Below are 57,671 nucleotides of genomic sequence, written 5' to 3'. Positions count from 1 at the left end.
AAAGGGTTTGCCGGTAAATACCTCATATAATTCGATATAGCGGCCTGATATTCCAGCCACTACCTCATCTGTCATTTCAGGTATAATTTGTCCGTCTTTACCCTGAAAACCGTTTTCGATCAGCCATTGGCGAACAAACTCTTTTGAGAGCTGCCGCTGTGGCTCATTTTTCTGTTGTCTTTCGGCATAGCCTTCGCTGTAAAAGTAACGCGAAGAATCCGGTGTATGTATTTCATCTATCAGATAAACCTCACCGGCATACTTGCCAAATTCATACTTTGTATCTACTAATATAAGGCCCTGTGCCGCCGCCAGCGCTGTGCCGCGTGCGAAAAGAGCCTGTGTATAGCGCTCTAATTTAAGGTAATCTTCCTCAGAAACAAGGCCTTTGGCTAAAATTTCTTCTCTGGAGATGTCCTCGTCATGGCCCGCGTCTGCCTTGGTGGTAGGAGTAATAATAGGCTCCGGAAGCTTGTCGTTTTCGCGCAGGCCATCTGGCAGCGTTACGCCACATACACTTCTTTTACCAGCTTTATACTCTCGCCAGGCATGCCCCGCCAAGTACCCACGAATAACCATCTCCACCTTATAAGGTTCACAGTTATGGCCAATTGTTACGTTCGGGTCTGGGGTAGCGATAACCCAGTTAGGAACAATATCAGCTGTGGCGCTAAGGTTTATACTTGCAATCTGATTTAGCACCTGGCCCTTGTAGGGTATGGCTCGTGGCAATACTACATCAAAAGCAGAAATGCGGTCTGTTGCTACAACGGCAATTTTATCATTAAAATAATACACGTCGCGCACTTTGCCCTTGTAGAAGCCGGTTTGGCCGGCAAAGGAGAAATTAGTTTCTTTAATAGCCTCCATTAGGTGTTTTGAGTAGTAGACGGGCAAAGTTAACTATTATTTACAGGGCGAGAAAAAAATATTGTAATGGTTAAACAGGTTTATGGGCTTAAGCTGCCCAAATATAGTTGAGAAATTATATTGAAGTATACTTAGGCAATTGTAATAGGTTTTATATTTAAGAACCTATAAATTGGAGTATTCTATGAAATATTAATTGTTTAAACAAAGGCTGATGGCTATTCTTTAAACGATAGTATGTTTTTGATCATACCCCCGAAAATAATAAAATGGAACGGTAACACCGCGTACCAGTATAACCTGCCAAGCAAACCATCTGGGCGATAGACTGCTAGCTGCTCCAGGTAATTGCCATCTGGCTCCTCACAGACTTTAAACTGTAGCCAGGCCTCTCCTGGCAACTTCATTTCTGCATACAATAACAACCGTTTTTGTTGCTTGCTGGCTACGAGCACACGCCAGAAGTCTATTGTGTCGCCGGCTTTAATGTGGTTGGGGCTGCGCCTGCCCCGCCTTAAGCCTACGCCACCTGCCATCTTGTCTAACAGCCCTCTCATCCGCCACAAAAAGTCTGTTTTATACCAACCACGCTCTCCGCCAATGCTCCATATATTCTGCAGCACCTCCTCCACAGGCCTGTCAAATTTTTGCCGCTGTTTGTCTGTTAGCACACCGAATTCCGGTACCTGCACAAAATCCATGTAGTTCAGGTGCATGGTGCCACTCACTAAAGCATCCTTCCAACTCGATACCACCATGTTCTGTTCAATTTTGCTAAAAGCAAGTTTTATGGCCTCTTCATAGGGCAGGCATGGGTGCGGCAGTATACTTTCTATACTATGGTCTTTTACCACTACATCGTTGCGCAGGCTGTCTACTAAACTTTTGGCTAGGCTAAAGCTGGTGCTGGTTACAAAGTATAACCAGTACGACGACAGGCGCGGTGTAAGCACCGGCACCGCAATAAGGTAGCGCTTCAGGCCACGTAATCTGGCAAAGCGCAGGATCATCTCCTTATAAGTAAGTACATCAGGACCTCCAATCTCAAAGCTTTTACCATAGCATCTTTCGTTGCCCAGCACCGCTGTCAGGTAAAACATAACGTCCCTTATAGCAATAGGCTGGCACCTGGCGTTAAGCCATTTCGGGGTGATCATGACGGGCAGCTTCTCTACCAGGTCCCGGAGGATTTCGAAGGAGGCGCTGCCAGAGCCTATTATAATAGCAGCACGCAATACCGTAAGTTTAGCCTTTGCCTGTGCCAGTATAGTTTCGACGTGCAGGCGGGAGGAGAGATGCCTGGATAAGTTGCTGACGTTGGCAATGCCGCTTAAGTACATCAGTTGGCGGGCAGTTGTTGTGTTTAAGTATAAAGCAAAATTCCGAGCTGAGGCAGCTTCCAGGTCTGAGAAATCCTGACTCGATCCACCCATCGAATGGACAAGATAGTAGGCGGCATCAAGATCAGTCGGTAAATTTTTTAGAGAATTATGATCTAGCAGGTCACCTTTTAAGATTTGTACTTTTTCTTTAAGCGTAGCTGGTAAGCTAAAACGCCTGGGGTCGCGCACTATGCAAATTACCTCGTGCTCTTGCGCTACTAAAAGCGGTAGCAGGCGTTTGCCTATATAGCCATTGGCTCCGGTTAAAAGAATTCTCATAGTGGTAGGTAGAGGCGCAATTTAGTTAATCTAACGCAGCTTTTTATACATCGGAACAACTAAGAAGGCCGCTTGTTTAGAAGTATAACAGGCACCGCAAAAGCATAGGCTGTTAATTTAAAATAGAGCGGTGCCTGGTGTGCAATCAGTTGCAACGCATAAAGTATAAATTTTCTGCTGTTTATACTTTTGCTGGATAGCATCGCCAGAAAAAAACTGAAAATAATTTTTGGCTATTTAGAAAAAGCTGCCGTATACTTGCACCATCAAGTCAATTATCCCTTACCCGGAAATTGATTTATAAAGAAGCGTGGAGAGACAGGCTCTGTGAAGCGCTAGCAACCTAACCAGGGAGGAGAAGGTGCTAATTCCTGATTCCGGAAAACACCCGGATGCATATAAATTGATAAGGTTTATGAACAAGGGAATCCATCAAACAGCACAATTTTTAACTTTACCACAGCCTGCAGCCTTGCTGGCTACACTTACTGCATTCATCACTTACTTGCAGTATACTTTTGTCATGCGTAATCCCATGCGCATGATGGCTTGCTGTTGTTGCTAGCCTAGTCCTATCATAGCATTCTTGTTGGCTTTGCTGCAGACCTGTGTCTGCTATGTGCTGCATTGTATACCTGCAGTTATGCCAGCCTCTATACTTTTCAAATTTTCATCCAGAAACTTTAACTCAAATCTATCATGTCAACAAAACCATTGCACTTCGAAACATTGCAGCTGCACGCTGGCCAGGAAATAGATCCAACTACACAATCGCGTGCTGTGCCTATTTACCAGACAACTTCTTACGCCTTTAAAAATGCAGAGCACGGTGCCAACCTGTTTGCCCTGAAGGAGTTCGGAAATATCTACACCCGCATCATGAACCCGACTACCGATGTGTTTGAAAAACGCGTTGCTGCTTTAGAAGGTGGTGTGGCCGCTGTGGCGGTGGCATCGGGACAAGCGGCCCAGTTTATTGCGCTAACTAACATCCTGCAGGCCGGTGACAATTTTGTAGCTACCAGCTTCCTTTATGGCGGCACCTACAATCAATTCAAAGTATCATTCAAGCGCTTAGGTATAGAAGCTCGTTTCGCGGAGAACGAAGAAGTGGCGAGTTATGAAAAACTGATCGATGGAAACACGAAAGCCATCTACGTGGAAACGATCGGCAACCCTCGTTTCAACATTCCTGATTTTGAGGCTTTAGCCGACCTTGCGAAGAAGTATGACATTCCGTTGATCGTAGATAATACGTTTGGTGCAGGCGGGTACCTGTTCAGGCCGCTGGAGCACGGGGCTAACGTAGTGGTGGAATCGGCTACGAAATGGATCGGCGGGCACGGCACCAGCATTGGCGGAGTGATTGTAGACGGCGGTAACTTTAACTGGGGCAACGGTAAATTCCCACAGTTTTCGGAGCCGGCAGAAGGCTACCACGGACTTAATTTCTGGGAAGTTTTTGGTGCAGACGGTCCGTTTGGTAACATAGCCTTTGCCATTCGTGCCAGGGTTGAGGGACTGCGTGATTTTGGTCCGGCGCTTAGTCCTTTCAACTCATTCCTGTTGCTGCAAGGCCTGGAAACACTTTCGCTGCGCGTGGACAGAACGGTGCAGAACGCGCTGGAGCTGGCAAAGTGGCTGGAGCAGCACGAGCAGGTGGAGAGCGTGAACTACCCGGGACTCGAAAGCAGCAACTACCATACGTTGGCCAAAAAATACCTGAAGCGTGGCTTTGGTGGTGTGCTATCCTTTAAGCTGAAAGGTGATAAAAAGCAGGCTGAAAAGTTTGTGGATAGTCTGCAGCTGGTAAGTCACCTGGCCAACGTAGGCGATGCCAAAACGCTGATCATCCATCCGGCCTCTACCACACACCAGCAGCTAAGCGAGGCCGAGCAGAAAAGTGCAGGCGTAGAGCCAACCTTACTGCGCGTGTCAGCAGGCATCGAGCACATCGAAGATATCAAAGCAGATTTTGAACAGGCATTTGCGCAAGTAAGCATAGCGGAGCCCGAACCAGTTTTAAACTAAGAATAAACATGCCAGAGCACCACACATATCATTACCAAAAGCAATTCAGGCTGGAGTCGGGGGCAACGCTGCCCGGTTTCCAGTTGGCTTACACTACCTACGGCCGGCTAAACAGCCAAAAAGACAATGTAGTATGGGTTTGCCACGCCCTTACCGGCAGCTCCGACTTCACCGATTGGTGGGGCGAGTTGTTTGGTCCCGGCAAAGTATACGACCCTGCCGATTGGTTTATAGTTTGCGCCAACACGCTGGGCGGGTGCTATGGTTCTACTGGTCCGTTGTCTGTAAACCCAAACACCCTAAAGCCATACTTCCACGATTTTCCGCAGCTAACCAACCGCGACATTGTTAGTTCTTTTGACCTTTTGCGACAGGAGCTGGGGCTGGAGCAGGTGCATACATTGCTGGGAGGATCATTGGGTGGGCAGCAGGCTTTGGAGTGGGCGTTGCTGCAGCCGGATGTTTTTAAAAAATTGATACATGTTGCCTCTAACGCGCGCCACTCGCCGTGGGGCATTGCCTTTAACGAAAGCCAGCGCATGGCCATTCGCCAGGACCCAAGCTGGGCAAGTTATAGTGAAACAGCAGGCCAGGAAGGCTTGAAAACGGCACGGGCCATCGCTATGCTTTCGTACAGGCATTACAACACTTATGAGCAAACACAGCAGGAGCCAGGCAACAGCATCACCGATAATTTCAGGGCGGCAACTTACCAGGTGTACCAGGGGGAGAAGCTGGTCAGTCGCTTTAACGCCTATACTTACTGGCAGCTCTCCAAGGCCATGGACTCGCACAACGTGGGCCGTGGCAGGGGAGGTGTGGAGAAAGCGCTGCAGCGGTTAAAAGCTAAAGCTTTGTTTGTTGGGGTGGATACCGATATACTTTTCCCGGTGCAGGAACAGCAATGGCTGCACGAACAGGTGCCGGACTCTTATTTTTACCTCATCAAATCAGACTACGGGCACGATGGCTTCCTGGTGGAGTGCGACCAGCTGGCACAGGCCATCACCCTTTTTTATGAAAATGATTCCGTTCAAACTTTAAACTATGAAAGACATGCCTACTAACAAGATTGGTATACTTGGCTTTGGCTGTGTAGGGCAAGGCCTTTACGACGTGCTGCAGGAGAACCACCAATTGGAAGTTGCCAGGATCTGCGTGCGCGATAAAAACAAAGAACGCAAATTGCCTGCTTCAGCCTTTACTTTCGATGCACAGGAGCTGCTGCAGGATGAGAGCCTGGTTATACTTACGGAGCTGATCAGCGACCCGGCAGAGGCGCTTACCTTGATCCGGCAAGCCTTGGAGGCAGGCAAAACGGTAGTATCAGCCAACAAAAAAGCAGTAGCTGAAAACCTGCCGGAGTTAATTGCCCTGCAGCAAAAGTATGGCAGCAGGTTGTTGTACGAAGCAGCCGTATGCGGAAGTATCCCCATTCTCAGAACCCTGGAATCTTACTATGCCGACGAGCCGATGCAGGAAGTAAACGGTATATTGAACGGATCATCTAACTACATTCTTACCAGGTTGGATACCGAAGGCATCAGCTATAAAGAGGCGCTGCAGCAGGCGCAGGAGCTTGGCTTTGCCGAAGCCGACCCGACATTGGACGTAGGTGGTTACGATGCGCTGCATAAAATCTGTATCATTGCCGCTCATGCTTTCGGGGTAGTGGTTGATGTGAGGGAGGTGCTCCGTTTTGGTATAGAAAGTATAACGACAGAAGATGTGGACCTGGCGCATAAGTTGGGTGCCCGCATTAAGTTAGTGGCATCAGCAAAGTATACTGCTGCGCAACAGCTGCAAGTGCAGGTATTGCCAACTTTTGTATGGCCCGATAACGAACTATACTATGTGCAGAACGAATTTAACGGGGTGCAGCTGGAGGCAAAGTATGCAGGCAAGCAGTTTCTGAAGGGCAGGGGAGCCGGAAGCCATCCAACAGGGTCTGCGGTTTGGGCTGATGTGTCTGCCGCTTTAAAAGGATACAAGTATACTTATCCTAAACTTAAGCCAGCACCTGCAGCGCCAGCCACCAATACGCTACAGCTTTACATCAGAAGCAAAGGCGATTTTCCGATACCCGATATTAAGTGGGAAGAAGTTGTTTCGTTTGGTGTAAGCCATGAGGCGGTGCAGCTGGTAGGAGTGGTTAAGAAAGAGGAGTTGCTGCGGCACCAGGCAACGCTGGAAAGCAGGAGCACCTTTGTAGTGGAGGTGCCGGAGGCACTATCAGCCATGGAGTTTATACAAAAGGCATTACAGCAGGAACGCGTAGTTGCTTGATTAGTAATTGTCTATCAAAGTATAACGGATTTCTGCGGAATCTTAGTATTAAAAAATTTACTTATGTTAATAAAGTGGATTAAAGAAAGTATGAAAGGCGTTAGGGCTGAAAAATAGGTGCTGTAAATTGTAGCTGTTCCATAAATATGCACGTACATCCTAGTAAAATAGTGACCATTAAATTGTACGGCGATGAAGATAAAATTTATACCCCTCCTCCTATACGCTCTCCCAATATTGGCATTCATATCCTGTAGGCAGGAAGATGGCTCGCCGATACGTAATGTTCGCTTTGACCCTAACTTATTGAACCAGGCAGTAGATGGTTCGCCTTGCGCTTCTTACAGCTACTTTTACCAGGATGAGCAGGCAAATCTTGGATCTGTCTACACGAAACAAGTGCTGGTGGCTTTTGCCGATGGCAGCAAGTATGAAGACCTGAAAAAAGCAACCTCGAAGTATGGTTTTGTGCGTGGCTTAGGTTCCCCGAACAACTCTAACTCCGCTACACTTTATACTTTGGAGCTGGCAAATGGCCTGAACTGCAAGCAAACAGAAGAGGCCATTCGGGTATTGGCAAATGACCCAATGGTGATATATGCAGCGCCATACTTTATCAAAGACAATAACCTGCTGGGTATAAGCAACGAGGCCATTGTAACCACACGAAACGGAAACAAGGCTGCCCTGGAACAACTGTTGCAAAACTACAATGCTGCGGTAGTAGCTAGTTTAGGAGATGACATATATGTGGTTAAAGTTGATAAGAACTCAGTTGGGAATGCTTTAGAGTTGGCAAACCACTTAAAAGGCCAAGAAGGCATAGTGCACGCCGAACCTGATTTTATAGTCTCGTTAGCGCCTGCCCACCCAGGGCGAAACAGAAACCCTAACGGAACAAGTAGGGCCGCATTTACTCATTAGATTTAATGCCATAAAACAAGAAGGCTGCACTTACTTATAAGTGCAGCCTTCTTGTTTTATGGGGGCTGCAGTTTTTCACCTACCTCTATGGCAGCCTGATTATAAGTATAAAGTCTTCGCCTTGGTGCGGAGGTTGTAGCCAGAAGCCATTACCTCGCCGTAGGCACCGGCTGTATGTATGGCTATCAAATCGCCGCGGTTCGTTTCCGGTAGCATTACCGCTTTTCCAAAGCAATCCGACGATTCGCAAATAGGGCCTACCACATCGTAGCGAACTTCCTCTTTGCTGCTGCTCAGGTTCTCTATCTTGTGGTACGACTGGTAAAGCGCCGGGCGGATAAGTTCTGTCATGCCGGCATCAAGTATGGCAAAGTTTGTGGAGATGCCATTTTTGATGTACAGCACTTTAGAAATAAGCGTACCGCATTGCGCCACTAAAGCGCGCCCGAGCTCAAAGTGCACCTGCTGCCCCGGCCTTACTTCCAGAAACTGGTTAAACAAGCCAAAGTATGCTTCAAAATCAGCAATAGGATTCTGCTCTGGGTTGTAATAATCCACCCCAAGGCCACCACCTACGTTTATATGCTCCAAAGTTATATGGCGCGCCTCAAACCACTCCTGAAACTCGTTTACACGTGTGCACAGGTTTCTGAAAGCCGATAAATCCGTTATCTGAGAACCGATGTGGAAGTGAATACCGATCAGTTTGATGTTTGAAAGTTTCTGTAGTAGCGCCAGTACACTTTCCAGTTCCCAGGCATTGATACCAAACTTGTTCTCCTCCAGGCCGGTAGTTATGTACTTGTGCGTGTTGGCGTTCACGTTGGGATTTATGCGCAGCGCAATTCGTGCTGTTTTGCCTTTGGCAGCTGCCAGTTCGTTCAGTACCTTCAGCTCGTGGCTGCTTTCGCAGTTAAAGCAAAAGATATCCTGATCCAGGGCATAGTTTATTTCCTCGTCAGACTTGCCAACGCCAGCAAATACCACATCTTTTGGCGCAAAGCCATTCTCTATTGCTGCCTTCACTTCGTTACCGCTCACGCAGTCGGCCCCGAAGCCATAGGCGCGCATTTCGTCAAGTATAGGTGTGTTGGCATTAGCTTTTAAAGCGTAATGCACATGAAAGTTATACTTGTCTGCTTCCTGCTTTGTGGCTTTTAATGTCTGGCGAAGCAGGTCCAGGTTGTATACATATAGTGGAGTAGGGTGCTGCTGCAGCTCCTGCAGGTGTTGCTTAAGCTTGCTCTCCGTTGTTTCTCTCAAAGATTCCATCGTTTAGTCTTGTAAGCGCCTCTACTTTATCGCTTGTGTTAATTAATAGGCTGATGTTGTTTTTGCTACCTCCGTAAGAGATCATGCGCAAAGGGATAGCTTTAAGTGCCTCAAATATCTTTAATCCCGAGCCGCTTCGCTCAGCAATAAAATCACCGACCACGCAAATTATACTTTGGTCAGTATCAACCTCAACCTGGCCGAATTCCTTCAGCTCTGTTACGATCTCGCTCAGGAATTTCGGGTTATCGATGGTAATCGAAACGGCCACCTCCGAAGTCGTAATCATGTCGATCGGCGTTTTATACCTTTCAAATACTTCGAACACGCTTCTCAGGAAACCATATGCCAGCAGCATGCGGCCCGATTTTATCTTGATAGCTGTAATGTTATCTTTCGCGGCTACTGCTTTTATACTTCCGCCTTTGCTTTGCGAAGTGATAATGGTGCCTTTTGCATCTGGTTGCATCGTGTTAAGCAGGCGTACCGGAATGTTTTTTTGCTTAGCCGGCTGCACGCTGCTAGGGTGTAATATTTTAGCGCCAAAGTATGCCAGCTCCGCAGCTTCGTCAAAAGACAGTTCCGCGATAGGGTAAGTGTTCTTTACAATGCGCGGGTCGTTGTTGTGCATGCCGTCGATGTCGGTCCAAATCTGGATCTCAACAGCATCAGCAGCTGCGCCAATAAGCGATGCAGAATAATCAGAACCACCCCTTTTTAAGTTGTCTATCTCACCGAAGGCATTGCGGCAAATGTACCCCTGGGTAATAAACAGTTTTGCATCCGGGTACTTCGCCAGTTCTGTTTTCAGGTTTTTAGCTATGTATGCCTGGTCTGGCTCCTCGTTCTCATCAATCTTCATGAAGTTAAGGGCTGCCAAAAGTACAGACGGAATCCCTTGCTCTTCCAGGTAAAACTGGAAAAGGGCTGTAGATAGCAGCTCCCCCTGCGCCAGCACCGCACGCTCTTCGTGAATGGTAAACAAATCAAGGGTAAACGATCTAAGAGAATCGAAGTGGTTGTTTATTAGTTCGTGTGCCTTTTTCTTTATATCTGCGGAGGTGTAGAAATCTTCTACCACCTGTTTATACTTATCGTGCAGCGCATCAATCAGCGCTTTTGCTTCCTGGTTGTTGTTCTGGTACAGTTTTTCAGAAATCTGCACCAATGCGTTTGTTGTGCCCGACATGGCCGACAGCACTACAATCTTGGGCTCATCACTATAGATAAGCGAGGCTACTGCCCTCATACGCTCAGCAGAGCCTACAGAGGTTCCGCCGAATTTTAAGATTTTCATCTAGGTGTCTAAAAGGTAAAATGTTAAGTTGCAAAAATAGTGTAGGAAGTTCAGAATATTGGCACGACAAGTAAATAATTACAAAACAAAGAGGCTGCCCTGTTAAGGCAGCCTCTTTGTTTTGGTGTTTTGATGTTTTACCTCGATCTAACCAGCTTCTGATTTACACTAATGCCGTTACCGCTAAGGCGCAGAAAGTACACACCATTTTTCAGCGGTTTTACAGGTAGCACTAGTTCGTTTAAACCCTGCTGCAACTGTACGGTTTCTGTCTGCACCACCCTGCCTTGCAAATCCAGTAGCTGAACAGTAGCTTCAGTTGCTACAGCACTATGCAGCCGGATATTGATTTCGGATTTAAATGGGTTAGGATAAATATATGTTTTACCTCGGGCTTTCGGACCGTCATAATACACCGCCACCAGTTTGCTGTATTCGAAGTCCCCGTTTAAGTCTACTTGTTTTAGGCGGTAGTATGCTGTTCCTGGCAAGGGGTTTATATCGCGGTAATTATACTCCACTTTCTGGTTGCTGTTACCCATTCCTTTAACTGTGCCTATACTTTCAAAAGTGGTTCCGTCGGTACTGCGCTCTACCTCAAAATGTGCATTGTTTTCTTCACTTGCTGTTGCCCACGCAAGCACCACGCTGCCATCTTCTGTAAGAGCAGTAAAACTAATAAGTTCTACGGGCAACGGAGTAATGGTAGGGGAGTCGCCAAGTATGCGCACCACAATTCCAACAGAGGTAACGCCTCCCAGGGCATCGGTTAGCTGTATTATTAAATTGTAAGTGCCAGTTGTAAGTGCTGTTCTGTTGCTTACACTTATGGTGCCGTTAGCCGTGTTCAGCGTAGTGCCCGGAGGCAATGCGCCTCTGGTAAGTTGAGCCGTTGTAATGGCTGCGTCAGGATCAGTTGCTGTAGCCAATGCTTCCCCAATGGTGTAAAGGTCTTTATACTTAGGTACAGCCAAAGTATAGGCAGCATCGCAGTTTACACGTAGCACTACATCATCCTGTGTTGTGGTGTTGCCCCCTCCGCAAGATGTTTGTACAGTCCAGCGCAATACATATGTTCCGGATGCCAGATTCTGGATGGCGGCATTTGCGTTGTTCGGCGAGCTGAAGTTGACAGTTGATGGTCCGCTTACCTGGCTCCAGGTGCCGATTCCAGGTGAGACATCGTTGGCGGCAAGTGTTGCCGTTGTTCCACAAACAGTCGCATCAGGCCCTGCATTTGCCACAGTAGCGTTATTGGTTACCGAAACGGTAGCTTGATTAGATAGCGTTAACAAGCCACAGCTACCGGAAAGGTTTCTTACCGTTACATAAAATGTTTCCGTGTTCACAACACTTAGAACACCGGTGCTAATGTTTAAAATCGATCCGTTTCCAGCAAAACTGCCTAGTGCCTGGTCAACTGCTAGCCCGTTGGTGGCAGTTGCCCTTCTGTAAACAGTATACTGATATTGCTCGTTAGGTTCTGTCGATACGTTTATCAATGTAGATCCGCCGGCGCACACCTTGCTGGCAGTAGGAAATACTGCTCTTGTTGTAGAGGCCCCGGTAACTATCGCTGCTGCTCTTGAAGGGAGCGTAAGCGCACAGGAGTTGGGAGCTGTTACAACTAAACTATAAGTTGTGTTAGAGACAACAGGAGAGGTAGTAAGGTTTATGCTTCCTCCATTTCCTGTAACAGCAGCCGTGCCCGTTAACTGGTTTGTTGCTTCATTCAATAACCTGTAAGTATAGCCGGATGTAGTGCCGTTTAGCGTGAATGTGACAGCTTGGTTGGCGCATGTGCTGAGGGTGCTACTTGTAAAACTTAACGCGGAGGTTAACGGCTGTGGTTGTACGGTTACCTGAACAGCGGCAGGAGTAGTAGCATCGCAAGCTGCCCCGCCCACTTTTCTGGCGCGCACGGTAATGCCCACAGTTGTATTCGTTGTACCCGTATTCGTGATTGGCCCTGATTGCAAGGTAATGGCACTTCCTGTTCCCAATACCGAACTGCCCGACTCAACCCCGTTAACCAGCACTCGATAGGATACCCCATACTGTGAAGAGGATAAGGTAATGTTGGTAGTAGTGCCTCCACAAATAGTACCAGGGGTGGCAGATAAAGTATAGTTTACCACAGGAGGCCTGCATTGCACTATCTGTGCCGTTGCCCTTGCGCTTTCGCAGCCGCTTGCATTTTTAAAAGTAGCTGTTACTGATGCTCCTGCAAATACCTCGAGTTCTGATAAGCCGCTTACAACCCATGCACCGCTTGCATTAGCCGTAACCGGAGAAAATGGCGTTCCCTCAATGTATAAAGTAACCTGAGAACTGGCTGGCGCTGTACCTGAAATGGAAGTCTGACCTTCTGTGATAGGGCCTCCTACTGTAATGGTTCCTGTTGGTATTGCCGCTGATGTAACAGTATTAGAAGCCAGACTAAGTGCCTTGCCACTAGCTCTGGCTCTGGCTGTAATAGGTACACCCGGTGCAATTCCTCCACCTGTAAGGGGAGATAAATCCACAGACCAGGCACCTGATGAAGATACTGTACCTGTTCTCCCGGTTGGTGTGCCATTTTGGTAAATCTCTATTACTGTGCCTGCAGGCTCTGCTGAAGTGCCAGAAATGGATCTTACGATTCCGCAGAGTGGCCCGGCATTAATAACAGGAGGAGTAGTGCTTGTACTCACTCTTAGTATATTCGAAATGCTGGATGGTACAGGGCAATTTGTCTGACCGCCACCCGAAAGCGTAAACTCAGACCTCACGTTTAGCACGTCTCCGGCTTTCAAAGCCAAACCTGTCGGTAAGGTTAACGTCCAGGTTGTAGCAGTACTGGTAATGGGTATACGCGCTCGTTCGACTGCATTAACAAAAAACAATACTGCTCCCGAGGTGCCAGATACAATATTGGCTGGCGCAGCAGTAAGAGACCCAGAGATGCTTGTAAGCGCGGCAGGCACATCAGACCAGGAAGAGCCGCTGGCACTTGTGAGCGTAATACCACCGTAAGTGACGTTGGTTATAGAGATTTGCTGTGTATTTGTACTTGGTTGTCCATTCCTGAAGCATATCTGGTTCGATCTTAAGGATTCGCACCCAAGAATGGTTGTATTGGTGCTGTTCACAGGTGTAACAGTAGCATAGTAGTTAGTTTCTCCGACAGGGTAGGACGGTGATGTCCAGGTGCTGGTTCCGGTACTTGTTGGCGTGAAAAGAAAGGATCCTACAAGATTTCCTGCATTGGTATAAATGGATATCCTTTGTGACGATGCAAAAGTAGTAGTGCCCACAAAAGTTCTGTTGGAATTGCCAGAACCTCCAAGGGTGGTGATGACAGGGGGCGGTGTTGATAGACAAACGCCAGCTAATACTGTTACAGCCGCAGATGGCGCAGAAGCGTTTTTACCTGTAGGAGTTACTACTGCAGTTATTCTATCATGGGCTACAAGTAAGTTTGCTGCTAAGCCAGTTAAAGACCAGGTGCCAGTCGCGCTGACTGTTGGGCAGGTAGGCTGTCCGCTGCCGCCACAAATAGCTACCCCGTTTCTGTATACAGTCACAACAGAGCCTGCAGCTTCTCCTGAGGTACCGGAAATGCTGGTGCTGTTGGCGAGGATAGGGCTGTTAACCGCTGGCGCGGTTGCTGTTACTAAAGCAAATCCATTCGTACGTATATTATTCAGGCTTGTAGCCGGAAACCCATTCATGATGGCAAGCCAAGCCCTTTGCTTGTTGTAGCCATACGCCTGAAAGTTAACTCCGCCAACATCAGAAACTGTACCTGTTATGCCACTTTGCGCACTTGTAATAGTTACTCCAGCTATGCGTAGCGGTGTTTCTGCTGTTACGCCAGGCAATGCAGAGAGAGGCACATAGAAATCGTAGAAGTAGTCGGCGTTTCCGCTATTTGTTGTGGCAGCAACAGATCGTTGAGAGTATTGGTCCACAGCGCGGCTCCATATTTTAGGGCCTCCGTTTGGGTTGTTTCTATGGTCAAATACAGCAACATCAAAGTTAGATTCAAGTGCTATCTCGTATTCAAAGCCCGGATTAGGAGTGTTTTCCAAGCTTCCGCCAGCTATCAGGTTTCCAAATTGCCCGTCCGTGTCAAGTAGTACGTTATAACCCTTCGATGCTGTAGAAGAACTCCCGACCCTTAGCCTGAACATAATATTGATACCATCAAAGTATACTTGTACCGGCGTTGGCGGTACCAGGTCAGTATGGCCTCCTGCACTTCCGGTATTCAAATCCCCAACCACTTCGTTTTCCAGGGTTGGCACCTGCCTGTAGGGTATCTCGCTTACAGCGGCACCCATGTCGTTGGTGCCTGTAAAACCCGCCGTTGTTAGAGAGATGTAGCCATTCCCGTTTGGGTCTAATACTTTTTCACCGCCGCCTGTTGCAGGTTTGTAGATAAACCCAGGAGTTTGTGCATGCACTATAACAGGAAAAAACGCAGTAAGTATAAAAAAGAGGAGGATGTAAAAAAGAGAGTAAAGTTTTGATTCCATATAAATTGCGCCTGATAATCTTATACTGGTATACCTATCAATCCTATACCATTTGCAGTATGTTAAATTGTACTTTATAGCTGCTTTATAAATAGCCGGATTGCACTATTAAATAAGATGCACTACTCGTGTGTATAAGGGACCTTGTATATTTTATGACTTATATATATGTCCTGGCAACAACAATACCCTGTCTTACTTAAGTATATAGCTATCTCTTTGTACTGAATTTAGAGAACGCAGTTTCCGGAATATGATAGTTTATGGTTTATATTGGAATAGGTATGTAGTAGCTGGCAGTCTATAAACGCAAAAGAGCCGACTCTTTAGAGCCGGCTCTTTTGCGTTACCACGAGAAAGTATATAGCTTACTTAGCGGGTTTTCATGATTTTAGCGGACGCCTTTGTTGTTTCACCTAACACGGTAAGAATGTAAATCCCTTCTTTAATGCTGGCAGGTGCGTCAAAACTAAATGTATTTGCCCCTGCACTTAAGCTTACAGATTCGCTCCACACTTCTTTGCCGCGCAAATCTATCAAAGCTATTGTCGCTTTTTCAGACTGGTGTACGCTAAGGGCAATATTTAAGCTTGATTGAAAAGGGTTAGGATAAGCAGAGAAATTTGATTCGTTTCTTTTCTCCACGGTCACTTCTACCAGCTTGCTATACTCGTGCTTGCCGTCGAAGTCTACTTGTCTGAGGCGATAGTAGCTGGTGCCAGCTGGCGTGTTCAGATCGGTGAAGCTGTAGTTGCGGGTTACGCGGCTGTTGCCGCTGCCCTTTACCTCCCCGATAGCGGCAAAGGTCTTGCCGTCCTGGCTGCGCTCCACCACAAACCTGTCGTTGTTTTCTTCGGTGGCCGTACTCCAGGTTAAATAGGCATTTTTATTTTTCAGGCTGGCTTTAAAGTAGGCAAGTTCAACCGGGAATGGGGACATGTCTCTTCGCCACATTAAATTAGATATGCCAATGCCTTGGTTGCCTCCATTCGAATCAGCATTTTTATACGTGATATCTACCCGGTCAACGGCGCTGGCAAATGTTACCGTTACGTTGCCTTCTGTTGAGTTGGCTGGGGTATCCTGTAGGCCAGCAACTCCCGCAATCTGGCTGTCGCTGTACTCGTGCACCGAAGTATACATAAGCTTATACTTGGATAATGGCACGGCAGTACTTCCTTTATAGGCTTCAATATTCAGCACATCTCTGAATTGTCCTGAGTGTGTGTCTACGTCGTAAAGCGTGAATGTCAAATCCTCTACAGCCTTGCTCGTTTGGAGTGTCACTTTAGAGTACCTGTTTGTTGTGTTAGCCCCTGACTGTATTAGTGCGAGTACAGGTGTGCTTTGGTATTGGGTGCTGGATATTGTTTTATTTGTGACGGTTACCCCGCTTGTTTGGGTCATGCTCCACTTAGTATAGACGCCATCAACTGTATACGCCGCTGTATTGTTAACAGAACTTGTAAATGGGTCTTCTCCGTTAGGTCGGTTGCTCCAACTAAACTTTGATACACCAGAAGATGGAATTCCTATAACTGAAATATCATCAAGGGCATAAAACTCGGTTTGGTTTAGTGGTGCGTTTGGTACCTCCCATCTGATACGCAGGTTACGAATATTAGCAGCACCACTTGGAAGTTGTATAAAATTTCCGTTGTTAACTAATCTCCATGTACTGTTAACAGATCTATTCCATCCGGTTACTTCTGTCCAGGGGCCTCCGTTAGCGCTATAGAAGAGTTTTACCCTGTTATCGCTTGTACTTGTATAAGTTTGCCTGTGTGTCCAGATAACACCAACGTGGTCGTACCCTTGTGTCGAGATGGGTTGATCTGTGTAAAGTATTTTATTTAAGGTTGAAGAAAGGATACGCGGAGCAAATGCCGTTCTTAAGTAGTTACCTCCCGATGCCTGAGAAGAGTTACTTTTAGTTGAGCCGTTCGTAGGCTTAATGTCCCAGTGGTCCTGTTCTAAAATCCCTGAAACATTCAAAATAGAATGCTCCGTAGCAAGCCCAACTAAATCTTCATTAGGTTTATAACCATCGAAGTTCTCATGGTAAAGTATAACCTCTGTAGCCAAGTTGCCTGTAAATGTCGGAGAATCTACCGTTGCCGTTACTGCCACCCGAGCGCTTTCACAACCGTTAGCATTTGCAATGGAGACATAATAAGTAGTGGTAGTGCTGATTGCAGGCGTGGTGAAGCTAGAATTGGTGGTGCTGCCGATAGCATTACCACCTGTTGCTGAAGTATACCACTTGTAAGTTTGCCCTGGCTGCGCACCAAATGCATTTAAAATAACAGTACCAGCGCCTATGCGGGAGTTTCCAAAAGCTGTTGGTGCAGCAGGTGTAGGATTTACTGTAACCGTTACAGGAGTTCTAGAGCTTTCGCCACAGGTGTTTATTGCAGCTACATAGTATGTGGTAGTAGAATTGATGTTAGGACTATAAGTAGCATTTGATGATAACAAAGTGCCTCCTATTGAGGATGAGTACCACCTGTAGCTTCCAGATGATCCAGTAGCCGTTAAAGAGACAGTTCCTGTTCCACATCGAGAAGTTCCGTTTGCTATTGGGCTGGTTGGTTTGTCAATAACAGTAACTTGAATATAGGTCGATTTATTAGCCCAGCTTCCACAGAATATCCAGATACAGGATCTCGATTGATAATCAATTCTATAATAATAAGTACCAGAAGTATTAAACTTGGGAGTAGTATAGGATGGACTATTTGCTTGACTGATTGGTGAATAAGTAATTCCGTTGCTACTTGCATACCATTGTATGCCTTGAATATCTTCTAAAGGTTCTGTAACTATTGAAAGTGAAGTTGACTCACCTCTGCATACATTTGTTTGGGCTGAGGCAGAGAAAGGCAGTACTATAAGTACAGTAAAAACTGTAATAAGCCTAGCCAATGATTTTCCTGAATTGCCTAGAGCACCTGTTGCCATATTAAATAGCATCATCGGCCAACGCTCAAAAAATAATTCAAGGGCGTGCGGTTTTTTGCCGATAATCGACTGTGGTTTTTGATGCGCTAATGTTGGCAATGCTATAAGGGCCTTTGGATACTTCATTACTGTATTTACAACAAATGGAGACTAGTATATAAAATACATTTGTTTCATAGCAGCGTTAGGAGTGTAAGTAGCACTACATAATTGCAACAAACTGGGTTATACCAATTATAAGTATGACAAAGCTAGCATTTAAAATGCTTAATATAAACTGATATCCTGCATGTTGTAAAATTATAAAAGGTAAGAGTATAACTTTTTAAGTATAAGTTAAATTGCATTGTATTAGTATAAAACAGAGCGGTGCTTGTACTCTTTATTGTTTAGTTACATGTTTCAAAGCAACGTTCACAGATATTTATTAGAAAGGTTAAATTTTATTTTGCAACCAAATTTGTGGCAGTTGCGTATGTGGCGGCTTTGTGGTTAGTAGAATATAGAATTTTTACGCTAGAAAATTTTTTAAAATTTTTCTGATTTATGCGGTTATTTCCTTTAAAAATGCGGGATCAAGTATAAAAGTTGCTGCCTGTAAGCTATCCAGTTTGCAGTTGGCAGGATAACGATAAGACATAAAACTGACGCTAACAGGGCTTTTTAGATACCTTTTAATTTGAAAACCAACATTCCGGCGACAGCAATTACTGCTATAGTGCTTGCGGTTTAAAGCGTTTTTATCACCTTTAAAGTATAACTTGTTTCTCCGGCAGCAAGCTTTAAGAAGTACACCCCATTGCTAAACCCTTGAAGTGGTAGCGCCACTTCCTGCAGACCTTTTCCAAGAACCGTTTCGTGGGAGTATGAAAGGCTGCCTTTGGTATCATAAAGCTGGAAGTATACTTTACCCTCCTGGAGCATTGGCAGCAGTATGTTCAGGTTGCTCGAAAAAGGATTGGGATAAGCCGTTAAGATTGCTTTGGTGTTGCCTTCCACGGTCACTTCTACCAGCTTGCTATACTCGTGCCTGCCGTCGAAGTCTACTTGTTTGAGGCGGTAGTAGCTGGTGCCGGCTGGCGCGCCTACATCGGTGAAGCTGTAGTTGCGGGTTACGCGGCTGTTGCCGCTGCCCTTCACCTCCCCGATAGCGGCAAAGGTTTTGCCATCCTGGCTGCGCTCCACCACAAACCTGTCGTTGTTTTCTTCGGTGGCGGTGCTCCAGGTTAGCCTTACACCTTGTTTAGTAACATGAGCTTTTAAATCGATTAACGTTACTGGCAAAGGCTCAACGTTAGTAACCTGTATTTTATAGTAGGCATCTAAAGAGTACTCTGTGTTAGATGCATTTGTAGCGGAATAATAAAATGTGATAATGCCATAGAAAAGTTTGTTAGGCCTAAACTGTAAGTTTGATGCCTGTGCCGGAGATAAAAGATAATAGCCATTGGATTGCGGTAAAGCTGTAATGGCTGTTGTGCCGGTATAAAGTGTGCCCTGAGTTACTTTTGGCAGCGATGTGCTGAGTATTCTGTACCCGGTAATAGTGCCTCCTGTAGCGCTTAAAGGTGTGATAGCAGTTATGCCAGCTGTATTTACTATGGGGCCTGTGGTAATGTTCTCCGCAGTTGGTGGTGGGTCTGCATTTATGTACAAAGTATAAGTAGAAGTGTTCGATAAGACATTTTTGTCATCAACAGCGGCATATGTAAAGCTGCGTACCGGGGTTCCGTTTCCATTTCCGCCAGGGTTAAAGTATAACTGGTCAGAAATGACTGTTTGACCGGCCGTTACCGCTGTGCCACCAGTAGCTGAAGTCCAAAGGGAGCCCGGGCTGGGAACGCTTAAAATAATGTAATGCTGCACAACACCATCCGGATCAGAAGATATTAGCTTCGGAATTTCAATTCTGATATTACCCCTGGCAATGTTACCCGATGAGACATTGCTGCTAACTGGTGCTGCATTTACGGGTATGCGATAGATGGCTGCTGTGCTTGATTCACCGTTAGTATGAGTTACCGTGTAACTAAAAGAGGCTGTGCCGAAGAAAGTTTCTTCCGGAGCAAACAGTAATGATTTTGCCTCTGTAGTGGTTATTGTCTGATTGGGTACTACGGGAACAGTATGAAGGAATAGCTTACCTTGAGCTGCATCTGGCAAAGTGGTAAGCGTGTAGTAGGCGATGCTGGCATCTGGATAATTAGCACTTAACGGGGCAATGGCTGTAACACCGTCCGTATTAGAAACCAGGGATGCATTCGTTACATCATGAGCTATAATTGGTCCTGTGGCAGGGTTTATTGTTGCAGTTACCAACGTTTTAGAGCTGCTTTCGCATCCATTTTCTCCAATAGCTGCTACATAATAACGTGTAGTTACGTCTAAGCTTGGGGTTGTGTAAGATGCACCTGTTGCGCCGTCAATGGCTGTGCCATCTGAATTGTACCATCTGTAACTTACTGCTGATGGAGGACCGCTAGCATGCAGCGTTACAGAGCCGCGCCCAGACCGCGAGCCATTGATTACTGAAGGGGCAGCAGGTACAGGGTTAACTGATAGGTGAAAAGTATTACTGAAAGATTCCTTGTTGCCACCGGGGTTGGTAAACCTCACCCTGTAATACTTTCCGTTATCCGAGGCAGATGCGGTAAAAGTGTATGTTAAGGTGTTTTCGTTTACAATGTTTGAATATGTACCGCTTAGTGAGGTACTTACCTGCCATTGCCTGTTGGAGTTTACATTTGGGACTTCCAGGGTTACTATTTCACCTTCACAGGCAGTAACTGTTTGAGTTTGGGCAGCGGCGGAGGTAGAGACTAATGCTACAAGTGTGAACAAGCTTATGAGTGCCAGTAGGAAACTTTTAGGCTTAAAAATTATACCATGCAGCAACTGTTTTATCAAGAAGCAGGAAGTATGGCAGCGTGGACTTATATACTTGTGTGCCTTAAGGCGCAACAGAAGGGATAGCGGCTTTCTTAGCGCGATCTCATAATTACCATTCTTTAAGCTACTACTTAGCCAAAGACTTGAATTAAAAAGCCTACGAATAGCACAATTATAAAATGAAGTAAAAGTTAAAATTACCTTAGTGTACATTTTTACTGATGCTGTAGCGAATGTGTTCACAACTAAAGAATTTGATTATAAGAGCATGATATGATTCTGATGTTATGCTAGGTTTAATTATAACTTTAACCGTGCAATAACATTAGAAAGCTTCATGAAATGCTTCTAACTAGCTTCAAAGGTAATATTAGAAAATCTTAATATTAAAGTTTATCCAACTTTATAGATAGAGGTAACTATAAGTCTGCTGGTTTTAAGTATGAATTTACAGGGGAAAGATATATCTCTTGCGTAAGACTTAGCCAACATTCAAGTCTGTATTTTAGTAATGGAGAAAAGCAATATGCCTGGAGTAATAGACTGATATGGATATACTTATACTTTTCGTACAAGTATACTACTTGCATTGCCTCCAAACCCGGCAGCATTAACTAAAATCGTGTCTATTGGATTATTAGCAGGAATACTTTTTTCGAAAAAATAATGTTTAAACAAATAATTAGGAGAGGAGAAAAGGAAACAGGCATATTGTATACTTAAGGCTCCGGAGGCGCCTAACGTATGGCCGATAAGCCATTTATTTGTAGTGATAGCGGGGTATCGTTCAGGGAAAACAGATTTTATAGCCTCTAATTCTGCCTTGTCGCCGGCTTTAGTGCCGGGGCTGTGGGTAATAATAAGATCCACGGTACGTGTTGTGGCGGAAAATTGGGACAGGGCGTGGCGCATTGCTTTCTGGAAGTTTATACCTTCTGCGGATATCCCGGTCTTGCTGGTAATGCTTTCGAAACCAAAGCCTACCGCTTCTACGACAATATCGTCTTTTTTTAAGTCTGCTTCCGCTACTAACTCTAGTGCAAAAACGGCGGCGCCTTCACCAAGTACAAACGTATTTTGTTCGCCTGCATAAGGCTGGCAAGGGTAAAGAGCATCAGCCTGTTTAGAGTATATGCCGACGGCCTTCATCTGGGCGATGGTGAAGGGAGTAAGTGGGGCCTCGGTGCCACCAGCCAGGAAACGTTTGGCCATACCTGCCTTTAGCCAGGCTACACCATTGGCTATGGCCATTAAAGCGGTGCTGCAGGTAATGGAGTGACTTATTTGTGCGCCTCCGGCATTTACGGCGTGCGCCACCCAGCTAGATAAATTACCAAGTGTGGTAGTAGGAGAGGCTCCCGGTAAAGTGCTTCCTTGTACACTTTCCTTAAACGAATCATAGTGCTGCTCAAACAAACCTGTGGCACCCCGAGATGAGCCTATGTTTACAGCCAGATCATCTGAAGCATAACCCGGATTCAGCCAGCCAGCCTCTGCCGCCGCCTGCCGTGCAGCATAAATAGCCATCAATACAGACCGGTCTAACTGCCTGTAATTTGGGTTTGATTTAACAAGTCTTCTTAACTCTTCCTCAGCGTGATCTGGTAAGGCAGCGACAGGAGTAGGCTCTCCGGAGTGAAGTATACTAGTGAAAGCTGGTTTACCCGAAGAGTAAGCTTCGTTAACAGCCGCAACGCTATGGCCAAGCGGAGAAATTACGCCCGTTCCTCTTATAACGATATGTTGCTTAGCCTCTGCCAAAGTATAAATTATTGGACCGCTGCCACTAACCCGTGCATGCCAAGTATAGTTTGGTATACCTGCTCCAACTGCTCGTTGGTAATGCAGTAGGGCGGAATGATGTAGATTATATTACCTAACGGACGAAGTATAACGCCGCGCTCTAAAGCAAAATTATAAAGCGTGTCGCGCAGGTTACTGAAGTAGGAGGTGCCGCCTGCTTCAAATTCAACGGCTAAAATAGTGCCCTGCTGGCGTACTTCTTTTACATATGGCAGCTGTTTTGCCTTAACTGCAAATGCAGCATGTTGGGCAACAATCCGGTTTATACTTTGCTGTGTGCTATCGTGGAGGAGTAGATCCAGGCTCGCCAGGCCGGCAGCGCAGGCAACAGGGTTGCCGGTGTAACTATGGCCGTGGAAGAAGGTCTTGCTTTTATCATCATGCAGGAATGCTTCGTAAATCTGGCTGCTGCAGGTGGTGAGGCCAAGTGCCATGGTGCCCCCTGTTAAACCTTTAGAAAAGCACATCATATCAGGCTGGTGTTGCAAGTATAAACTGGCAAAGGTGCGGCCGGTGCGGCCAAAGCCTGTCATTACTTCATCGGCAATAGTCAGGATGCTATACTTCTGGCAAAGCTCCATTAGCTTATCAAGCACCTCTGGCGTGTACATCACCATGCCGGCTGTGCCCAATACCAAAGGCTCGTAAATAAAGGCTGCCACATCACCTGTTTTGGCAATTGCCTCCAGTTGTTTTATAGTTTCCTCTTCAGCGCCTGGTATCGGAACATCAATAAATTCAATGTCAAATAAATAAGACCAGAAAGGCTCAGTAAAGGTGCTGCGGCTGCTCACCGACATTGCCCCAAACGTATCGCCGTGGTAGCTGTCCCGGAAGGCAACAACTTTACGCTTTGGCTGGCCTTCGTTGTTCCAGTACTGGATAGCCATTTTGATAGCCACCTCCACGGCTGTAGAGCCGTTGTCAGAGTAAAAAGCACGCTTCTGGTTTTGAGGTAATATTTGCAGTAATCTTTCTGCTAGCGCAACAGCAGCAGGATGCGTAAAACCGGCAAAAATAACATGCTCCAGCGTCTGCAACTGCTCTGCAACCTTCTGCGCAATATATGGATGTGCATGCCCGTGCAGGTTTACCCACCACGACGAAACAGCATCTATGTAAGAAGTCCCGTCTTCAGAGAACAACAAGGCTCCTTCGCCACGCACAATCGGAATGGGTAGGGGAGCAGTCTTCATCTGCGTGTAAGGGTGCCAGATTACATTATGGTCGCGTTGTGCCAGATCCATGCCTATAAGTCTTTGATTTAAGATGCCTGGATTTATACTTTGGTCATGCTTGCTGAAGCACGCTTTTGCAGCGTTTCAGTTATACTTTTAAAGTATAAATACAGGGGCAAAGGTAAGGCATATACTTCAGAAGACCTTTTTCTGAAGTGTAGAATAGTGGTGCTGGAGAAAATTTATACTTGGCGCGCCTGCTTTTGTAGCTGTTGTACAAGCTTTCGGCCTCTGCTTTGCATGGCCGGAGAGCCATCGCGCAGGTAATATTCTGTTTGTGCCAGTAATTCCGTTTTAAGCCAGTTAAATTTTGTAGATAAGTTAAAAAGCACCTCCAGGCAGTTTACTCTTACAGCCACAGGAGTAGCTGGATTGATAAGCCAATCAAAAATCACCTCTACCACTTGCTCATGGTCTGCTAGTGCTGCAAAAGCATCTTTATAAGCCATACTTGCCTTAAGGCTGCTTAGGTGCATAAGTATTTTGGTGAAGTGGCGCTGGCAGCTGTAATTGCTCTGCTCTGCCAGCCTTTTAAGAAACGTTGGAAGTATAGGCAGGAAAAGTTCAGGAAAGTATACTTCAATATGCTCTAACACCCATGCCGCTCTGAAGGCGATAGCAGGTTGCTTATGTAAGAAGCAAAGGTCCAGTAGCTCTTGCACCGGAAGTTTATCAGCACCTGCCAGCGCAGCAAGTTCCTGCACTTTGGTTTTCTTCATCGTAGAAGACAGGGCTGCTAAAAGATCATCTCTGGTCATGAATCATCTAACGCTAAAAACAAAATGTCATTTCGAGCAAAGCGAGAAATCTGAAATAGTGTGGGTTTATGAAGCGCTCCAGATTTCTCCCGAAGGTCGAAATGACATGAAAAAGTCTGTAAGTATAAATCAGCTAGTAAAGTTTACGCAATAGGCTATACTTTAAGCTTAAACTATAAATATCCTTTAAACTGCTCAGCGTACTCAGCAACGGTATCCTTGCAAAAATCAGCTTCCTGGCGGATAGATGGCAGGCGGCGTAGGCCTGTATACTTGATGATGAAATCCTCTGAACTTTGGTTCTCCTCGCCGTTAAAGATAATGCCTGCTACCGGAATTTTACGGTAACGCAAAACCTCGGCTGTGAGCAATGTATGGTTTATACTCCCGAGGTAGTTACGCGATACCAGTACCACCTCCAAGCCAAGTTGCTGTACCAGGTCAAGTACCAGGTAACGCTTGTTTAAAGGTACCATCAAACCTCCGGCACCTTCCACGATCAGGTTGTTGCTGGTTTCGGGTAGCTTCATGCCGTGCACATCAATCTCGATGCCTTCGGCGGCAGCGGCACGATGCGGGGAGGCAGCCATCTTGAGGCAGTAAGCTTCCGGGTGAAATACAGACGCAGGGTTAGACACCAGACTCATAACAGTATCCGTGTCTGTAAAATCCAGGCCACCTGCCTGCACAGGTTTCCAGTAATCGGCTTGCAGGGCCTCGGTAAGTATGGCGGCTGCAACTGTCTTGCCCACATCCGTTCCGATGCCTGTTACAAAATAACGTTTCATGTTCCTTTGGCTATGGCCTTCACGAGGCCCTCAATTTCTTCTTCCGTATTATATGCGTGCACAATCACCCGTAAACGCTCCTGGCCTTGCGGCACGGTGGGGCTGAGTACGGGGCGTACATCAAAACCATTTGTTTGTAAGTATAAAGCCAGCGCCTTCAGCGCTGCCACATCGCCGCTTTCCAGGAAAACAGAAAGTATAACACTCTTTTCCGGGGTGCAGCGGATGCCTTTTATACTATTCAGTTGCCCTAACAGGTAGCTTGCCAGTTTTTTTACATGCTGACGTGCTTTTTCCAACTCAGGCAACAATTTATAAGCGCATTGCAGCGTTATAAGTGCATGGGTCGGTAAACCTGTCGTGTAAATAAAGGCACGACTAAAGTTTACCAGGTAATCGCGCAGCACTTTAGGGCCTACCACAGCTGCGCCATGGCTACCCATCGCTTTGCCGAAAGTTATTACCTGTGCAAAAACCTTATCCTCTAGACCAAGGGCAACAGTTAATCCTTCGCCTTTGGAGCCATACAAACCCACGGCATGGGCTTCGTCAACAAGCAAGGCTATATTTTGTTCGTGGCACAGCTGCGCCAGCTCCATTAAAGGTGCCTTATCGCCATCCATAGAGTAGACAGATTCTACCACCACGTAAGCTGTGCCTGTTGCATGTTGCAGCTTCCGCCTCAGGTCCTCCAGGTTATTATGCTTAAAGCTGTAGCTTTTCGCAAAACTCAGGCGCATCCCATCCTTGATAGAGGCGTGTATAGCATCATCATAAAAAATGGTGTCGCCGCGCTGGGGCAGGGCAGACAGAAGCCCGACGTTAGCCGCATACCCGGAGTTAAACAGCAAAGCTGCTTCGCCGTGGTGGTACTGCGCTATCGTCTCTTCCAGTTCCTCAAATAAAGTATGGTTGCCAGATAGTAAGCGGGAGCCAGTTGCCCCCATTGGCAGGTGTTTATACTTGTCCTCGTACTTATGGATGAGCGCCCGCAACTCTTCAGAGCGAGCAAGTCCGAGGTAATCGTTAGAGCAAAAGTCTACAAGGCCGGAGGTAGTTTTCAGCTGGCGCAGATTCCCCTGCGCAGCCCTATCCGCCAGCTTTTGCTGTAGTTTATTTGATAAAGGACTACGTGACATTTTATACTTGACAAAGGATTATCTGACAAAGGATAGCAGACCTCTTGTCATCATATTAGCTAAAATCTCATTAAAACTCCTTTGTCTTTTGTCAAACAGTCTTTTGTCTTAAGAGCAAACGTGCTGCTCTTCTTCTTTAAAAGACTTTCTTGGAGACAGGCCCAACAGCTCAAACATTGCTTTATCCTGATCAAAGTCAGGGTTAGGGGTTGTAAGCAGCTTTTCGCCTGTAAAAATAGAGTTTGCACCAGCCAAAAAGCAAAGTGCCTGGTCTGTTACGCTCATGCGCTCACGGCCAGCAGATAAACGCACCATTGTTTTTGGCATCAGGATACGAGCAGTTGCGATCATGCGCACCATCTCCCAGACTGTAACCAACGGCTGGTTCTCTAGTGGCGTGCCTTTTACCGGCACCAGCGCATTTACCGGAACCGACTCCGGGTGCTGCACCAGCGTAGATAAAGTATGCAGCATACCAATACGATCCTCGTCAGTCTCGCCTAAACCGATAATGCCCCCAGAGCAAACTGATATACCTGCCTTACGCACGTTCTCAATCGTATCTAGTCGGTCGTCGTATGTACGGGTGGTGATGATGTTGCTGTAGTTTTCTTCGGAGGTGTCCAGGTTGTGGTTATAGGCGTACAAGCCGGCTTCTTTCAGCTTCTCAGCCTGGTACTCGTTTACCATGCCCAGCGTGCAGCATACTTCCAGGCCCATTTCGTTTACGCCCTTCACCATGTCCAGCACCTTGTCGAAGTCGCGGTTGTCGCGCACTTCGCGCCAGGCGGCACCCATACAGAAACGGGTAGAGCCACCATCTTTGGCACGCTGAGCGGCAGTTAACACCTGCTCTTGGCTCAGTAGCTTGTGCACATCAACACCCGTATGGAAACGCGCTGCCTGTGGGCAATACGAACAATCTTCAGGGCAACCACCTGTTTTAACTGAAAGCAAAGTACAAACCTGCACCTCACCGGTAGCCTGGTACAGCTTGTGCACGTTAGCTGCCTCTACAATAAGCTCGAGTACGGGCTTATAATAAATTGCCTTTATCTCTTCCAGACTCCAGTCTGTGCGAATGCCTGTGTTTTGTTCGTTTTGCATCATGGTATCCGTAGTTAGGGTTACGAAGGTAATTTGAAGATTTAGGAAATAAAAATCAAAAATATGGGCAACTTCCGTGGATAATTACTTAAGTAATTCAGTTTATGCAGGTTTTCTGTGGAAAATAGATTTGTTAATTTGTTGAAAATATTTTGTTGGGGATCTGCAAGAGAGCGGCTCAGAAACTTATCTTTTTATAGGCTTGAAACTGAACACGCAGTTTATCAGTACGCTAAAGGCTATATAACTGCTGTTAAGTAAATTTTAAAGAATGAAGCATACGTTTACCGTTACTCCCCCGGCTAATGTAACTCCTAAAGAAAAAGGCATCATACTATCCGCGCCAGGTGTGGCTAAGAAGTTATCTCTGATTATGCTGCTGTTGCTTTGTCTGCATAGCATGGGGGTGGTGCTGGAAAGTATACTCGGGGATGAGTCGCGCCCTACGCGCATACTTGTAAGGTACTTCGACTTTAATGGAGAGGAGAATGTGCCTGCTTTTTTCTCCTCGGTTAATTTACTTGCAGCTGCTGGCTTACTTTACCTTATTTACTGTGTTAGCAGCAACCGGGAGTTGGCCAACGGGAAAAGGTACTGGCTGTTCTTGTCTTTTATTTTCGTGTTCATGGCTATCGACGAAAGCGTGCAGTTGCACGAGCATATAGCAGAGTTCGTAAGGCCCAGGTTAACTTCTGATTTGAATGGATTGCTGCATTGGGCCTGGGTTGTGCCTTATTCAGTAGTCGTGATAGCAGTAGCTGGCTTTTTCTTGAAATGGGTGTTATCGCTGCCTCCTCTAACACGCAACTTATTTGTGGCCTCGGGCAGTATGTTCGTGCTGGGTGCTTTAGGCCTGGAGTTTGTAGAGGGTTACCTGTACAAGCAGTATGGTATAGACCACATTTACAACAGGGTGATGTATACTTTGGAAGAGTTTCTGGAAATGGCTGCTGTTATACTTTTTATTTACACGTTGCTGCAGTATTTGGCAGGACTTAAGCCGAGCCTGTTGCTCGTGCACCAAAAAGGGAATACTTAACCGGCGCGGGATCTTTTATACTAGTTTAAAGTCCTCCAAGTCTATACTGCTTGATCCTGGGCCTTAAACAGGTTTGTTTAATACTGATAATATTACAGGTTAATGAGCAGTAGCTGGTGGCATACTTCCTATCCAAAGAGAAACGCCGCACTTTGCAGCAATACCTCTGTAAGGCCTTTAAACAGAAAGAGCACCCATCTCTGAGTGCTCTCCTTAACTAGAAACTATTTTATTTCGCTTTTTCTTCCAGTACCTGGCCGTTGCGGTAAACACGCGTTTTGATCACTTTGCCTTCCGGGTTATGGTATTTCCAGGTACCGGTTTCGCGATTGTTTCTGAATTGCCCTAGCACTTCAGTTTTGCCATCCTCAAAATATTGTTTGTAGGCGCCAAAGCGCAAGCCGTCTTTGTGGTTCGTTTCTGACTTTAACTTGCCGGAAGGATAGTATTCGTAGCTAAGGCCAATAATTTTTCCGCTCTCATACTTATACTTCTCCTTTACTTGTCCGTTTTCGTGGTATACCAGTTTTTCGCCTTCGCGCTTATCGGCTTTGTAGCTTTCCGAAACATGAACAGGCTTGCCTGGGGCGTCGTAATACGTTTTCCAGTTGCCATGCTTTTTCTTCTCTTTGGTCTGCTCCTCGGCCTGCAGGTTGCCCGATGGGTAATATGTTATAGTTTTGAGATCATCGCCGTTGCCGCTTCCGATCACTTCTTCTTTTAGCTTGCCATCTTCGTAAAAGTACTGGCCTGTGCCATTAACATTGCCATTTTTGTAGGTGATGCTACTGCGTAGTTTACCGCTCTCGTAGTATGATTTTGCGGGGCCATGCATCTTGCCCGCTAAAAAGCCACCTTCGGTGCTTAGCTGGCCGTTGCGGTAATAACTTTTAAAGCTGCCGTTCTTCTGGCCAGCCTCGTTCATTACCTCGGTTTGCAGCTGCCCGTTATCAAAGTATGTTTTGTAAGAGCCCTCTATCATGCCGTTGCGGTAACCTGCCTCTGTCTCTAATTTACCGTTAGGGAAGTATGTTTTAGCGGGTCCGTTTTGCTGGCTGTCCTTATAAGAGATTTCAGACCTTAGGGTGCCATCAGAATAATACTCTCGTACAGGGCCCTCCGGAAAGCCTTTTACAAACGCTGTTTCTTTCTTGGTGGTGCCATCCGGGTTGTAAGTTTTAAAAGTACCCGTCTGCTGGTTGTTTTCGTACGTGCCTTCCTGCAGCAGCTTTCCGTTGGGGTGATAGGCTTTAAAGGGGCCCTGCATCACGCCATTTACATAATTAACCTGCAATTTTACCTGGCCGCTTGGGTAGTATTCTGTATAGATGCTGTCTTTTTTGCCTTCCACAAATTTAACAACGGCTTCTTTTTCGCCGCCCACATAGTAGCGGTTGTAGTACCCAACAATGGTAGAGTCGGGGAGGAGCATGCTGTATACTTCCTTCACGGCACCCTGGTTCTGTGGGTGGTAAGTGATAACTTTCGTTTGTGCACTTGCCATACTTTGGGCAAAACAAAGTGCCACAACTAAAGAAAGTAACCTATACATGGTGATGAACTGTTTAATGAAGAAAGTTTAAATTTATACTTTCGGATTAATAATCTGTTTTGAGACAAGTCTTAAAAAAGGATCCGAGTCTTTTAAATAACTTTTAGCGAACTCAACTGCTTTGGGGGCATTAATTTTGCTCAGGCTTAACAGCGCCCTTCTTTTCACATACTTGTCTTTGTCGCGGTTTATCAGGTTGATAAGCAATTTTTCCCGATCTTCCACTTCTGTATTTCCCAGTAGTTCGGCTACTTGCCATCTTGCCTGCGGCTGATCCGAATTGATTGCCTTTTTAACAAACCGCAATTTAGAATCGAGCTTTTCATCTACTTTCTCAAGTATCGTCCCCGATTCGTTATCAATGGCAAGCGCATAAACAAGCAACTGGGCCAGGTCGTGATTAAATTCTTTGTTCAGAAGCGTAAGCGCTTCATTGGCCGCCTTATAAAGGTCTTCCCAGTTGGGATAGTCAATTTCCCATTCTCCTAAACCTCTGCTTTCAGTATAAGTATCGGGAGTCATACCTGCCCAATCCCAGAATTTAGCTAACTCAGTTTCTAACGACATGCGCTCTTTAGTATAGGTAAACACCAAAACTATGGAAAACAGTTTAATGTGCAGGCATAGGTATAAAAAAAGAAGCCTTACGAGTTAACGTAAGGCTTCCTGCAAAATGTATGCCTTAGGGCAAATTATACTTTCTCGATCACAATGGAAGAAGCACCGCCACCGCCATTGCAGATACCAGTTACACCAATCTTACCGCCTTTTTTATCCAGCACGTTGCAAAGCGTAACCAATATACGCGCACCAGAAGCCCCTAGTGGGTGACCAAGCGAAACAGCACCGCCATACACGTTTACATTGCCGCCCTCTAAACCAAGTTTCTGGTTGTTAGCGATAGATACTACGGAAAATGCCTCGTTGATCTCATAGAAATCAACTTCTTCTGGCGTAACACCGGCATTTTTAAGCGCCTTCGGAATTGCCAGGGAAGGTGTGGTAGTAAACCAGATTGGGTCCTGCTCCGCATCAGCAAAGCCACGGATTTTTGCGATTGGCTTCACACCAAGTTCCTCTGCTTTTTCTTTGCTCATTAATACAAGTGCAGCAGCACCGTCGTTAAGCGTAGAGGCATTGGCAGCAGTTACTGTTCCAGCTTTGTCAAACACCGGGCGCAGGCCTGGTATTTTATCGAAGCTTACTTTCTTGTATTCTTCATCTTCTGAAACAATAATCGGGTCTTTGCCTCGCTGCGGAATCTCAACAGGTATGATTTCATCTTTTAAATAACCTGCTTCTGCTGCCTCAGCCACTTTTTTGTAAGAGCTGATCGCGTACTCATCCTGCATTTCGCGGGTGATTTTCATTTCGCGGGCAGTATTCTCAGCTGCGCTACCCATATGGAAGTCGTTGTACACATCCCACAGGCCGTCTTTCAACAAACCGTCAATCATCTGGCCATGGCCTAATTTAGCTCCGAAACGGGCTTTATCCAGGTAGAAAGGCACGTTGCTCATACTTTCCATGCCACCAGCCACGATTACATCTTTGTGGCCCAGCATGATAGCCTGTGCTGCAAACATAACCGCTTTAGAGCCAGAGGCACATACTTTATTAATGGTAGTACACTCTACCTCATGGCCAAGGCCGGCAAAAATAGCTGCCTGGCGTGCAGGGGCTTGGCCCACGTTAGCAGAGATCACGTTACCCATGATTACTTCCTGAACCAGGTTTTTGTCTACGCCGGCTTTTTCTAACGCGCCTTTGATAGCAGCAGCACCTAGTTGTGTAGCAGTAAGGCTGGACAAAGCGCCACCAAAGCTGCCGATTGGCGTACGAACCGCCGAAATAATATATACTTCCTTTACTTGCATGTTGATATCGGATTAATTTTCGATGTGTGAAATTACCACCTTTCCTATTTAAAACCAAACGTTCGTTAGCTTAGTGCAAAAGGTGCTTATTTGCGATTTGTGTCCTGTTTTATACGTTTGTTTCTGTGCTAACTTCCCTTAGGGGCTGTTAAGAATAAGTGAATTAATAAACACATACCCCTCTGCTTTCTAAGAGTTATACTTTTCAGACAAAGCAGATTAGTGCTTTTGGCTGCCTTGCTTTTAAACCTATCCTGGCTAGTAGAGTCTATGATCAGAAGCAAATTTTATACTTAGCAAAACCTGTAAAGTATGCTATGATTGGTTGAAATTTATACTTAGCAGGAAACTTTTGGATTAAAACAACCTTTTATGAAAGTATGTTTTGGCTGATGCGCTTACTTGCGTCGGCCCTGTTATCTTTATAAAACCAAACTTGCACTAAACTCTAATCTATACTTAACACCAACTTTCACCTACAATGAAAAAATATTTATTGTTGGCGGCAATCTGCGGCGCTAGTCTCATGCAGGCACAGGCGCAACAGCAAACGGCCAAAAAACCGCTTACCCACGATGTATACGACAGCTGGAAAGGCGTTGCAGGAGACAAGATCTCGGACAACGGCCACTATGTGCTGTACAACGTGAACCCACAGGAAGGCGACGGTGAACTGATCATCAAAAGCTATATAAACAATGCTTCGAAGCAGTTTGCGCGCGGCGAAAAAGCCGCTTTTACCAACGATAGCAAGTATGCTGTTTTCCAGATAAAGCCGGAGTACCAGAAGGTGCGCGCTCTTAAACTAAAGAAAAAGAAAGCCGATGACCTGCCAAAAGACTCGCTTGCAATTGTGAAGCTAGAGGACATGACGGAGGTAAAGGTGCCACGCGTAAAGTCTTACAAGTTGCCTAAAGAAGGCAATGGTTGGGTTGCGTATCACCTGGAAAAACCGCTGGCCGCAAAAAAAGAGTCTAAACCTGCAGCGCCTGCCATAGAAGGCGAGAAAAAAGAAGAAACTGCTAAGCCGGCAGCAAAGCCGTTAAAGCAGAACAAGAAGGCCGAAGGTACTGAACTTGTACTTAGAAACCTGCAATCGGGACAGGAGCACCGCTTTACACGCGTAGTGGATTACATTTTCTCTGAAAAGGGTAACATGTTATACTTTGTGAAAGATGAACTGGACTCGCTGCACAAGGCAGGTGTGTTTGCGTTCAGTACATCAGACCTGAAAACGATGCCGATAGATACCGGTAAAGTAACCTACAAAGGCATCAGCGCTGACAAAGCCGGTGAGCAAATGGCTTACGTCGCCACGATGGACACTTTAAATGCCGACATCAGGTATTTTAGCCTGTACCATTGGAACAAGAAAGACAATAAAGCTGCGTTGCTTGCTGATACTGTAAGCAAGGGCATGCCAAAGGCTTGGATGGTAAGCGAGCATGGCCGCCTTAATTTCTCTGAAGATGGCAAGCGCCTCTTTTTTGGTACATTCCCGCGCCCAACCCGCTACGAGAATGACACAACTAAACTGGATGAAGAAAAAGTAAGCCTGGATATATGGACTTACCAGGACCCGCTTATTCAGCCGATGCAGCTAAAAAACAAAGACCGTGACCTGAAGCGATCTTTCCTGGCGATGTATGACCTGAAAGGCAAGCGCATGCAGCAATTAGCTAACCTGGAAGTGCCGGATGTATACCTGGATGCGTACGGACAAGGCGATGTAGCGCTTGGCGTTAGCGACGAGAAGTATAAAATTACGATTGGTTACGAAACACCAACCCGCAAAGATGCTTACCTGATCGACCTGAAGAAAGGAACAAGAAAGCAGGTATTGTCAGAAACACGCGGCATCCCGCGTTTATCGCCGTTAGGTAACTATGTGTATTGGTACGAGCCGATGGATAGCAGCTGGCATGCCATGAGCAGCAAAGGTGGCGCTAACCTTAACCTTACCAAGCGCATTGGCTTGCCTTTTTACGACGAAACCAACGATGTGCCTACACTACCGGATGATTACGGCTTTGCCGGCTGGGTTGAGAAAGACAGCTATTTGCTTGTGTACGACAAACACGACATTTGGAAACTAGACCCTAACGGCAAAAAGGCCCCCGTGAACCTGACCGACAAGTATGGCCGCCAGAACAACCTGCGCCTGCGCTATGAAAAGCTGGACCGCGAGGAGAAATTTATACCTGAAAATGCTGCCATTTATGTAAGCGGCTTTAACTATGCATCTAAAGCAGATGCGTATTTCCGTGAGCACATCAGTAAGCAGGTTGCCCCTGAGAAATTAGTTGGCTCTAACCATTCCTACAATGGGTTAAATAAAGCTAAAGCAGGCGATCGAATTACCTTCCGCAAAGGTTCATTCAGGGAGTATAATGACATTTACGCTGCGGATGCCAACTTTGCGAAAATAGAGAAACTAAGCGAAGCTAATCCACAAATGAAAGATTACCTGTGGGGAGATGTGGAGTTGGTAAACTGGAAATCTACGGATGGTGTTCCTTTGGAAGGCTTGTTATTTAAACCGGAGAATTTCGATCCGAAGAAAAAGTACCCGATGCTGGTATACTTCTACGAGCGTTCTTCTGATGGTTTGTATAATTACCGCACACCGGCACCAAGTGCCTCTACTATCAACATTCCATACTTTGTAAGCAACGATTACCTGGTATTTGTGCCAGATATTGTGTATCAGGATGGCTACCCAGGCGAAAGTGCCATGGACTGCATCATACCTGGTGTTCAGAGTTTGGTAGCGCAGGGTTTTGTTGATGATAAAAACATGGCATTGCAAGGCCAGAGCTGGGGTGGGTACCAGATTGCCTACATGATTACCCGCACCAACATGTTTAAAACAGCCATGGCCGGTGCCCCGGTTTCTAACATGACAAGTGCCTATGGTGGTATCCGCTGGGGTACAGGCATGAGCCGCCAGTTCCAGTACGAGCGCACACAAAGCCGTATTGGCGGCACGCTGTGGGAAAAGCCGATGCAATTTATAGAGAACTCTCCGCTGTTTTTTGCTGACCGTGTTAAAACGCCATTGCTGATTATGCACAACGATCAGGACGGCGCTGTGCCGTGGTACCAGGGAATTGAGTACTTTATGGCATTACGCCGCCTGAACAAGCCAGTATGGATGCTGGTATACAATGGCGAGGACCACAACCTGATGCAGCGCAAAAACCGCAAAGACCTCTCGGTGCGTATGTCGCAGTACTTCGACCATTACCTGAAAGGTGCTCCTATGCCGGTTTGGATGAAGCAGGGTGTGCCATCGGTAGTAAAAGGTAAAGAGTATGGTTTTGAATTGATCGAAACAGAGCCAGAAGTTGCCGGCGAAGCAAAAGAGTAGGTTATACTTTAATTAGCATTGAAAGGGGAAGCAGAATTATACAGCTGTTTCCCCTTTTAATTTTTCATGCTGTTTAACTTATTTGCCTTGAAAATATCCTAAATTTTAGTTCCTTATTATAGCTCATCAAATAGGGTAATTATTAGTTTATAGTTTACCAATATGGGAAAAAGAGACTTAAATTATTCCTAAATTTGGAAAAGGGTACTAGTGCCGAAAAGTTATTGAAATGTAGAACTAATATCCTTCTAATTATAAGGGGAGCTAAAGGCAGCATAGGTACGTGAGTATCAAGCTTTGTGTATATCGTGTAATTTTTTTATTAAGATTTACCACAAGGCCTATATAGTGAATGCAAGATTGGTTCAATATTTACTATATATAAGTCTTATTACATGTTTCTTAAGATAAGGTGTACTGTTTCTTAGTCAATCTGTTGTTTTAATAATACAATCTTAAAACGGCGATAGGCATAGTATGCTTATCATATTTTATAAACTGTTATGTCAACACCCTTTTTTAGCCAAAAATCAATTTTCCGAACTAGCTTGTTAATTATATGGCAGCTTTTTTTCGGGGTTATCCATTCATCTTTTGCACAAGTAGGAAAAAACGGTGCTTTAACAGTAACTGCAGCAAGTACAGTTGTAAACAGCTATGCGTCGATTAGAATGGCAGGTGGTGTTACAGGTGCTGTATCTTTAGATGCAGGTTCAACTACGATCAATCATGATGGAACTGTAGCGTTTGCTCCCGGCGATCTTGTCATGATCATTCAAGTGCAGGGTGGAAATAGCTTTTCTATAAATCAGGCTACTTCTAGTACTGCATATGGTTCTGTATCGGCATTAGGCAACGCAGGTCTGTATGAGTTCAGAATTGTGAGTTCTGCTCCGTCAACTACATCATTTACCATTACTAGTGGTTTAACAAATACATATGTAAGTACCACTCTTACTGGGCCCGGTAACAACAACAGAGCGCAGGTAGTTAAGGTGCCACGCTATAGTAGTTTAACTGTGAATGCTGGAGCATCTATTGTACCTGCTGCATGGGATGGTAATAAAGGTGGTGTTGTAGCTTTAGAAGTAACAGGCACTACAACGGTGAACGGCACTATAAGTGCAAGTGGCTTTGGATTTAGAGGTGGCATTGTTCAAAACTATTCAACTGCAACAATTCCGCTAGCAAATCCCGACTATGCCTTCTCAGATAGAGCAAGAGGGGCAGCTAAAGGCGAAAGTGTTGCAGGGTCTACAACGTTTAATGCAGCAGGTACTGTAACTGGAACATTACCCGGTGGTACAATTTACGGACGTGGGGCTGCTGCTAATGGTGGCGGTGGCGGTAACTCACACAATGCCGGCGGCGGCGGCGGTGCCAATGCCGCGGCTTCAACTGCCGCAACCTGGACCGGACAAGGTGTAATGTGTTCGTCTTGTACTGGTACTGGGGCCTGGGCTCTTGATCCAGGTTACTTAGCTAATGCAAATACCAGAACAAACAGCCCGGGCGGTGGCAGAGGAGGTTATACTTATTCTAGCGTTAATGCAGATGCATTAGTCACAGGTCCTAATAATAGTGCCTGGAGTGGAGATAACAGGCAAGAAAGAGGCGGTCTAGGAGGCAGGCCTTTAGCTACAACGCCTCAGTCGAGGATATTTATGGGCGGCGGCGGCGGCGCTGGTGATAGCAACGACAATAAAGGTACAAGTGGTGGAAATGGCGGCGGTATTGTCTATGTTTTATCAAATGCTGTTACAGGTACAGGTACTATAGAGGCTAATGGTAATGCAGCACTAAACACAGCTGCTTCCGGAAACGATGCCCCAGGCGGCGGCGGTGGGGGAGGTACGCTGATAGTCAAAACAACAACCTTAAACACGCAGGTTAAATTAATAGCGAACGGTGGCAAGGGTGGCGATCAAGTTATACCAGGCCCTGAAGCTGAAGGCCCTGGCGGTGGCGGCGGTGGCGGCTACATTGCTTTCTCCGGTGGAACCCCGAGTACTATTACTGTTACAGGTGCCTCAAATGGTACAACCAACTCAAGTGCGTTAACAGAGTTTCCTGCAAATGGAGCTACATCAGGCAACACAGGACATACAAGCAGTATTAGTAGTACTGATATGCCTATTGCCTCTACTGATTTAAGTTTAACGCATACCAAAACACCAGGACCCTATTATGTAGGTCAATCGGTGACGATTACTCTGCAAGTAAGTAATGCAGGACAGACTGAAGCTACAAATGTTCTTGTTTCAGGTGCATTACCTGCCGGGCTAACTCCAATGAATGTAACTCTATCTGCCGGCTCTTTTAATGCACTTAACCAATGGGTTATCAGCAACCTTGCCGCAAACGCGACGGCAACTCTTACTATAACAGCCACGATTTCTCCTAATACAACCAATAATCCTGATTTTTATACTAGTATAGGTAATGTAGCAGGATATCAATATGACTCTAACTTCACTAATAATAGTACTGTAGTAACTCTGGCATCAGTAAATCAGGCTCCCATAATAACTTCAAACGGAGGTGGGGCTACTGCAACTATACCTGTAGCAGAAAATACAACAGCAGTTACAACTGTAACTTCTACTGATGCAGAAAATAATGCCCGCACCTACAGCATAGCAGGCGGTGCGGATGCAAGTAAATTTAATGTAAATGCTACAACTGGGGCATTAACGTTCATAGCAGCCCCCAATTTTGAAGCACCTGGATCAGCTGCAGGATCGAATACTTATGCTGTGATAGTAAGAGTAACAGATAACGGCACAGGCAATTTATCCGATGAGCAGGCTATTACAGTAATTGTTACAAATGTTAACGAGGCACCGGTAGCAATCAATGTAACTAATGTAGGTACAATTTATAGTACTTCCGATGCTGTGCCTATAACCACGCTGGACGGCAATGATGGTGAAACTGCGACGGGTGCGCCTGCATATTTCAGAATTGTGACACTGCCTGCATCAGGTACGCTTACAGTAAACAACCAGCCAATTGTTTTAAACCAGAATTATCCCTGGAGCCAGAGAAACACATTAAAGTATGATCCAATTGATTCTCAGAATGGAAATGTAACGTTTACCTATACGGTAGTGGATGCAGAAGGCGCTATTGACGAGACACCGGCTACCTACACGATACCTGTTACTTATAACCAGCGCCCAGTAGCTGTAAATATCAGCTCTCAAACAATGCTGAATACAGACGGTGCAACTGATCTAAATGTAAATGTATTCCCGACTGACGATGGGACTATTGCATCTTTTAGAGTAGTGAATCTGCCAAACAGTAACCAGGGAGTATTGTATATCAATAATGCAGTAGCCGTTGCCGGACAAAATTACCCTGTAAATTATGTTCTAGTAAACGGTAGCTATGTACCTTACCTCAATATAAAATTTGATCCTGCAGTTACAAATACAGCAGATGTAGTGATTGACTATGCTGTAACTGATAATCTGGGTGCTAGAAGTAATACTGCTCAGTACACGATACAAATACAAGGTGTACCTGTCGCTGATGCCATCGTAGCAGATCCGATCCCTAGTACGGCAGGCGCAACGCTGATTAAAAACCTAAGTGCTACAGACCTTGACGGAACTATAAAAGGTTACCAGTTTACAACTTTACCAACTTTGGTACAAGGCGCATTAACTGTAAACGGGATAGCAGCAGTTACTTCCAAAGTTTACACAGTAGCAGAACTTACAAACCTGCTCCGATTTGACCCAAGCGGAAATATGCATGGCAATGTGGTATTTAGCTACATTGCCATCGATAACGAAGATGTGCAGAGTTCGGCAGTTACCTATACTATACCTGTTACCAACGTAGCACCCGTAGCTAATAATGTTTTAAATACTGCTACACTATTAACGACTGCTTCAAATGTTATACTGGCACCATCGCTTAATGCTACTGATGATGGGGTAATCTCAAAGTTCCTGATAAGTACTTTACCAACACATGGTACACTTCGGGTTAACGGAACAATAGTTAGCAGCACCACACAAGAGTTTAATTGGGTTGATAGAAATAATATTAGCTACACGCATACAAACGCTACCGTTACTGCTGATGCAACCTTTCAGTATCTTGTTAAGGACGCTGAAGGATTGAGCAGTAATTCTGCTACCTATACAATTCCCATAAATGGTGCTCCAGTTGCTAGAAATGTAGTTACCCAAACTATATTGAACACGGCGGGTACAACCACACTAGTTGTTACTCCGGGTTCTTATCCAACTGATGATGTTAACATAGTTAACTCCAGTATCATTTTTACCTCTGTTCCGGATCAGTCTACACAAGGAACGCTAAGAGTAGGAAATAGTGCCGTGGTTGCTAATACACTATATCCTGCTATGTCTTTTGCCGGTGGCGTTTCATTTACTCCTGTTACTGCAAACCTTAACGATGTTGTCTTTAATTATAAAGTAGTAGATGGTGAAGGAGCTGAGAGTGACTTGGCTACTTTTACCATACCCATTAACGGAGAGCCAGTAGCCGAAGATGTAACGCATAGCCCTGCTATTATTAGCACAGCTGATGCCACGCTTCTGAATCCGCTTAAAGGCAATGATGGGGAGGGTGCTAATGGCCTACCGACTTCATTCCGTATTGCCACATTACCAGCTTCCGGTATTTTAACAGTAAATGATCAGGCAATAGTTATTGATCAGGTTTACCCATGGAGCCTGAGAGACAAACTAAAGTATGATCCCGCAGACGAAACCGTTACTGGGAACATCATCTTTACTTACTCTGTTGGAGACATTGAAGATGCCTGGGATGCTACACCGGCTACCTACACGATACCTGTTACATATAATCAGCGGCCGATAGCAAAGAACTTCTCTTTTCCAAAGATGCTGAATACGGATCCGGCAAAAGTATTAGGCTTACCTACTGCAGTTCCGGAAGATGATGGAGGTGTAACAGCACTTAAATTCAGGTTTTTGTCGTTACCGGGCGATAGCCAGGGGACATTGTTAGTAGGAGGTATAAAGCTTAATACAACTACAGAATATGGTGTAAATACTTTCATAGCAACTAACACTTTCGATCCTGCAGTTGGCAATTTTGGAGATGTGGTGCTAAGATATGTAGCCATTGACGCATACGGAGCAGTTAGTAACGAAGCTACTATTACCATTCCAATCAATGGCGAGCCAGTTGCCGTTAACCAAACCAACGTGGCAACCTTGGCAAGCGGAGCAGATCGAACCATTTTAGATGCTTTGAATGGTACAGATGACATAAGCGTTTCCTCTTTCAGATTTACAGTTTTACCAACTGCTGCACAAGGTGTACTTTACGTGAATGGTGTTGCGGCAAACACCACCGCTTCATACCCTTGGAGCTCTTACAACAAAATCAGTTTTGACCCAAGAGTTAGCAACATTAGTGATGTCAGCTTTATATATGTTATCAAGGATAATGAAGTAACAGAAGATAAATCTCCAGCTGTATTTACCATTAAAATTATTGCTGATGCAGATTTAGATGGAATTACGGATGCCTATGACCTGGATGCAGATAACGACGGCATTCCGGATGCTATGGAAGGCACAGACGATAAGGATGGAGACGGCATTCCAAACCACCTGGACCTGGATTCGGATGGCGATGGGATTTTGGATGCAGTAGAAGCGAACGGTGGTAAGGTGCCTTCAGCTACTGTTTTCAGCCTGAGTTTGGGCCGTTATACTTCTGCCTCGGGTGCTAATGGCCTGGTAGATATATTGGAAACTGCAGCCGGATCCGGCACGATTAATTATGTAGTTACCAATACTGATAACGATGTAGTTTACGACTTTCTGGATATTGATTCTGATAACGATGGCATACTCGACAACCTGGAAGCACAGGCAACAGGCAGCCGTCTGTTACCTGCAGGTATTGATACTGATGGCGACGGAATTGACGATCGGTACGATGCAAGTTGTGGTTGTGCCGTTAATGCCACTACTATAACGCCTCTTGATACGGACGGAGACGGAACCCCGGACTACCGTGACATGGACAGCGATAACGACTTAATGACAGACACGGAAGAAGCGTATGACCTGAACAAAGACGGGAAATCAGTTGATGACCTGCTGGCGATGGCTGAAGTATTTAGAAACAATGCCGGTATTACCGCCGCTAAGGATTACTACGTGGATGGCACAGCGGCAAACCCACCAGCATGGCTGAAGCAAAGCGGCCCGACTAAGCGTATTTTAAGCTTCCAGATATCTGGGAATACATATTATAGAGATACAGATGGCGATGGTTTAATAGACCTCTTCGACTCTTCTAATTACGGAATGGACAGGTCTACCAGTTTAAACACCGCATTTAGACAAAGTGGAACTGTTACGCCTCTGCCGGTAACGCTCATCAGCTTTACTGCAAGGGTTACAAAAGCCGGCGTGGTACTGGATTGGGCAACAGCCACAGAACAGAACAACGATTACTTTATAATAGAGCGCAGCCTTGATGGGCGCAATTTTGTACAGCTTAACCAGGTAGATGGTGCAGGAAACAGCAACAGCCGCATCAACTATACTTACCTGGATGCAACCGCCCCAATGGGTACTGTCTATTACCGCTTGAAGCAGGTAGATTTCGACGGGAAAAGCGATTATAGCAAAATGGTAGCGGTAGAGGTGCAGAAGCAGGCAGAAGCAAGTATAATGCTGTACCCTAATCCAGCTGCTGACGTTGCCAACCTCGATTTAACCACTATGCCTGCGGGTACGTGTACCGTTCGGGTAATAAGTATGAATGGCCGTGTAGTACAACAGTTTAAAGTACAGGCGGGCGCAGTAAATCAATTGGATGTAGCAACGCTTGCAACAGGTAAATATGTGTTACAGGTACAGGGGGCACAACATTACCAGGTTATAAGCTTTATCAAGAAATAGACCTCATCTTAAGCAGAATCGCCTCTGCACTTGCAGAGGCGATTCTGTTTATACTATCCCTTTATAGATTGCCTTAATTAAAAAGATAAGTACCTACTCCACACTAAATCATACTTTTCCCAGAAGGCTTATTATAGAAAGTATAACAGTCCTCAACTGGATCATAAACACAAAATCCTGGCTGTGAGAGAGCCAGGATTTTGTGTTTATGCGGTTATATGTGGCCTGTACAGTAGAGCCTTTCTACTTTTAGAGTACTGCGTTAGTGCGCAATCCGCTTCTCAAGTCCTGCAGCAGGGGTATGTTTTGCCGAAACACGGGCTTTCACAGCGGCTACATCAATTCCGGCCGTTTCCATTTTAAGAATGGCTGCCTCTTCAATAAGTTCTTTTAACTGTGTCAGGCACTGATCAAATTCGGTATGGGTGCCCATCAGCAGGCAAAGTTCCTGTTCCACCTCTAGCCAAGTGGTAATATCAGCATGGTTGTGCTGAATTTGCACTTCCAGTTTATCGAGTGCGTTTGCTACTTTTGCTTCGTAGGTTTGCTTGTCCTCAAACTCGTGCCAGAGCTCGTAAATGTGCTGGCCAATGCCGTTTCCCAGTTTTAACCGCAGGTTTTCAATGGCCTGCCTTTCATTTAACTGCTTCAGTTCTTTTGCCTTGGCAGTTGTAACCTCAAAAACAGGAATATCGCCGGCCTCAGCTTCTACAAGATCGTGTACGATAACCATTTTAAGAGTACGGGCGGTATCAAGCTCTTTATCCAGGTATGGCTCCAGCAGCACTACCATCAATGACATACGCCAAGTATGCTCGGCAACACTTTCCTGTCTGCCATTAGAGAGCCAGCTGTGCCTCAGCTCATACTTCAGCTTTTCGGCAAGCGACAATACATCCAAAACGTTCCTGAGATTATTCTTCATTTGCATTGAGTATTAAAAACAACAGCAGTTTATACTTGCAAAGTTACATAAGCTATACTTATCATTGATAAACAAGCAACTGCTGTTTGACCAGTAAAGCCTGCTGTATAACTTGTAAATATAAATCCGGGCATTTGAAGTATGCCGTTTCTTTTGGAGGGAAATTAAACCTGTGGTTAGATTTTAGGAGTGCTTTCTTTCAGCTCCTTTACGCGTATTTCAAAATACTTATTTGGCTTACCTTCTCCCTCCGTGGCCACAGCCTTATAAATAGCCATCAATTCAGGGCTGTGTTCTGCTCTTTGTCCGGTTTTCATACTTATATAAGTAAACCTGGACCAGATAACAGCCAATACAGCACCTGTGTCTTTATCCAGCATCAGGCCTTCTGTTATCAAGTTAGCACTACCGTAATGCATCAGGCTGGTTCTGATCTTTACCCACTCCATAAATTTAACTTCCCGCAGGTAAGCTATCTGGTTAGAGGCCACCACCCACGCATTGCCAGACTGCTTTATGTGGGCATACACATCCAAGCCATAATTGTCGCGTACCTGGTCTTCGCGCGCATTCAGGAAATAGTCGATGTAACGGCCGTTATTTAAATGCCCAAAAGGATCGCAGTCCTCGAAACGGATAAGTACGTCGCTCTCTAAATACTGAGGCAGGGATTTTTCGGTATTCATACTTTATTTGGTTGTAAGAAAATAGCTATTTGTATCCTAAAGCCTTCAATACATCGCCTGATGAACGGTAGACAGTATATTATACTGTAACGCTGCTTACCAGTCTGGTTTTGATTTATCAGGCTTTTTGGTTGCTTTTTTAGGCAGTTGCTGAATATACTGCATCTCTGCATTTCGCATGGCATCTAGCAATATCCTAGCTTTTTCAGGGCTGATATTAGCTTTCTGAAGGCGAATGCGCTTTGTCTGAGCGCTTGCATCAGATTCGGTAACATTCTCTCCGCTAAAGTTTCGCTCCTGCTGCTTAGGATCAAACTGGTTGTTTTTGTTTTTCCCTTCTACGTCGCCATCGCTTGTGCCAGATACTTCTTCTTTTTCTTTTTGTTCAGGCGGTTGTTCATTTTGTTCAGGTGATGTTCCACCCTGGCCTTGCTGGCCATTTGCATCAGGTTGCGGCTGCTCTATTTCCTCTTCCCGGTTGCCGTTAGCATCAGGTTTGTTTTTAGGCTGAAGCTCTTCCTGAGCAGGAGGCGGAAGTGTTGCGCTATCAGAAGGCTGCGTTTGGTCAGGCTGTGGCAAATTGTCTGCGGGCTGTTCTTCACGTTCAGGGTACAGGTTCAGAAACTTTTTCAGGAGTTCAAAATTATAACGGGCCGCTTCATTGGCCGGATCAGCAACAAGCGCCTGCTTGTACAACGATAATGCCTGCTTGTACTTTTTTTGTTTTGTAGCGATGTTTCCCAATTGGAGGTGAACTACAGATCGCAAGTGCCGTGCCTTGTTATCTGCCAGCAGGTGGTACTGTTGCAGCGCTTCTTTAAATCTGTTGGCTTTGTAATAAGTGTGAGCCAGGTTTAGCCTTACCTGGTCATCGTTAATTTCAAGATCATGAAGCAGGTATTCATACGCTACTATCGCCTCGTGGTACTGCTGCTTTTTAAAAGCCAGCGCTGCTTTGGCATTATATTCGTTTACTTTGGAGATGGAGCGAAGCCCGCCACCAAGCACGCTTATCAGGAAAATCACAAAGAATAAAACCTTCATATCCTGATTACTTTAACAGTTACAAGTACATCCAAAAGTATAAGTGCCAGCGCCAATGCCAATGGGTAAATATACTTGTTTGCCGTTACATCAATCGTTTTGCTTTCGCGAAGCTCGCCTTCAATATTGTTAATCGCGTTGATAAGCCGACTAACTTCACTTACACGATTGTTTACTTCAAAATATTGTCCATCAGTTAACTCTGCCAACTGCACTAATGGCCCTGGATTAAGAGACGTTGAAACGATGCGGCCTTGCTTGTCGCGTTTAAAATTGCGGCCTTCTGGAATACGGCTTCCTTCAAGGGTGCCTACCCCTAACGTATAAACCCGTACATTTTGCTCTCGCAGCCTGGCAGCCAGTTGCTCTACATTACCACCAAAGTCCTCGCCATCGCTTATAAGAACAAGCACTTTTGCTTTCTGCTCTTCTGCCGCGGCGGCCGTGTTGGTGCTAAATTTATCAAGTGTTAGCTGCAGCACAGGAGCATAGTCGGTGCCGGAGTAGGGGAGCAGGTTGGTGCGTAGGGTCTGGGTATACAGTTGTAATGCGTTCTGGTCGTAGGTTAACGGGCTATGTAAGTAGGCTTCGTTTGAGAAAACGATCAACCCGATTTTATCAGAGTTAAACCTGTTTATAAGGCGGTGAATCTCGTTTTTTGCTTTTTCAAGACGTGAGGGCTGCACATCAGTCGCATCCATGGACTGAGAAAGGTCTACGGCTATGTATAAGTCTTTGCCTATCGTTTTGATTTCTTTTTTCATGGCGCCAAACGATGGGCCAAGTATAGCTACAATAATCAGGGCTAAGTATACATGGCGAAGCACAAATTTAAACCACACCACGTGAGGACGTTGTTTAAAGAAGGCAGCAACTTTTCTTATGCGCAGCAAATAACCGATGTACAGCACAAAAAACAATGAGCCGAACAAGATCTCGAGTATAGAAATGGTTTGATACCAGGTCATGAAAAAAAGTATGAGGGCGTAAAGCAGAGATGCTGCCCCGCTCAAGCCACAAATATACTAAAATGCAGCCATTAACTGCGCTTGCTACGGGTACTGGGGGAGGTTCTCTGGGGATTTCCTTGTAAAGCAGCCGTTGTTAATCAAGAACCTTAAAAAGAATTAAAATTTTTTCTGAAAAATTGAGTCCTACAAGGTGAATATTATCAATTAGTTATACTTTGAGAGGTGTTTTTATGGTCATTTTAATCTTAATTTTTAGGAAATACTATTGCGCTGTTAAGGGTAATGTTGTAAGTTTGCATACTCTTTAGCAGAAAGAGGCCCGGAGGGGTGGGTGAGTGGCTGAAACCAGCAGTTTGCTAAACTGCCGTACTGGTAACGGTACCGGGGGTTCGAATCCCCCCTCCTCCGCAAGCGAAAATAATGTTTAAATTGTTTTGACTTTTTAAATACTTCGCTTACTTTTGCACCGCGTTCAACATTAATACAGCGCCACAAGCGCTTCCGGAGTTGAAAGCATAGTTCGGGGTGTAGCGTAGCCCGGTATCGCGCCACATTTGGGATGTGGAGGTCGTAGGTTCGAATCCTGCCACCCCGACTTAAAAATTTCGGAAGCAATTCCGAAATTTTTTGTTTAAGGCAAGTATAATGCTGCCAAAAACAATGGTCTCGTAGCTCAGCTGGATAGAGCAACTGCCTTCTAAGCAGTAGGTCTTTGGTTCGAATCCAAACGGGATCACTATAAAAACAAGAAAGCCTCTTTACATATGTAGAGAGGCTTTCTTGTTTTTATAGCTTCTTATCTAAACTAAATCAGATAAGAAGCTATAAATAATACTGCCAGGAAGTGTTATTTCTTAAAAATCTTACGCACTAGGGTCACTATTTTCTCAATTATAGCTCCTAAAATAAGTCCTCCTATAGCGCAGGTTAAAGCTTTAGCAAACCAGGCAAGAGCAGGGATGTGTGCCAAAGAGTGTTCTAAGTTATCAAGAGCGTGGCTGGTAAACGGAATGCCATGTGCAATAATTTCGGCCCCAACCCAAAGCATGGCAGCCGTACCAACGTAACTCAGGATAGTTAAAAAGCTGGGCATAAATTTTACAATGCCGTGCCCAATACTTCTTACCTGTGGATGTCGGTTTTCCTTTGCCATGCTAAGTCCTATATCGTCGGCTTTTACAATCAGCCCGACAAAGCCATAAACTGCAATGGTAATGAAAATAGCAACGGCAAGCATTACAGCAATTTGGGTTACTAACGGACTATCAGCTACTGTCGCATAGGTGATGGCCACAATCTCAGCGGAAAGAATAAGGTCAGTACGTACGGCGCTTTGAACTCTTGTCTTTTCAAGTTCTTCGGGAGTTATCACGACAGGTGCCTCACCTTCGTGTTGCCCAGTATCGGAGGTGTGCTTGCTAAACATGGCATGAACCTTTTCATAACCCTCAAAACACAAATAAGCACCCCCGAGCATCAGAATAGGAGTAATAGCCCATGGAGCAAAAAAGCCCAGAACTAGTGCCGCAGGACTCAGTAACAGCAATTTGTTAAGCAACGATTTTTTAGCGATTTGAAATATAATCGAAAGCTCCCTGGAAGGGTCTAAGCCAACTACATATTTCGGAGTAACAGCTGTGTCATCTATAACAATACCCGATACTTTACTTGTCGTTTTTGACACTTGCGCCGGAACATCATCCAAGCTTGCCGCACTCACTTTAACGAGGGCGGACACATCATCTAATAATGCGAGTAATCCTGAAGCCATTAATCTTGTTGTTTGTTTTAAGTAAAGTATATCATTAGCTATTGCTTAGGTTAAATAAACCTAGGTAATAGAAAAGCTTAGTGTAGCAATTAACGCAAAAACAACGACATCTTTATATATAGTAGTTGATAGTGGTTGAACATGGTGCTCCATAAAGTTTTTTTGTACATAGGTCTCTTAAGATGCCTGATTTTTAATTCTATGATTTACTGCAGCATAGTTTCTAACCCTTTAACAGAGAAAGAACAGCTTTAATGAAGTTTGCATACGAGATGTGTAGCAGAAACAGCTAAAGTAGGTAACCTCTTTGCTCTTTACCATGCATGTTAGCGGCAACGCCTTGTTTAGCTTGTGTACTGCGTATAAGCGTTTCCCGAAATTTGATGAAAGGAGGGAATGATTAGATGAGTAGCCAATTTAGTTACCTTGTCTCCAAGCGGACGAAAGTAGTTATCCAGAGATGTGTAAATAAAGAAGTAATAGCTCTGAAAAGCAGCCTTATTGATTCCATAAAGTGATCTGTTTCACTCTTAACTAAATATCTCAGCAATCTAAATAGGCTCCATTATCCGGGATTGCTCTGCTTTTTTACCTGCCGGACGGTGAATGAGTACAGGAAAAGGAATGAGCGTTTAAAAACGTTGCTGCTTGCTATTTATACTTTTAAAAAATACGAATACTACCGCTAAAGAAACCACGGCTAAACCAATCCACGCCGTTGTAATGATCTGTGAACTTGCCTCCACGTTGATATCACGATGTTTCAAAATAATGCCATAAAGTGCCCATACGCCTACTAAACCTACAAAAGGGTTTGATCTTGTGAAGAGAACAAATACTACTATTAAAGTGGCTGCAATGATCATAATGGTTGTCCAGAGCCCTTCACTCATGCCAAAGCCATTCCTCCCTAAACCGACCAGGGCAGAACTGATGTTGGCAACCGTGGCAATAATGATCCAGCCAAAGTATAAACTGAGCGGTACCTGTGTAAACCAGCGTGAGGCTGCAGAACGATTGGCATTAAATATACCCAGCCGAAGGTGCATAGCCAGCAGCGTTACCAACTGGGTAAGTATAAGCACCACCGAGATCAGCAGCCACTCGTTCACCCAGGCAATAGTCCAGAGGCCGGTTGCTAGGTTATTCACCATAAAAAGATAACCCAGGCGCTGCAGTTCTGCATTCGCCTCATGTTCAGCGGGCTCTTTGTAAGCTTTCATTAAATGGTAGATACAGAAGATGGACAGGCCCAGGTAAATCACGCCCCAAATAGAGAAAGTAATGCCTGCAGGTGTGAAAAGTGCTGGATACTTATCAGATACATCGCCGATGGTTTGGCTATTAAATACCTCAAACTGCGTAAGCTGCGAAGGCACAAAGTGCAGCAGGAAGAACAGGGTGTTAAGTATAGCTAGTGTCTTAACGTTTTTCATAGTATACGTGCGGATTTACTGAGATTTATACTTTACGGAGAAGATTAAAACTCAACTATAAAGCCTAACGTGGGCACTAGGTTGCCATCATTGTTTTCAAGCACTACCGGTATGGCGTTGCTGCCATCCAGGCGCAGCGGGTTATTGTCGGTGGTGGCAAAACCAGAGTTGTCATCGTTGCGCTGGAAAGTATAACGCTCGAAGCCAGGTGTGTTGCTGCCCAGTACATTAGCTATATCCAGGAACAGGTCGAGTGTAATTCGATTGAAATTCCACTTTTTATCTATACGTACATCCAACTGGCTGAAGGGCTGCAGGCGCTCCGAGTTTAGTCTGTCGTAGTCAAGTATGCCCGTTCCCAAAGAGGCGTAGTTTCGTTGTGATGCCTCCAGGTCGAATGGTGTGGCTGGCGCTCCACCGGCAAACCTATACTTGGCCCCGAACTCCCAGTTGCGCGGCAGCTTCTTGCCCAACAAACCCGATACCAGGTGGCGGTAATCCCAGGCGCTGGATACGTACTCGCCATCAAGACCAGAGAACTCACTCACCACATAGGTATAAGATAGTACCGAGAACACCGTGCCAGTCAGCTTTTTCTGGAGGTATACTTCTGCTCCGTAGGCTCTGCCTTTTCCGTTTGTCGCTACGGCCTCGTTGCCGATGGCACCAAAGTCGCCGCCCTGGTTCGCCAGCGAAATGCCATCCCGAATAGAGACAGGATAATTGCCGTAGTCTTTGTAGAAGGCTTCCAGGGTGAAGCGTAAGTCCTGGCGCGGCAGAAACTCTGTACCCAGCACGTAGTGGATAGACCTGATGTAATCGGCCTGCTTGTTCAGGTAAGCTCCATTCTGCTGGTAACCCAGTACAGTATAAGTGGGCAGTTTATAGTAGATGCCCGAGGATGCATTTATAGTCCATCTATCGTTTAGCAAGTAGGAGAGAGCCAGGCGCGGAGATAGTGTTTTCAGCGGGTTATTTCCCTCATCGGTAAAAGAATTCATGTCGGTGCGAATACCCAGCGAAAGCCCCAGTTTGTTATCCAGTACCGATCGGGATACTTGCCCGAAGGCACCGTAACGAAAGAAATCGAGTTTGGTATCGTAATCCAGCGTCACGCCCGGTTGTACCAGGTTATTCTGCTCATCGCGCAGCTCCTTTCGGATCACGCTGTAAATATCATTCGTAAACTGGGCGTACTGCCCCGACACGCCATAAGCATACCGCCAGCCGTTTTTATACTTGTTCACGTCCAGTCGCAGCTTGTTCTCTGTTTCGCGGGAGCTGGAGTTTAGTGTAAACACGCGGTTTTCACCTTCTTCGGCAGCCTCATACTTGGTCAGGGCATTATCGAATGCATTGCGGCTCAGGGCCAGGTTTATGTAGCCATCGTTTACAAGCCTTTTCACAGCTACGCCCGTTGTATAATTCCATTGGTTGATGTAGGGGGTAGAGCGCAGGATGTACTCATTTTCAGGAGTGCTTTCTCGCGGCACTCCAAAAGAGAAATCATCTATCGCGCCTACACCTATAAAAGATATGGAGGTTTTGTCGTTTAGTTTATGGTCAATTTTATATTGAAAATCCCAGTAGTTCGGGCGGATGGGCAGGTCGAGCAGCTTGAACAGAAACTGCAGGTATGACCTGCGTGCCGACAAAAGATAAGTTGTTTTTGCTCCTACAGGGCCTTCTAAGGTGGTGGCAAACTCAGAGCCGCTCAGACGCACATTACCCGAAAAACGCTCCGGGTTGCCATAGCGCTGCCTGAACTCAAAAACGGATGCCAACGCATTGTCATAGCGTGCATCAAAAGCAGAAGAACTCAGTTTCAGGTCTTCGATGAAAGAAACATTAAGTATGCCTGTGGCCCCTCCCGCACTTCCTTGTGTAGTAAAGTGGTTGATGAGCGGAATCTCAATGCCATCGATGTAGTATACGTTCTCGTTAGGTGCGCCACCTCGAATAATCAAGTCGTTGCGGCTGCCGCCTCCTGTGCCGTTGGTAGCTACACCCGGCAGTACCTGCACTACCTTCGATATGTCGAAATTGCCGCCGGGGTTGCTGCGAATCTCTTCTGTCGTCAGGCTCTGCACCGAGAGTGGCGTCACCAGGTCGGCCACAGCGGCACTTTGCCTGCGGTTGGCTACTACTTCTACCTGTTGCAGCTGGCTGGCGGCAGGTGCCATTTCAAAATTCAGTATCTGCACATTGCCTACTGTTACGTTCACGTTAAACCTGGACTGTGGCTGATATCCGATGTAAGAACTCTGTACCGTATAACTTCCTACTGGTATACTTTCTATCCTGAAAGCACCATTCTCGTTAGTTACCGTGCCCAATTGGCTCCCCACTACCTGCACGGATACACCAATAAGCGGCTCTTGTGTATTACGGTCGCGTGCTGTGCCCGTTATGACACCTGTCTGGGCAAAGGCTAGTGCTGGAAGTAGAAAAGCCAGTAGAAGTATAAATTTCATAATTACCTGTAGTTGCGGATAATTCTTTTACTACAGGCATCGGGAAAAATTGTTTAAAGCTACAGCTTAATTTAGTTTGAATATAACACACCAAGACACCAACTGATGACGAAAGCGGCAGTTTGTTTGTACTCTGCGGATGTTTATGAAGAAGAGGGTGATCTGTTTTTTGTAGGCTTGTCGGGTAAGATAATTCAGGCTGGCGTTTTCATGCATTTACTACCTTTTAATAATTTACTGATAACAGGCTACCAAGCTTTCTTTACCACAGATGCCTTGCAAAGTATAGCCCAGGTAACGCTCCGAAATATATCTGACCTGAAAAAAAAAGCGCTTGGAAATAAAGTGTTGCCTTAGCGTACAGTAAAATAGTATAGCCTTACTGTGTGATTTACCTGCTCTCGCTGCTGCCCATATTTTTGTTATTGGTTGTTTCTTTAACGAAGAGAGTTAAGACTGCTGCATTAGTAAGCTGGGGTGTAACATCTGTGCTAATTTTTTACTGGTTGCAGGCATGGCACATTCATCAGGGGCATAAGTGTAGCGCTGCTAACAATAGGAAATATCCTGCTTACCACGCTCTGTGCTATTTTCCTTTACAGCATCATGTCGCATACATTGCATGCGATCAGGAAGTAGAAACGATAATGTAGTCTTAAAGTATGTTGAACGTTCAGCAAAGAAAACAGCTGCAAGTAATGGCGTTTCTGTAAGGAGTGCTTTATAATTGTGAAGACGGTGCTATCTTCACCTAAAGGATAAATGTAGCTTTTTGATTTTTATAACCTCTTGAAAAAGGGTTTAGTGGAAAAAGAAAAAGGGAAAAGCGATCAAATAATCACTTCTCCCTTTTAGTAGACCAAAGGATGGAATTATCGAACCATTTCCACAGGGATTTGGCTGCAATGGAAAGCTATTTAGAGGAAGAGTTTAAATAAGCATATCCTCTTTTTCTTTTACCTGTTCTCGTTTAGCTCCGTCATAATTTCTGCAAAGAGTCTGGTAGATTTTAATCGGTCATCCAGCTTGTACATAGTGGACACTGTGATCAATTCATCCACTCCTGTTTCTTCCAAGAATTCCTGAATTTGCGTTTTTACCGTCTGCTTGCTTCCAACAAAGGAATACTTGAGCATTTGGTTTAACGTTGGATGCAGCAATACTTGTTTTAAATCCTCGGTCAATTCGGTTGGTGGCTGTAATGGTTCTCTGGAGCCGGTTAATACGCCTACAAACATTCTAATCAAGGAAGTGAATAGTTTTTCGGCTTCTTCATCTGTATCGGCAACCAAAATATTCACCCCGGCAATGGTATAGGGTTTTTCTAAAAACTCGGAAGGCTGGAATTCCTGTTCATAGATTCGCAAAGCGTTATGTAAATGCGTGGATGCAAAATGACTTGCAAAAGCGTAAGGCAATCCTTTTTCAGCCGCTATATGCGAACTATCTGTCGTAGAGCCCAATACATACAGCGGAACATCTGTACCTTCTGCAATAGGCGCCCTTACGTTGGCCGTTTTATTTTCTACGCAAAAATACTGCTGGATCTTTTCTATTTCCCTGGGAAAAGAATGGGCAGCCTCCATAAAATCTGACCGGATCGCACGAGCAGTTGCTTGGTCTGTACCAGGCGCCCTTCCGAGACCCAAATCAATGCGGCCAGGGTATAAATGTGCCAATGTTCCAAACTGTTCTGCTATAATCAAAGGCGAATGATTGGGAAGCATCACACCACCTGAGCCCACCCGGATCGTGGTGGTGTTTTCGGCCACGTAACCCATGAGCAGTGATGTGGCGCTACTGCCGATATTATCTGAGTTATGATGCTCAGCAAACCAAATGCGTTTGTAGTGATGTGCTTCCGCTTCTTTTGCCAATGCCAAGGAATTATGCAGGGTCTGTTGTATGGTTTCCCCCTGCGAAACAATGGCAAGTTCTAAAATGGAATAGGCTATTTCTTTATGATCCATCGTATTCAATGCTATCTTAGTTCTTATTAGTTCCTCTTTACCAGGTATAGCTAATTACTGACCAGCTAGTTGATTAATTATGTTTTCTCTTGGGGCTTTTCTCGTGGCCTCCAGGTTCAGTAGGAGCTCGGTATGCTTACTGAAATAGCTATTACCAGCACTTGAGAGCAACACAAAGATGCTGATAGTAGCTCTTCAGACTTGAACAAAAACAAATAAATCTACTGCAGGTTTCCAGCGGCAACCGAACGATTAATAGCAACCATTTCTTCGTGAGAAGGAAACGTCGCTAAACTCTGAAATTTCTGCATGACAGCATCTCTGGCTGCAGGACCATTCCCTCTTTCGGCTGCAGCAAGCGCTTGTTTTAGTTCTGCTGCATTCAGTTCAGTACAATAAGCAGGAGTGCCTGGTTCCTGTCTCCAGGATTCGACTAAACCGCCTGCATCCACGGTATCAAACCCCAGCGCGTCAACCAGCTGAGCGGCTACCTTTTTATGTGCCTCGTTATCGCCAGCAACTGATATAGCGATCCTCCCTTGCTCGCCGGCAGCCTTGCCTTTGTGCTTCAGAGTGTACTCCAAAATGTTATTGAACACTTTGATAACTGGCCTTCCTAGTGTTTCAGAGATGTATTCACTTTCCGTCTTACCTGCTAAGCCAGCAAGGTCCCCATCCCGGAAAGGGTAATAATTACTGGTGTCCATGATAATGACTTCCTGGGGTACGTGCTGCAATAAATTCTTTGGCAGGTCTTTATATGCCTTGAAAGGAATGGAGAAAAGAATGACATCCACCTCTTTTACCACCTCTTCAATGGTAGCCGCTTCTGCGCCTAAACTGGCAGCTATTTCTTTAAGTGTGGCCATATCCCGGGTGTTGGTAACCTTTACCTGATGCCCTGCAGCAGAGAGTTTACTGGCTATGGTACTTCCAATGGCACCCGTGCCTATGATTCCTATTTTCATGTTGTATCTTTTTAAACTGTTTATTGATTAACCTAACGTATTTTGCTTTCTTGGAGGCAAGTTGTTGATCTCGCGGACAATGTCTACGGCATGGTCTACGAATCCTTCCGGGTAATCTCCTGACAAGATGATCTTAAAGTATTCGTCGCCTATCGCCTGCATTTTGCTAAATAACAGATCCTGTTTTTCTCTGAGTGTTTCTCTCTCGGCTGATGCCCGTGCTTTTATAAGTTCAGGTAAGGTGAGATCGGTGCAATAGGCCGGGGAGCAAGCCTGCTGGCGCCAGGAGTCTTCTAAATCTCCGGCATCCAGGGCGTCAAAACCGGCGTCATCCACCAGGCCCAGCACCACCTCTTTTGATCTTTGTTCATCACTCGAGACAGCCAGTGCAATCCTGTTTTTACTTCCCTTGGGTTTACCTTCTACAGCCAGGCTGTAGGCACCGATGTTGCTGAAGGCTTTTACAACCGGACGGCCAAACTGCTGCTGCACCCAAACGCTGTTCACCATGCCGTTTTCTACTGCCTCTACTGCAGCATCCCGATTGGGCCAGAAGTTGGTCGTCTCCACGATCACGACATGATCCGCTATCTTGCCTTCCAGCGTTCTTACCAAGTCCGGAATATTTCCAAAGGGAATAGCTATGACCAGCACATCCACATCCGTTGCAACATTTTCTACCGCTACTGCTCTTACATTAGCCCAGTCAGCAATTTGCTGAATGCTTGCCACGCCTCTGGCATCTGCTAGGGTCACGGTATGTCCGGCTGCGCTAAACTTTCTGGCCAGGGTCTTGCCGATCACGCCGGCGCCAATTACTCCTATGTTCATGTTGATTATATTTATTGATTAATTTTTAATGATGATTAAGTATGGCTTATTTCTCTATGCTGTCTTTGCCCCATGGCAAAACACGAGGGTCAACACCATACTGATCAGGTACACCAAGATGTTCGCGTAAGGTCTTGCCTTCATAATCCTGATGGAAGAGCCCACGTTCTTGCAGGATTGGAACCACTTCATCCACAAAGGCATCAATGCCATCTTCGTTGATGTCGGGAGAAATCCAGAATCCATCGGCGGCACCTGCTTCAAACCACGCTTGCATATGATCGGCGGCCTCAATACCCGGTCCCACGATCACGGGATGATAATCAATCACCCCATGGGCGATTATATCACGCAGGCTCCACCCTTCTTTTGCGATCTTCAGGGCGTGTGGGGAACGAGGGTCATATGGCGATGGGCGCGCTGCGTCCAGTTGCTCTCTTGAGAGCGGCTCGTCAAGGCGGCTAAGGTCAAGATGTATGCCGAGCATCTGTTGAAGATACGCTACCCGTTGAGGGATGAGGCTTTCTGTGAGTTTGATCCTGCGATCCAGGGCCGTGCGTCTGTCCTTGGCGATGGTAGTCATAAGGCCGGGGATATACTTGAGCTCGTTGGGGTTACGACCGTAACGCTTTGCCGCCTCTCGGAATGCATTGCGTTGAGCGCGTGCATCTTCCATGGTAAATGCCGCTCCAATGACCGCATTGGCGAAGCGGCCCGCCAGTTCATGCGCATTTGGGCTTCCTCCAGCATGGAAGATAATGGGTTGGCCTTGTTCCGATGGGGGAATGTAGAGGGGCCCGCGTGAGCCCACGAACTTGCCTTTAAAATTGATGGGAAGGATCTGATCTCTCTTCGCAAACTGTCCGCTCTCCTGGTTATGCACCCAAGCATCCTTTCCCCAACTGCCCCAAAGTGCTTGGATGAGCTGGACGACCTCGTGCGCCCGCCCATAGCGTTCCGCGCTGGACGGAATGCTTCTTCCGTAGTTTGCTGCGACGGCATCACCGCTTGATGTAACTGCGTTCCAACCCGCACGACCATGGCTCATCACATCGAGCGCCTTGAACTGCCTGGCAAGGTTGAAAGGCTCGTTAAATGTGGTAGAACCCGTGGCGACTAACCCAATGCGCTTGGTTTCGCGTGCGACAGCTGCAAGGGTGAGCATCACATCAAGATTAAAACTAGGCGACTCAGTTTCCAGATCAGTCAGGATAGCGCCAGGGCCATCCGGCAAAAATATAAACTGAAGCTTACCACGCTCCGCTGCTTGAGCCTGTTTGACACGCGCATCGAAACTTGTATAACTTTTGGGGTCAACTCCCGGCATGCGCCAGGCTCCCGGCTGAGAGCCGTATCCATTTCCAAGGTGCAAACCAATGAGCATCTGTTTACCTGCCTTAGCGTTGTTTATTATTGATTCATTATAAGCCATGATCCTAATTTTTTTAATTACCTGTATAACACCCGGCCTCAGCGGGCACCGCCATCTGCATCCGGATGCATTATAGCACTTGCCAATCGTTCTTGAGGACCTACAACTACTATAGCCCACCTTGTAATACTTATCTTTGTAAGCTGTTGTAAAATTACAACTTATTACTTTCCTTTGTATAGTGCTTTCCCAAAGGAAAGTAAAATAGGTTAAACAGAAGAGTTATGGCTAATAAAATGGGATACCTGTCTTGCCTGGACACGGTAAAGCCGGTGCGGGATGCGATCGAGGTAATTAATGGGAAATGGAAGCTACCCATCATCATTTCGGTGATGACGGGCAATGAGCGGTTTACCGATATACAGGGGAGTATTCCAGGGATTACTCCGAAGGTGCTAGCTAAGGAGCTGAAGGACCTTGAACAGCATCAACTAATCAAGCGGGTAGTAATAGACGATTACCCGGTGAAGATCATGTATAAACCGGAACCCTATGCCGATACCTTAACTCCGATCATTGAAGCTTTGAAGGGATGGGGACTCAACCACCGGAAGAAAATCTTTGAAAAGGAGTAATTGGGAAAGTTGTTGGTGAAGACGAAAGACCTCACTAAGTATAGGGATAAATAGCAGATAAACTCGTTGTTATTGATGTTATATGATACAATAAATTAAGAAATTTGACCGAAGGGGAAATTCATCGAACCAAAAAAGCCGCTCCATTTTATGTGGAGCGGCTTTTTTACTCTAGTAGCCCGTAGGGTGGAATTATCGAACTCATATCTTTACAAAGACCTACTAGAATACAATTCGTATTTAAAAAGCCTGCTGCCGGAAGGTAACTGGAATCGAA

General features: G+C 45.6%; 37 protein-coding genes, 3 tRNA genes and 1 riboswitch (1 of these 41 running past the window's edge). Of the genes, 12 read left to right on the top strand and 28 right to left on the bottom strand.

The window, feature by feature from the left end; all coding sequences use genetic code 11:
- From Q1A23_RS05560 to Q1A23_RS05550, 3 genes are all read right to left on the bottom strand, one after another.
- A protein-coding gene (locus Q1A23_RS05560; protein ID WP_299820697.1) for a phosphoribosylaminoimidazolesuccinocarboxamide synthase crosses the window boundary here: on the bottom strand, positions 1-870 show its 5' portion. 87 nt of this gene lie to the left of the window's left edge; only the first 870 of its 957 coding nucleotides appear in the window; it begins with the start codon at positions 868-870; its stop codon lies beyond the left edge, outside the window.
- A 218-nt stretch (positions 871-1,088) separates the two neighbouring features.
- Complete coding sequence (locus tag Q1A23_RS05555) at positions 1,089-2,531, bottom strand: SDR family oxidoreductase (protein ID WP_299820694.1); 1,443 nt, start codon at positions 2,529-2,531, stop codon at positions 1,089-1,091.
- 59 nt (positions 2,532-2,590) lie between these two features.
- On the bottom strand, positions 2,591-2,734 hold the full coding sequence (locus tag Q1A23_RS05550; RefSeq protein ID WP_299820691.1) for a hypothetical protein: 144 nt from the start codon (positions 2,732-2,734) through the stop codon (positions 2,591-2,593).
- Positions 2,735-2,826: 92 nt separating this feature from the next.
- Positions 2,827-2,936, top strand: a riboswitch (SAM riboswitch).
- 294 nt (positions 2,937-3,230) lie between these two features.
- Here Q1A23_RS05550 and Q1A23_RS05545 point away from each other — a divergent pair.
- From Q1A23_RS05545 to Q1A23_RS05530, 4 genes are all read left to right on the top strand, one after another.
- Positions 3,231-4,562 (top strand): O-acetylhomoserine aminocarboxypropyltransferase/cysteine synthase, encoded by a 1,332-nt coding sequence (locus Q1A23_RS05545; protein WP_299820688.1) that lies wholly within the window; start codon positions 3,231-3,233, stop codon positions 4,560-4,562.
- An 8-nt stretch (positions 4,563-4,570) separates the two neighbouring features.
- Positions 4,571-5,629 (top strand): homoserine O-acetyltransferase, encoded by a 1,059-nt coding sequence (gene metX / locus Q1A23_RS05540; RefSeq protein ID WP_299820685.1) that lies wholly within the window; start codon positions 4,571-4,573, stop codon positions 5,627-5,629.
- The gene (locus Q1A23_RS05535; RefSeq protein ID WP_299820682.1) at positions 5,610-6,848 is read left to right on the top strand and encodes a homoserine dehydrogenase; all 1,239 of its coding nucleotides are present in this window, start codon (positions 5,610-5,612) and stop codon (positions 6,846-6,848) included. Before metX ends, Q1A23_RS05535 begins: the two co-directional genes overlap by 20 nt.
- Positions 6,849-7,040: 192 nt before the next feature.
- Positions 7,041-7,772 (top strand): hypothetical protein, encoded by a 732-nt coding sequence (locus Q1A23_RS05530; protein ID WP_299820679.1) that lies wholly within the window; start codon positions 7,041-7,043, stop codon positions 7,770-7,772.
- A gap of 99 nt (positions 7,773-7,871) precedes the next feature.
- Here Q1A23_RS05530 and lysA read toward each other — a convergent pair whose 3' ends face one another.
- From lysA to bioB, 11 genes are all read right to left on the bottom strand, one after another.
- Entirely contained in the window at positions 7,872-9,044 is a 1,173-nt protein-coding gene (lysA, locus tag Q1A23_RS05525) for a diaminopimelate decarboxylase (protein WP_299820676.1), read from the bottom strand.
- On the bottom strand, positions 9,007-10,341 hold the full coding sequence (locus tag Q1A23_RS05520; RefSeq protein ID WP_299820673.1) for an aspartate kinase: 1,335 nt from the start codon (positions 10,339-10,341) through the stop codon (positions 9,007-9,009). Before Q1A23_RS05520 ends, lysA begins: the two co-directional genes overlap by 38 nt.
- A gap of 137 nt (positions 10,342-10,478) precedes the next feature.
- Positions 10,479-14,861 (bottom strand): T9SS type A sorting domain-containing protein, encoded by a 4,383-nt coding sequence (locus Q1A23_RS05515; RefSeq protein WP_299820670.1) that lies wholly within the window; start codon positions 14,859-14,861, stop codon positions 10,479-10,481.
- Positions 14,862-15,233: 372 nt separating this feature from the next.
- The gene (locus Q1A23_RS05510; protein WP_299821208.1) at positions 15,234-17,822 is read right to left on the bottom strand and encodes a T9SS type A sorting domain-containing protein; all 2,589 of its coding nucleotides are present in this window, start codon (positions 17,820-17,822) and stop codon (positions 15,234-15,236) included.
- 729 nt (positions 17,823-18,551) lie between these two features.
- A complete protein-coding gene (locus Q1A23_RS05505; RefSeq protein WP_299820667.1) occupies positions 18,552-20,663 on the bottom strand; it encodes a T9SS type A sorting domain-containing protein in 2,112 nt (703 codons plus the stop codon).
- A 606-nt stretch (positions 20,664-21,269) separates the two neighbouring features.
- The gene (locus Q1A23_RS05500; protein ID WP_299820661.1) at positions 21,270-22,472 is read right to left on the bottom strand and encodes a beta-ketoacyl synthase N-terminal-like domain-containing protein; all 1,203 of its coding nucleotides are present in this window, start codon (positions 22,470-22,472) and stop codon (positions 21,270-21,272) included.
- Between the two features lie 8 nt (positions 22,473-22,480).
- The gene (bioA, locus tag Q1A23_RS05495; RefSeq protein ID WP_299820659.1) at positions 22,481-23,761 is read right to left on the bottom strand and encodes an adenosylmethionine--8-amino-7-oxononanoate transaminase; all 1,281 of its coding nucleotides are present in this window, start codon (positions 23,759-23,761) and stop codon (positions 22,481-22,483) included.
- Between the two features lie 173 nt (positions 23,762-23,934).
- Positions 23,935-24,510, bottom strand: coding sequence for a hypothetical protein (locus Q1A23_RS05490; protein ID WP_299820656.1), 576 nt, complete (start codon positions 24,508-24,510; stop codon positions 23,935-23,937).
- Positions 24,511-24,683: 173 nt separating this feature from the next.
- Positions 24,684-25,298: a dethiobiotin synthase gene (gene bioD, locus Q1A23_RS05485; protein WP_299820653.1), complete on the bottom strand. Its 615-nt coding sequence runs from the start codon at positions 25,296-25,298 to the stop codon at positions 24,684-24,686.
- Entirely contained in the window at positions 25,295-26,437 is a 1,143-nt protein-coding gene (locus Q1A23_RS05480) for an 8-amino-7-oxononanoate synthase (RefSeq protein ID WP_299820650.1), read from the bottom strand. Before Q1A23_RS05480 ends, bioD begins: the two co-directional genes overlap by 4 nt.
- Positions 26,438-26,545: 108 nt before the next feature.
- Positions 26,546-27,547 (bottom strand): biotin synthase BioB, encoded by a 1,002-nt coding sequence (bioB, locus tag Q1A23_RS05475; RefSeq protein WP_299820647.1) that lies wholly within the window; start codon positions 27,545-27,547, stop codon positions 26,546-26,548.
- A gap of 268 nt (positions 27,548-27,815) precedes the next feature.
- Here bioB and Q1A23_RS05470 point away from each other — a divergent pair, with 268 nt between their 5' ends.
- Positions 27,816-28,583 carry a multidrug transporter gene (locus tag Q1A23_RS05470; RefSeq protein ID WP_299820644.1) on the top strand — a complete coding sequence of 256 codons (768 nt, stop codon included), beginning with the start codon at positions 27,816-27,818 and terminating at the stop codon, positions 28,581-28,583.
- Positions 28,584-28,812: 229 nt separating this feature from the next.
- On the opposite strand, the gene Q1A23_RS05465 is transcribed toward Q1A23_RS05470, so the two are convergent.
- The 3 genes from Q1A23_RS05465 to Q1A23_RS05455 all read right to left on the bottom strand — a co-directional run bounded on the left by Q1A23_RS05465 (position 28,813) and on the right by Q1A23_RS05455 (position 32,012).
- A complete protein-coding gene (locus tag Q1A23_RS05465) occupies positions 28,813-30,135 on the bottom strand; it encodes a toxin-antitoxin system YwqK family antitoxin (protein WP_299820641.1) in 1,323 nt (440 codons plus the stop codon).
- 33 nt (positions 30,136-30,168) lie between these two features.
- Entirely contained in the window at positions 30,169-30,702 is a 534-nt protein-coding gene (locus tag Q1A23_RS05460) for a HEAT repeat domain-containing protein (protein ID WP_299820638.1), read from the bottom strand.
- Positions 30,703-30,827: 125 nt separating this feature from the next.
- Positions 30,828-32,012, bottom strand: a complete 1,185-nt coding sequence (locus tag Q1A23_RS05455) for an acetyl-CoA C-acyltransferase (protein WP_299820635.1) — start codon at positions 32,010-32,012, stop codon at positions 30,828-30,830.
- Between the two features lie 481 nt (positions 32,013-32,493).
- Between Q1A23_RS05455 and Q1A23_RS05450 the strand changes: the two genes are divergently transcribed.
- A complete protein-coding gene (locus tag Q1A23_RS05450) occupies positions 32,494-35,382 on the top strand; it encodes a prolyl oligopeptidase family serine peptidase (RefSeq protein ID WP_299820632.1) in 2,889 nt (962 codons plus the stop codon).
- A gap of 548 nt (positions 35,383-35,930) precedes the next feature.
- Positions 35,931-42,311: a T9SS type A sorting domain-containing protein gene (locus tag Q1A23_RS05445; protein WP_299820629.1), complete on the top strand. Its 6,381-nt coding sequence runs from the start codon at positions 35,931-35,933 to the stop codon at positions 42,309-42,311.
- 262 nt (positions 42,312-42,573) lie between these two features.
- Here Q1A23_RS05445 and Q1A23_RS05440 read toward each other — a convergent pair whose 3' ends face one another.
- From Q1A23_RS05440 to Q1A23_RS05425, 4 genes are all read right to left on the bottom strand, one after another.
- Entirely contained in the window at positions 42,574-43,236 is a 663-nt protein-coding gene (locus Q1A23_RS05440) for an HD domain-containing protein (RefSeq protein WP_299820625.1), read from the bottom strand.
- A gap of 176 nt (positions 43,237-43,412) precedes the next feature.
- Entirely contained in the window at positions 43,413-43,922 is a 510-nt protein-coding gene (locus tag Q1A23_RS05435) for an acyl-CoA thioesterase (protein WP_299820622.1), read from the bottom strand.
- A 96-nt stretch (positions 43,923-44,018) separates the two neighbouring features.
- Complete coding sequence (locus tag Q1A23_RS05430; RefSeq protein ID WP_299820619.1) at positions 44,019-44,966, bottom strand: tetratricopeptide repeat protein; 948 nt, start codon at positions 44,964-44,966, stop codon at positions 44,019-44,021.
- Entirely contained in the window at positions 44,963-45,934 is a 972-nt protein-coding gene (locus Q1A23_RS05425) for a VWA domain-containing protein (protein ID WP_299820616.1), read from the bottom strand. Before Q1A23_RS05425 ends, Q1A23_RS05430 begins: the two co-directional genes overlap by 4 nt.
- Before the next feature lie 324 nt (positions 45,935-46,258).
- Between Q1A23_RS05425 and Q1A23_RS05420 the strand changes: the two genes are divergently transcribed.
- The 3 genes from Q1A23_RS05420 to Q1A23_RS05410 all read left to right on the top strand — a co-directional run bounded on the left by Q1A23_RS05420 (position 46,259) and on the right by Q1A23_RS05410 (position 46,673).
- A tRNA-Ser gene (locus Q1A23_RS05420) sits at positions 46,259-46,345 on the top strand.
- A gap of 113 nt (positions 46,346-46,458) precedes the next feature.
- Positions 46,459-46,532: transfer RNA gene (locus Q1A23_RS05415), tRNA-Pro, on the top strand.
- 67 nt (positions 46,533-46,599) lie between these two features.
- Positions 46,600-46,673, top strand: a tRNA-Arg gene (locus tag Q1A23_RS05410).
- A 111-nt stretch (positions 46,674-46,784) separates the two neighbouring features.
- Here the strand turns inward: Q1A23_RS05410 and Q1A23_RS05405 are convergent.
- The 3 genes from Q1A23_RS05405 to Q1A23_RS05395 form a co-directional block, all read right to left on the bottom strand.
- Positions 46,785-47,708: a DUF808 domain-containing protein gene (locus Q1A23_RS05405; RefSeq protein WP_299820613.1), complete on the bottom strand. Its 924-nt coding sequence runs from the start codon at positions 47,706-47,708 to the stop codon at positions 46,785-46,787.
- Positions 47,709-48,340: 632 nt separating this feature from the next.
- Positions 48,341-49,144, bottom strand: coding sequence for a hypothetical protein (locus Q1A23_RS05400; protein WP_299820610.1), 804 nt, complete (start codon positions 49,142-49,144; stop codon positions 48,341-48,343).
- Positions 49,145-49,188: 44 nt separating this feature from the next.
- Positions 49,189-51,618, bottom strand: coding sequence for a TonB-dependent receptor (locus Q1A23_RS05395; protein ID WP_299820607.1), 2,430 nt, complete (start codon positions 51,616-51,618; stop codon positions 49,189-49,191).
- Positions 51,619-51,723: 105 nt separating this feature from the next.
- Here Q1A23_RS05395 and Q1A23_RS05390 point away from each other — a divergent pair, with 105 nt between their 5' ends.
- Positions 51,724-51,975 carry a hypothetical protein gene (locus Q1A23_RS05390; protein WP_299820604.1) on the top strand — a complete coding sequence of 84 codons (252 nt, stop codon included), beginning with the start codon at positions 51,724-51,726 and terminating at the stop codon, positions 51,973-51,975.
- Positions 51,976-52,574: 599 nt separating this feature from the next.
- Here the strand turns inward: Q1A23_RS05390 and Q1A23_RS05385 are convergent.
- From Q1A23_RS05385 to Q1A23_RS05370, 4 genes are all read right to left on the bottom strand, one after another.
- Positions 52,575-53,588 carry an LLM class flavin-dependent oxidoreductase gene (locus Q1A23_RS05385; protein WP_299820602.1) on the bottom strand — a complete coding sequence of 338 codons (1,014 nt, stop codon included), beginning with the start codon at positions 53,586-53,588 and terminating at the stop codon, positions 52,575-52,577.
- Between the two features lie 221 nt (positions 53,589-53,809).
- Complete coding sequence (locus tag Q1A23_RS05380; protein ID WP_299820600.1) at positions 53,810-54,556, bottom strand: NAD(P)-binding domain-containing protein; 747 nt, start codon at positions 54,554-54,556, stop codon at positions 53,810-53,812.
- A gap of 27 nt (positions 54,557-54,583) precedes the next feature.
- Positions 54,584-55,387 carry an NAD(P)-binding domain-containing protein gene (locus Q1A23_RS05375; protein WP_299820597.1) on the bottom strand — a complete coding sequence of 268 codons (804 nt, stop codon included), beginning with the start codon at positions 55,385-55,387 and terminating at the stop codon, positions 54,584-54,586.
- Between the two features lie 46 nt (positions 55,388-55,433).
- Positions 55,434-56,819, bottom strand: a complete 1,386-nt coding sequence (locus Q1A23_RS05370; protein ID WP_299820594.1) for an NtaA/DmoA family FMN-dependent monooxygenase — start codon at positions 56,817-56,819, stop codon at positions 55,434-55,436.
- A 224-nt stretch (positions 56,820-57,043) separates the two neighbouring features.
- Here Q1A23_RS05370 and Q1A23_RS05365 point away from each other — a divergent pair, with 224 nt between their 5' ends.
- The gene (locus Q1A23_RS05365) at positions 57,044-57,394 is read left to right on the top strand and encodes a helix-turn-helix domain-containing protein (RefSeq protein WP_299820591.1); all 351 of its coding nucleotides are present in this window, start codon (positions 57,044-57,046) and stop codon (positions 57,392-57,394) included.
- Positions 57,395-57,671 lie beyond the last annotated feature (277 nt).

Origin of the sequence: uncultured Pontibacter sp. (genome assembly GCF_947492645.1) — a bacterium.
Classification (GTDB): Bacteria; Bacteroidota; Bacteroidia; order Cytophagales; family Hymenobacteraceae; genus Pontibacter.
This window is presented reverse-complemented; position numbering and strand designations above follow the sequence as displayed.

Coding starts and splice junctions, on each gene's coding strand:
- Q1A23_RS05555 (WP_299820694.1), bottom strand. CDS start 2,531: ATGAGAATTCTTTTAACCGGAGCCAATGGCTATATAGGCAAACGCCTG.
- Q1A23_RS05550 (WP_299820691.1), bottom strand. CDS start 2,734: ATGCTATCCAGCAAAAGTATAAACAGCAGAAAATTTATACTTTATGCG.
- Q1A23_RS05545 (WP_299820688.1), top strand. CDS start 3,231: ATGTCAACAAAACCATTGCACTTCGAAACATTGCAGCTGCACGCTGGC.
- metX (WP_299820685.1), top strand. CDS start 4,571: ATGCCAGAGCACCACACATATCATTACCAAAAGCAATTCAGGCTGGAG.
- Q1A23_RS05535 (WP_299820682.1), top strand. CDS start 5,610: ATGAAAGACATGCCTACTAACAAGATTGGTATACTTGGCTTTGGCTGT.
- Q1A23_RS05530 (WP_299820679.1), top strand. CDS start 7,041: ATGAAGATAAAATTTATACCCCTCCTCCTATACGCTCTCCCAATATTG.
- lysA (WP_299820676.1), bottom strand. CDS start 9,044: ATGGAATCTTTGAGAGAAACAACGGAGAGCAAGCTTAAGCAACACCTG.
- Q1A23_RS05520 (WP_299820673.1), bottom strand. CDS start 10,341: ATGAAAATCTTAAAATTCGGCGGAACCTCTGTAGGCTCTGCTGAGCGT.
- Q1A23_RS05515 (WP_299820670.1), bottom strand. CDS start 14,861: ATGGAATCAAAACTTTACTCTCTTTTTTACATCCTCCTCTTTTTTATA.
- Q1A23_RS05510 (WP_299821208.1), bottom strand. CDS start 17,822: ATGGCAACAGGTGCTCTAGGCAATTCAGGAAAATCATTGGCTAGGCTT.
- bioA (WP_299820659.1), bottom strand. CDS start 23,761: ATGGATCTGGCACAACGCGACCATAATGTAATCTGGCACCCTTACACG.
- Q1A23_RS05490 (WP_299820656.1), bottom strand. CDS start 24,510: ATGACCAGAGATGATCTTTTAGCAGCCCTGTCTTCTACGATGAAGAAA.
- bioD (WP_299820653.1), bottom strand. CDS start 25,298: ATGAAACGTTATTTTGTAACAGGCATCGGAACGGATGTGGGCAAGACA.
- Q1A23_RS05480 (WP_299820650.1), bottom strand. CDS start 26,437: ATGTCACGTAGTCCTTTATCAAATAAACTACAGCAAAAGCTGGCGGAT.
- bioB (WP_299820647.1), bottom strand. CDS start 27,547: ATGATGCAAAACGAACAAAACACAGGCATTCGCACAGACTGGAGTCTG.
- Q1A23_RS05470 (WP_299820644.1), top strand. CDS start 27,816: ATGAAGCATACGTTTACCGTTACTCCCCCGGCTAATGTAACTCCTAAA.
- Q1A23_RS05465 (WP_299820641.1), bottom strand. CDS start 30,135: ATGTATAGGTTACTTTCTTTAGTTGTGGCACTTTGTTTTGCCCAAAGT.
- Q1A23_RS05460 (WP_299820638.1), bottom strand. CDS start 30,702: ATGTCGTTAGAAACTGAGTTAGCTAAATTCTGGGATTGGGCAGGTATG.
- Q1A23_RS05455 (WP_299820635.1), bottom strand. CDS start 32,012: ATGCAAGTAAAGGAAGTATATATTATTTCGGCGGTTCGTACGCCAATC.
- Q1A23_RS05450 (WP_299820632.1), top strand. CDS start 32,494: ATGAAAAAATATTTATTGTTGGCGGCAATCTGCGGCGCTAGTCTCATG.
- Q1A23_RS05440 (WP_299820625.1), bottom strand. CDS start 43,236: ATGAAGAATAATCTCAGGAACGTTTTGGATGTATTGTCGCTTGCCGAA.
- Q1A23_RS05435 (WP_299820622.1), bottom strand. CDS start 43,922: ATGAATACCGAAAAATCCCTGCCTCAGTATTTAGAGAGCGACGTACTT.
- Q1A23_RS05430 (WP_299820619.1), bottom strand. CDS start 44,966: ATGAAGGTTTTATTCTTTGTGATTTTCCTGATAAGCGTGCTTGGTGGC.
- Q1A23_RS05425 (WP_299820616.1), bottom strand. CDS start 45,934: ATGACCTGGTATCAAACCATTTCTATACTCGAGATCTTGTTCGGCTCA.
- Q1A23_RS05405 (WP_299820613.1), bottom strand. CDS start 47,708: ATGGCTTCAGGATTACTCGCATTATTAGATGATGTGTCCGCCCTCGTT.
- Q1A23_RS05400 (WP_299820610.1), bottom strand. CDS start 49,144: ATGAAAAACGTTAAGACACTAGCTATACTTAACACCCTGTTCTTCCTG.
- Q1A23_RS05395 (WP_299820607.1), bottom strand. CDS start 51,618: ATGAAATTTATACTTCTACTGGCTTTTCTACTTCCAGCACTAGCCTTT.
- Q1A23_RS05390 (WP_299820604.1), top strand. CDS start 51,724: ATGACGAAAGCGGCAGTTTGTTTGTACTCTGCGGATGTTTATGAAGAA.
- Q1A23_RS05385 (WP_299820602.1), bottom strand. CDS start 53,588: ATGGATCATAAAGAAATAGCCTATTCCATTTTAGAACTTGCCATTGTT.
- Q1A23_RS05380 (WP_299820600.1), bottom strand. CDS start 54,556: ATGAAAATAGGAATCATAGGCACGGGTGCCATTGGAAGTACCATAGCC.
- Q1A23_RS05375 (WP_299820597.1), bottom strand. CDS start 55,387: ATGAACATAGGAGTAATTGGCGCCGGCGTGATCGGCAAGACCCTGGCC.
- Q1A23_RS05370 (WP_299820594.1), bottom strand. CDS start 56,819: ATGGCTTATAATGAATCAATAATAAACAACGCTAAGGCAGGTAAACAG.
- Q1A23_RS05365 (WP_299820591.1), top strand. CDS start 57,044: ATGGCTAATAAAATGGGATACCTGTCTTGCCTGGACACGGTAAAGCCG.